33 protein-coding genes and 3 pseudogenes are annotated in these 57,671 nt (G+C 59.4%); 19 read left to right on the top strand and 17 right to left on the bottom strand.

The window, feature by feature from the left end:
• Nucleotides 1-109: 109 nt before the first annotated feature.
• Together BLU15_RS24690 and BLU15_RS24685 are read left to right on the top strand one after the other, a co-directional pair.
• Nucleotides 110-466 (top strand): nuclear transport factor 2 family protein, encoded by a 357-nt coding sequence (locus BLU15_RS24690; protein ID WP_090298858.1) that lies wholly within the window; start codon nt 110-112, stop codon nt 464-466.
• Between the two features lie 727 nt (nt 467-1,193).
• Nucleotides 1,194-2,057 (top strand): NAD(P)-dependent oxidoreductase, encoded by an 864-nt coding sequence (locus BLU15_RS24685; RefSeq protein WP_090298856.1) that lies wholly within the window; start codon nt 1,194-1,196, stop codon nt 2,055-2,057.
• Nucleotides 2,058-2,285: 228 nt separating this feature from the next.
• Here the strand turns inward: BLU15_RS24685 and BLU15_RS24680 are convergent, their stop codons facing one another.
• Genes BLU15_RS24680 through BLU15_RS24650 form a run of 7 tightly spaced genes read right to left on the bottom strand, consistent with a single transcriptional unit; the run spans nt 2,286 to nt 24,231 of the window.
• Complete coding sequence (locus tag BLU15_RS24680; protein WP_090298853.1) at nt 2,286-3,107, bottom strand: thioesterase II family protein; 822 nt, start codon at nt 3,105-3,107, stop codon at nt 2,286-2,288.
• Nucleotides 3,104-7,510 (bottom strand): non-ribosomal peptide synthetase family protein, encoded by a 4,407-nt coding sequence (locus BLU15_RS24675; protein ID WP_176960340.1) that lies wholly within the window; start codon nt 7,508-7,510, stop codon nt 3,104-3,106. Before BLU15_RS24675 ends, BLU15_RS24680 begins: the two co-directional genes overlap by 4 nt.
• A 5-nt stretch (nt 7,511-7,515) precedes the next feature.
• Nucleotides 7,516-10,617, bottom strand: a complete 3,102-nt coding sequence (locus BLU15_RS24670; protein WP_176960339.1) for a type I polyketide synthase — start codon at nt 10,615-10,617, stop codon at nt 7,516-7,518.
• 13 nt (nt 10,618-10,630) lie between these two features.
• Nucleotides 10,631-13,954: a non-ribosomal peptide synthetase gene (locus BLU15_RS24665; RefSeq protein WP_090298845.1), complete on the bottom strand. Its 3,324-nt coding sequence runs from the start codon at nt 13,952-13,954 to the stop codon at nt 10,631-10,633.
• A complete protein-coding gene (locus BLU15_RS24660; RefSeq protein WP_090298843.1) occupies nt 13,951-17,235 on the bottom strand; it encodes a non-ribosomal peptide synthetase in 3,285 nt (1,094 codons plus the stop codon). Before BLU15_RS24660 ends, BLU15_RS24665 begins: the two co-directional genes overlap by 4 nt.
• A 24-nt stretch (nt 17,236-17,259) precedes the next feature.
• Nucleotides 17,260-20,247 (bottom strand): type I polyketide synthase, encoded by a 2,988-nt coding sequence (locus BLU15_RS24655; RefSeq protein WP_090298841.1) that lies wholly within the window; start codon nt 20,245-20,247, stop codon nt 17,260-17,262.
• A 21-nt stretch (nt 20,248-20,268) separates the two neighbouring features.
• A complete protein-coding gene (locus tag BLU15_RS24650; RefSeq protein WP_090298838.1) occupies nt 20,269-24,231 on the bottom strand; it encodes an SDR family NAD(P)-dependent oxidoreductase in 3,963 nt (1,320 codons plus the stop codon).
• Between the two features lie 346 nt (nt 24,232-24,577).
• Between BLU15_RS24650 and BLU15_RS24645 the strand changes: the two genes are divergently transcribed.
• The 5 genes from BLU15_RS24645 to BLU15_RS40900 all read left to right on the top strand — a co-directional run bounded on the left by BLU15_RS24645 (nt 24,578) and on the right by BLU15_RS40900 (nt 33,142).
• Nucleotides 24,578-25,120 carry an aspartate 1-decarboxylase gene (locus BLU15_RS24645; RefSeq protein ID WP_090298815.1) on the top strand — a complete coding sequence of 181 codons (543 nt, stop codon included), beginning with the start codon at nt 24,578-24,580 and terminating at the stop codon, nt 25,118-25,120.
• 81 nt (nt 25,121-25,201) lie between these two features.
• Nucleotides 25,202-26,485, top strand: a complete 1,284-nt coding sequence (locus BLU15_RS24640; protein ID WP_090298813.1) for an MFS transporter — start codon at nt 25,202-25,204, stop codon at nt 26,483-26,485.
• Between the two features lie 34 nt (nt 26,486-26,519).
• Nucleotides 26,520-28,736, top strand: a complete 2,217-nt coding sequence (locus BLU15_RS24635; RefSeq protein WP_143034249.1) for a TonB-dependent receptor — start codon at nt 26,520-26,522, stop codon at nt 28,734-28,736.
• 96 nt (nt 28,737-28,832) lie between these two features.
• A complete protein-coding gene (locus BLU15_RS24630) occupies nt 28,833-32,471 on the top strand; it encodes an ABC transporter ATP-binding protein (protein ID WP_090298809.1) in 3,639 nt (1,212 codons plus the stop codon).
• Entirely contained in the window at nt 32,468-33,142 is a 675-nt protein-coding gene (locus tag BLU15_RS40900) for a 4'-phosphopantetheinyl transferase family protein (protein ID WP_090298807.1), read from the top strand. Before BLU15_RS24630 ends, BLU15_RS40900 begins: the two co-directional genes overlap by 4 nt.
• A 376-nt stretch (nt 33,143-33,518) precedes the next feature.
• Here the strand turns inward: BLU15_RS40900 and BLU15_RS24620 are convergent, their stop codons facing one another.
• Nucleotides 33,519-35,498 (bottom strand): methyl-accepting chemotaxis protein, encoded by a 1,980-nt coding sequence (locus tag BLU15_RS24620; protein WP_090298805.1) that lies wholly within the window; start codon nt 35,496-35,498, stop codon nt 33,519-33,521.
• 1,359 nt (nt 35,499-36,857) lie between these two features.
• Between BLU15_RS24620 and BLU15_RS24615 the strand changes: the two genes are divergently transcribed.
• On the top strand, nt 36,858-38,624 hold the full coding sequence (locus tag BLU15_RS24615; RefSeq protein WP_176960337.1) for a peptidoglycan D,D-transpeptidase FtsI family protein: 1,767 nt from the start codon (nt 36,858-36,860) through the stop codon (nt 38,622-38,624).
• A 212-nt stretch (nt 38,625-38,836) separates the two neighbouring features.
• On the opposite strand, the gene BLU15_RS24610 is transcribed toward BLU15_RS24615, so the two are convergent.
• The 3 genes and pseudogenes from BLU15_RS24610 to BLU15_RS24600 all read right to left on the bottom strand — a co-directional run.
• The gene (locus BLU15_RS24610; RefSeq protein WP_090298800.1) at nt 38,837-39,847 is read right to left on the bottom strand and encodes an IS30 family transposase; all 1,011 of its coding nucleotides are present in this window, start codon (nt 39,845-39,847) and stop codon (nt 38,837-38,839) included.
• Between the two features lie 288 nt (nt 39,848-40,135).
• Nucleotides 40,136-41,509: an ISNCY family transposase gene (locus tag BLU15_RS24605; RefSeq protein ID WP_090298799.1), complete on the bottom strand. Its 1,374-nt coding sequence runs from the start codon at nt 41,507-41,509 to the stop codon at nt 40,136-40,138.
• Nucleotides 41,510-41,669: 160 nt separating this feature from the next.
• Nucleotides 41,670-41,801: pseudogene (locus tag BLU15_RS24600) on the bottom strand (IS3 family transposase); the annotation flags it as partial.
• A gap of 253 nt (nt 41,802-42,054) precedes the next feature.
• Here BLU15_RS24600 and BLU15_RS24595 point away from each other — a divergent pair.
• A complete protein-coding gene (locus tag BLU15_RS24595; RefSeq protein ID WP_090298793.1) occupies nt 42,055-42,780 on the top strand; it encodes a hypothetical protein in 726 nt (241 codons plus the stop codon).
• A 20-nt stretch (nt 42,781-42,800) separates the two neighbouring features.
• A complete protein-coding gene (locus BLU15_RS24590) occupies nt 42,801-43,280 on the top strand; it encodes a hypothetical protein (protein WP_090298790.1) in 480 nt (159 codons plus the stop codon).
• On the opposite strand, the gene BLU15_RS24585 is transcribed toward BLU15_RS24590, so the two are convergent.
• Together BLU15_RS24585 and BLU15_RS24580 are read right to left on the bottom strand one after the other, a co-directional pair.
• On the bottom strand, nt 43,265-43,957 hold the full coding sequence (locus BLU15_RS24585; RefSeq protein WP_090298788.1) for an alpha/beta fold hydrolase: 693 nt from the start codon (nt 43,955-43,957) through the stop codon (nt 43,265-43,267). The genes BLU15_RS24590 and BLU15_RS24585 overlap by 16 nt on opposite strands.
• The gene (locus BLU15_RS24580; protein WP_090298786.1) at nt 43,954-44,436 is read right to left on the bottom strand and encodes a hypothetical protein; all 483 of its coding nucleotides are present in this window, start codon (nt 44,434-44,436) and stop codon (nt 43,954-43,956) included. The genes BLU15_RS24585 and BLU15_RS24580 overlap by 4 nt, the downstream gene beginning before the upstream one ends.
• A gap of 344 nt (nt 44,437-44,780) precedes the next feature.
• Between BLU15_RS24580 and BLU15_RS40090 the strand changes: the two are divergent.
• Nucleotides 44,781-44,933 (top strand): annotated as a pseudogene (locus BLU15_RS40090) (IS3 family transposase); the annotation flags it as partial.
• Nucleotides 44,934-44,936: 3 nt separating this feature from the next.
• On the opposite strand, the gene BLU15_RS39865 reads toward BLU15_RS40090, so the two are convergent.
• The 3 genes and pseudogenes from BLU15_RS39865 to BLU15_RS40890 form a co-directional block, all read right to left on the bottom strand.
• Nucleotides 44,937-45,224: a hypothetical protein gene (locus BLU15_RS39865; RefSeq protein ID WP_210187460.1), complete on the bottom strand. Its 288-nt coding sequence runs from the start codon at nt 45,222-45,224 to the stop codon at nt 44,937-44,939.
• An 819-nt stretch (nt 45,225-46,043) separates the two neighbouring features.
• Nucleotides 46,044-46,190: pseudogene (locus BLU15_RS40895) on the bottom strand (transposase); the annotation flags it as partial.
• 22 nt (nt 46,191-46,212) lie between these two features.
• Nucleotides 46,213-46,449: a hypothetical protein gene (locus tag BLU15_RS40890; RefSeq protein ID WP_210187459.1), complete on the bottom strand. Its 237-nt coding sequence runs from the start codon at nt 46,447-46,449 to the stop codon at nt 46,213-46,215.
• Nucleotides 46,450-46,583: 134 nt separating this feature from the next.
• Between BLU15_RS40890 and BLU15_RS24560 the strand changes: the two genes are divergently transcribed.
• The 8 genes from BLU15_RS24560 (at nt 46,584) to BLU15_RS24525 (ending at nt 54,838) form a co-directional block, all read left to right on the top strand.
• A complete protein-coding gene (locus BLU15_RS24560; RefSeq protein WP_090298777.1) occupies nt 46,584-47,378 on the top strand; it encodes a DeoR/GlpR family DNA-binding transcription regulator in 795 nt (264 codons plus the stop codon).
• A gap of 20 nt (nt 47,379-47,398) precedes the next feature.
• Nucleotides 47,399-48,457 (top strand): ABC transporter ATP-binding protein, encoded by a 1,059-nt coding sequence (locus BLU15_RS24555; RefSeq protein WP_090298774.1) that lies wholly within the window; start codon nt 47,399-47,401, stop codon nt 48,455-48,457.
• Nucleotides 48,458-48,477: 20 nt separating this feature from the next.
• Nucleotides 48,478-49,776, top strand: coding sequence for an ABC transporter substrate-binding protein (locus BLU15_RS24550; RefSeq protein ID WP_090298772.1), 1,299 nt, complete (start codon nt 48,478-48,480; stop codon nt 49,774-49,776).
• Between the two features lie 79 nt (nt 49,777-49,855).
• The gene (locus BLU15_RS24545) at nt 49,856-50,731 is read left to right on the top strand and encodes a carbohydrate ABC transporter permease (protein WP_090298769.1); all 876 of its coding nucleotides are present in this window, start codon (nt 49,856-49,858) and stop codon (nt 50,729-50,731) included.
• Nucleotides 50,728-51,549 carry a carbohydrate ABC transporter permease gene (locus BLU15_RS24540; protein ID WP_090298768.1) on the top strand — a complete coding sequence of 274 codons (822 nt, stop codon included), beginning with the start codon at nt 50,728-50,730 and terminating at the stop codon, nt 51,547-51,549. The genes BLU15_RS24545 and BLU15_RS24540 overlap by 4 nt, the downstream gene beginning before the upstream one ends.
• A gap of 31 nt (nt 51,550-51,580) precedes the next feature.
• Nucleotides 51,581-52,363 (top strand): metallophosphoesterase, encoded by a 783-nt coding sequence (locus BLU15_RS24535; RefSeq protein WP_090298765.1) that lies wholly within the window; start codon nt 51,581-51,583, stop codon nt 52,361-52,363.
• A 9-nt stretch (nt 52,364-52,372) separates the two neighbouring features.
• Complete coding sequence (locus tag BLU15_RS24530; RefSeq protein WP_090298763.1) at nt 52,373-53,143, top strand: inositol monophosphatase family protein; 771 nt, start codon at nt 52,373-52,375, stop codon at nt 53,141-53,143.
• Between the two features lie 42 nt (nt 53,144-53,185).
• Nucleotides 53,186-54,838 carry a Na/Pi cotransporter family protein gene (locus BLU15_RS24525; protein WP_090298761.1) on the top strand — a complete coding sequence of 551 codons (1,653 nt, stop codon included), beginning with the start codon at nt 53,186-53,188 and terminating at the stop codon, nt 54,836-54,838.
• A 466-nt stretch (nt 54,839-55,304) separates the two neighbouring features.
• Here the strand turns inward: BLU15_RS24525 and BLU15_RS24520 are convergent, their stop codons facing one another.
• The gene (locus BLU15_RS24520; RefSeq protein ID WP_090298758.1) at nt 55,305-57,110 is read right to left on the bottom strand and encodes a hypothetical protein; all 1,806 of its coding nucleotides are present in this window, start codon (nt 57,108-57,110) and stop codon (nt 55,305-55,307) included.
• Between the last annotated feature and the right edge of the window lie 561 nt (nt 57,111-57,671).

Below are 57,671 nucleotides of genomic sequence, written 5' to 3'. Positions count from 1 at the left end.
CCCGGTATTTCCTTCTTCCACATTATTGAGATTGGTAAGCAAAGATTTTGTTGGGGCGAAAGTTAACGGGTTGTTCACTACCACCACCAGAATAACAGGAGAGTATTTGATGACGATAGACAAATCAGACGTGACATTGATGACCAGAAAAGTCCTGGAGCATCATATGGGAGCGTTCGCTGCGGGCGTGGATGAGATCCTGGCCGACTATACGGATGAATCAGTGGTAATCACGCCGAAGGGCGTCGTTCGCGGCCTTTCGGAGTTGCGCGTATTCTTCCAGGAGTTTATCGACAACGCAACGCCTGCATTTTGGGACGCCTACGTACTCCAAAGCAAGGTTTGTGATGGCGATTACGCGTTCATTACCTGGACCGCGAAACCTTTCCTGACCTTCGCTACCGACACTTTTCTAATCCGCGATGGCAAAATCCTGATGCAGACCTTTGCTTCGTTGGCCGTATAGTCGGATTGGGGTCGGTATTGAATCTCTAATTCACACAACCGACGCTAGGACCAACACCATTTGCGGTTAGACTGCGCTGGGGCCGATGTTGCCGTCGGTCGCAAGGGCAGGTATTCAAAAAGGGCGGCGCCCACGTTCATGTCCATAACGCACTTCATGAGTGAATATCGGCCTGCAACGTGGCGCGGCGCCCCTGGGAGCATCTCTGAAAGAGCATGACAATTTATCAAGCCGAGAGTGTTGTCATGTCCGAATGTCGCTCGTTTCGACCCATTCTGTCTTTATCGATAACTTCAACCCGCAGAGGGCATCGCGACGCCTTTAACGTTCGGTTGTCCTGGCTGTCGTTGTACCACGCCTCAAAAGCACGAACACGATCTTGACCAACATGTTTGTGCGACCTGCCCGGCAGTTCATGAAAGCACGTACTGAGTCAAAAACGATACGGGTGAGCCGCTGCGAACGTCCTGCCAAGCCGGCACGGTGAAGCGCGCCGATATCATTAAGACAGTCGCCATGCTCTGGGACGAAGGACTTGGCAAGATGGCGATGCGGCGCTCGAGACCGATGGACGGCGGCCACAACGCGTCCTTACGACCGTGGAGGGCGCATTTGAATCCAACCAGGGTAACCGCCGCCTGCTGACATGGACGGTCCCGCAAAATGGGCAAGTCGCGCGCCACCTTGCTCTTCGGCGTTTGGCGTAATCATTAATGGAGATCTGAGAATGGCAAAAGTGAGCGTATTGGGCCTCGGGGGCATGGGGTCCAGAATGGCCGCCAACCTCATTAAGGCCGGCTATCTCGTCACCGTATGGAACCGCACTTCTGCTGCAACTGCTGATCTGGTCGCAGCCGGCGCCCGCGCTGCGGAAACGCCAAGGCAGGCTGCAGCCGAAGCTGATTTCGTATTGTCGATGGTTCGAGATAACGAAGCCTCGCGATTCGTGTGGCTCGACCCCGAAATCGGTGCGCTACCAGCCATGGACAAAGACGCTACTGCGATCGAAAGCTCGACGCTGACACCCAACTGGATTCGCGAGCTTGGCGCTGCGTTTACTGCGCGGGGCGTTTCTTTTCTCGAAGCCCCGGTCTCCGGCTCGCGCCCCCAGGCCGAATCAGGCCAGCTCCTGTTCTTTGCAGGAGGAGCGGAAGCCACGCTCGCGCGTACTACGCCGTTGCTTAGGACCATGGGATCTGACATTCGCCATACAGGTGAACTCGGTACGGCGGCGCTCGCCAAACTTACTACCAACGCACTCCTCGGCATCCAGGTGACCGCTCTTGCAGAACTCATCGGGATGCTGCAGCGCTCAGGTGCAGATCCAGGACGCGTTTTGCAGGCCGTCTCCGCCGCTTCGGCATGGAGCCCCGCCGCAAGCTACCTCGCCGGATCGATGCTTTCCGGCAGTTTTGCGCCACAATTCCCAATAGAGCTCATCGAGAAAGACTTCCGCTACATCGTAGGAGCAGCTGGTACCGAAGCGAATGTACCTACCGTTCTTGCAGCTCTGCAGGTCTTCCAATCTGCGATTTCATGCGGATATGGTGATGAGAACATGACCGGCGTCGTGCGTCTGTTCACAGAATGACGGCATGCGGGGGTTAACCGCAGGCCGAGCATTCGCAGGTCCCGGGTTCGCTCATTTTCGGCTCCAACTGCTGCTGTAAAACAAAGTCCTTACGGGGAGCGGTTCTTCCTGGGTGTCATTGCGCGTGTCCCTCGACTGACCGGACATTAATATTCAGTTCACCGTGAAGACCATGACTGACGTTTCCTTTACATCTTAGCTCGGACGCGGCGGAGACAAAGTCGGCCCTTACATCCTCGTCGATTTGGTGACCAACTGGCGCTGACGATCTGCAATTAACACGTTTTCCAAGGTCGATGAGAGGGCTGATAGAAAGGCATCCTTCCGCTTTGTAAGAAAGAAGTGCCCTCCTTCCCAGATGCGGGCCTCCGTCTGTCCCGTTGAAACCTCCGACCAGCCGGCAAGGCTTTCAACGGAAACCAAGCCGTCAGCATCGCCGCCGCTCACGAACAAGGGGATGTTGAGCGGTGTGCGGTTCACGTCAAAGGCATAGGTCTCGAGTAGTTTAAGGTCGTTTCGCAAAACCGGAAGGACGAGAGCGAGGAACTCCGGAGCATCCAGCACTTCTCGCGGTGTACCGTCGAAGCGCTTGAGTTCTTCGATGAGATCCTGGTCGGGCAGCATGTGTTTGTGGCGGCCAATGGGATGGGAAGGTGCCGAGCGACCACTCAGAACCAGAGCGATTGGCGTGGGCAACCCCATTGCCCTAAGGCGGTGGGTCAATTCGTAGGAAATGAGCGCGCCCATGCTGTGCCCGAAAAAGACGAAGGGCGTATCGGACAAGTAGGGTGCGATTGCATCCGAGAGCATTGAAACTAACAATGCCATGTCATCGATCGCCGGCTCCCTCATACGTGTGCTTCGGCCGGGCAATTGCACCGGCCAGATTTCAACGTCATCGAGCAGCATCGTCGCCCAATCGCGATAAAATTCCGCACCGCCACCCGCAAACGGAAGGCAGAAGAGGCGCAGTCGCGCGTTCTCCCGCCGCGTGACATAGCTCAGCCAGGGAGAAGGGGATCGGGCGAAGGGGGACTGGGTTCGGATCATAGGAACTCGTTGGTTTTCGTCGTCGCGACGCGTTTGGAGGGGGAGGAAAGTCTCTCAAGGTCTATCAGCGCTCGGATGTTGCGCGCCAGAAGCTCGTCGTCGACGGGGTGGAACTTGACGTTGTTGGCGGCGAGGCGTGCTCTGGTTTTTTCCGAGCGGATCGGGATGAAGTGTTCGTAATCGCGCCATGCATCGCCGATCAGCGGCAGCGTTTCCTGCCATAGGGGGGAAGCGCGATCGACCGTTGAGGCCACGCGCGCGACCCAGTCGGGGCCGCTCAGGCAATCGATGGAATAGCCGAGATCACGAAGAACGCGGCCAATGTCTCGCCATTTCAGGTCGGCGGCGTTGCAGAGGTGGTGGATGGCACCCCCTGCTGTTTGACCCCATGCCAAGGTAATCATCGCGTCGGCCGCCTGGTCCACCGGCACGAAGTTCACCGGCCGTTCCCCATCGGGAACCGCACCGCTCTGGATCATGAGTTCGACGAGACGCCAGAACATGTCCTGCGGATTGGGTCGGTGATTTACGAGATCGCCGCATACGGTCGTCATGCGCATCACCGACCCCGGAAGTCCTCGCTCGAGTGCGCGCCGCATCATCCGATCGGATACCCAGCGTGCCTGCAGGTAGCCATTGGGCAGCCCCTGCCAGCAATCGATTGGGGAAGCTTCATCTGCCGCAGGACTGTCGGCGCGCGCCGTGCTGTGGTCGATGACGCCGAGACTGCCGACGAAGTGCAAGGGTTTCGTCGTGCCGGAAACGGCGAGTTCGATCATTGTGCGGGTCGACTGCACATTCGAAGGGCGCAGACGGTCATAGGGCGAAACGAAGTTGATGCGGACGCCCGTGTGGAACAACACGTCCGTATCGTGAGCGAGTTCTGCCCAACGTCTGGAACTGAGGCCTAGCTGCGGCGAACCCAGGTCTCCGGCAACGGCGCGCAGCTTTCGGCCGCGTGCTTCCGTCCACAATGCGAAGCTTCGAAGATGGGAGGCGATGCGGTCGAGGGCCTCGGCATCATCTTTTGCCGAGGCGAGGCAGCTGACGAGGGCGCCGGGCTCGTCGAGCAATCGGGCAAGCAGCCAGGCGTTGATGAAGCCCTCGGCGCCGGAAAGAAAGATGCGAGCGCCGGAGGATGGCCATTTGGCCACCTGGCCAGTCGGGATCGCGATGTCTTCGGCAAGCCGGGACTCCTTTTCCAGATCCACTGGCCCATCTGAGTTCAGGGGTGCCGTGGTGCCTGTCTTCAGCGCGTCGACCAGCATTGCCTGACCGCGCGCGTCCGGGTGCTCGAGGGCGGCACGGATCGGGAACGCCACCTCGAATTGCCGTCGGATGTTGAAGCAAAGCTGGGTCATCAGGATCGAGTTGCCACCCGCTTCGAAGAAATCGACGTTCGTGCTGTCGACGGGACGTCCGAGCGTTGTGGTCCACAGTTCGAGCATCTGCCGCTCGGTTTCGGTTGCGGGGGGCACGATGACGCCGTTTTCTGTCCTTGCTGCGAAGGAGGGCGCAGGCAGATTGCGGCGGTCGACCTTTCCTGTCGCTGTCTTCGGCATCGCATCGAGCACGACGATCGCATCGGGAACCATCGACCGGGGTAGGCGACGCACAAGCAGGGTACGCAGCTGCGAAGCGAGTTCCTGGGTTTCGATGTAGGTGCCTTGTTGTCGCGTGACGTAGGCCACCAGGCGCGGGTCGTCGCTCGTGGCCGCAAACGGTGCGACAACAGCCTGGTCGACTGCGTCGTGCGCCTTGAGATGCACCTCGATCTCCCCGGGCTCGATGCGGATGCCGCGGATCTTCAGTTGACTGTCCCTGCGGCCGCGAAACATCAACGCGCCATCGGCCCGCCTTAAGGCCATGTCGCCCGTGCGATAGAGACGGCGCGCCTTGCCATCCGGTCCAGTCCACATGCGGAAAACCTTGGCCGATCCGTCCGGATCGCCGAGATAGCCGGTGGCGAGCCCGGCCCCGGAGATCATCAATTCGCCCACTGCGCCATCGGGCAATGGGCGGGCCTCGGCGTCGAGGATCCAGGCTTCAATGCCGGCAATCGGCCGGCCGATGGTTATCTCGCTTTCGCCGCCCCGCAGTTCATACCAGGTCGCGTCGGCCATCACTTCCGAGGAGCCATAAAAATTCAGAATTCGGGCGTTTGGAAAACGATCTTGCGCGCGTGCGGCGAGTACCGGCGAGAAGGCCTCGCCACTAACCTGGAGGACGCGGACCCCAGGCAGCGTTCCGTCGTTCTGCGCGATCAGAGCCGACAGGACCGTTGGCGTCAACACGAGATGTGTCACATTCCGTTCGGCGACCACGCGCCACAGTTCCACGGGATCGTGTGCCGTATCCGGATCAGGTACAACGGCCGGGTATCCCAAGACGAGCGGCGAGAGAATTTCGCATACGGCATCGACGAAGGCCGGAGATGTTTTCAGGCAGCCCAAGCCACGAGGTCCCGTTGGGACATCGCGTGCCATCCATGCCAATCGGTTGGCGAGGGCCATATGGGGCAGCTGGACACCCTTTGGTCTTCCCGTCGAGCCCGACGTAAAGACGACACAGGCGATGTCTTCAGGCGCCGGTGGTGTGAAAGTTGGCAGCGTTGGGCCCGGCCCAGCCGGTCCGATGGTCGCGCAATCGACAACCGGGTTGGCGCCGGAAAGATCGATCTCGTCCATGGTCCACAGATCGCCGCTGGTGACGATGACGCAGGGACCGTGTTCGGCAAGCGTTTCCAGGATGGCTGCTTGCGGCCGCCTCGGGTCGAGCGCAAGCCATGGGCGGTTGAGACGCAGAGCGGCCAGGATCGAAGCCGCATAGTCGACCCCCGGATGAAGCCAGATGCCAAGTTGTCCGCGACCGGGCAAGGCCGCCTCGACGCGCGTGGCGATGGCGATGGCGCGCTTACTGAGCTCGCCGCGGCTGATTTCGTCGCCGTGTTCGTCGACAAGTGCCGGCGCTTCGCCTGCTTGACTTACCAGCGTGTCGAAACAAGACCAGGGATCGCCGTGGGCAAGTGTCAGGGCAGGGCCGCCACGCGCAACACTCTCCGTTGCCGATCGCGTGGCGTCGAGCCGCAAGGTCGATACTGTCCCATCGGGGGCAGCCACCAGCTGCAGCATAAAGCCGCGAACCTGATGAAGCAGGCAATCGATGGCGTTTTCGTCGAAGCGCACGGGATCATAAGTCAGGGCCAATCGAATGCGCTTTTCTGGATAACCTCCCAGCATCAGCGTATAGTTGTTCTTTTCGTAGGAGCGAACCGGCTCAGTGCAATTGCTTCCGGTCTCGCTGCCTTCCCCGCCACCCGGCTGGTTTTCCCAAACGACCATGGTCGAAAACAGTGGCGTACCCGGTGGAAGACCCGAAAGCGGCTGCATCTCGACCAGAGGAAAGAAATCCTGCCGGCGCGCCGCGGCCTTTGTGCTCTGTACCCCCCGAAGCCAGTCGCGGCAGGAGGCCTCCTCATCAATCTCGACAACATTCGGCAGGACGTTGAGAAACAGGCCAATAGTTCGCTCGACGTCTGGGATTTCAGCCGGGCGCGTCGATACTGTTTCGCCGAACATGACCTGATCCAGCGCGCCGTAGCGGGAAAGCACGAGGGCCCAGGCTGCCGAAAAAACCGTGCTTTCGGTGACGCCGATCTTGCGCGATGCGGCGCGGAAAGCCTGGCTGTCGCTCTCGTCAAACACGAGCGAACGGGATCGGCTTTGTCCTTTCGTAGAACCTGAACCGCCTTCGGTGGCAAGCGGTATCGGGGTGGCAGCACCGACAGTGGAAAGACGCTCCCGCCAGAAGCCTCGGGCACCCTGATGATCCCTTTTGCCGAGCCATTCCAGGTAGGCGCGGACCGACGGTGCCGCGCCAAGGTCGGCATTCCCTCCCGCAAGCGTCGCCTCATAAATTACGTTCAATTCGTTGAGCAGGATCGTGAGTGACCAACCATCGGCGATAGCGTGGTGAAGCGTCAGGGTGATGCGGTGGCGTTCTTCGGCCAGGCGATGGACATGGACCCGAAAGAGGGGTGCCTTGTCGAGCCGAAATCCCCGATCACGGTCCCGTCTCAGCCACTCCTCGACAGCTGTGTTCTGGTCATGCGCGGATAGATGCGCAATGTCGTCGAGCGTCACCGGCGACGACGCCGTTTTGTGTGTGACGAGATAGGCTTTTTGCAGTCCCTCCCAGTGGAAGGAGGAACGCAGCATCGGTTGGCGATCCGTGAGCTTCTGCCAGGCTTTCTGGTAGGCCGGTCCATCCAGGGCGCGATCGACGACAAAGGTGTATTGCTCCAGATAGGCGCTTGGATCCTGTTCACTCAGCGCGTGATAGAGCATTCCCTGCTGCAGGGGCGTTGCGGCAAAGATGTCTTCTACGTTTCTGTTCTGCTGCATCAAGCTCATCCTTCGATCATGTCGAGAAGTCGCTGGAGATCATCGCCTTCGACGTCGAGCTGCGGGTCGAGCGACCGCGTTTCAGGCGGGGACGACGAACTAGCGGTTCGTGCGTCGATGGCGGCGGCAAGCGCTGCGATCGTACGGTTCTCGAAAAGATCGCTTGGCTCGAGGTGGATTTCGACGGTGCGGGCGCGTCTGACGAGATCGAGGATCAGGATCGACTGGCCGCCGAGGCTGAAGAAGTCGTCGTCTCGCCCGACCGGACGCGTATAGAGAACAGCTTCAAAAAGGGCGGTGAGTTCGGTTTCCAGCGCGCCGACGGGCGGCCCGTAATCGGTATCGAGCAAAGGGCGGGGCGCGAAACGTTCCGTTGCCCCCTGGGATGGGGCGTCGAGCTCAGGCTCGAGCGTTTGGGGAGCCGCCGTCACCGCTAGGCGTGGCCCCGCAAAGGCAGCTATGAGAGTGTCGTAGGCCGGCTCCAACCAATGGCGGTCCCTGCGAAACGGATAGAGCGGCAAAGCAATTTTTTCCGTTTGCCGAGGCCCGGCAAGCGCGTTCCAGTCAAGAGTTGCGCCCTGCTGCCACAGCCTGCCGACACCGTTCAGCAGCTTCGCCTCCGGATCCGTGTCCGGCGATCCGCGCCCTGGCAAAAGCTCTGTTACCATCTGTTCCGGACGCGTCGCCCGGACGAAGCCGGAGAGCCCGCCCGCGGCTCCCACCTCGGCCATCACCCAGTCGCCCTCTTTGCAGAGTTGCTCGACCGCCGCACGGAAGCGGACTTTATCACGCAGCTGAGCGACCCAGTAGGCAGGATCGACGGCCTCGGTGTCGGAAAGCCAGCGGCCGGATCGGGTCGATACGATCGGCACTTTCGGAGCGTGAAGCGATACGCCGGCAAAGGCCGCAGCAAGCGGTCCGCAGGCGGCATTCATGTCGGCAGTGTGAAAGGCGTGGGACGTTTCCAGGCGTTTTGCGACAATCTGCTTGTCCACGCAAAGGCGCAGGAATGCGTCGATCGCCGATTCCGGTCCGCCGACGATGCTGTGACGCGGAGAGTTGCCGCAGGCAACTGAAACATTAAGTCCGGCCTTTACAATGATTTCCTCGACCTCTTCGTCCAGGAGGCCGACCAGCGCCATGGCACCGGGAGGGCACAGTGCCATCGCTTCCGCGCGCGCCGAAACCAACCGGACAGCCGTGGCCAAATCAAAGACGCCTGCAAGGCACCCAGCAACGTATTCGCCTATACTATGTCCGATCATCGCCTCCGGTGCGATGCCCCAGTCGATCAACAGCCGGCTGAGGGCGTACTGCGTGGTGAACAGGGCGGGTTGCGCCAAGACGGTGGCGCGGTTGTCGTCGGGTGTTGACGTCCCCCAGAGGAAGGATCGAACGTCGGGTCGGCCGATGGTCTCGAAGGCCCGCACCACGTCTTCAAGATGCTCGTGGTAACCGGGGATGGCGGCCGCGGGCGCTCTTGCCATGCCTGCAAATTGCGAGCCCTGGCCGGGAAACAGGAAGGCGACCTTGCGCTTCTGCCGTGTCACTCCGGTGGCAGCAGCGAGCTGTGTTGCTGCCTCGGTGCCTGTTCTTGCCACCGCGAAATGCCTGTATCGCAGTTCCTTGCGGTCAAAGGTCAGGCTGTCCGCAAGCTGTCCAACATCGGTATCGATGGCCATTTTCGCGATGGCCGCGCAAAGTTCGTCGAGGCTCTGTGGTGCGTCCGCGCTGACAGGAATGAGACGCGACCTGCCAGCGTCTGCTGGCGTTACGATTGGTTTCGCAGCTCCGCTGAGGATGACGTGGGCGTTGGTTCCGCCAAACCCGAACGAACTGACCCCGGCAAGTCGATTTTCGACAAGGACGTCCCAGTCCTCCGCCATGTGATTGATCCGGAACGGCGTGGTCTCGAGACCGAGCGCTGGGTTGGGGGAAGAGAAGGTCGCCATGGCCGGTATCCGGCCCCTGGAAACGACGAGCGCCGCCTTGATTAGACCGGCGAGCCCCGCAACTGTGTCGAGATGGCCGATATTGCTTTTGATGGAGCCGATTGTGCACCGGCCACGCCTTAGCTCGACGGATTGATCGGAGGCGTCGCGCATGACCTGCCGAAGCGCCGAGATTTCGACGGGATCGCCGATCGGCGTGCCCGTCCCGTGGCATTCGATGAAGCCGATCTCGGCGGGATCGACGCCTGCGACTCCGAGCGCCTCGGTGATCACCCTGACCTGGCCGTCGATTGCTGGTGCCGTAAAACCGAGCCGCGTCGCACCGTCATTGTTGATGGCGCTGCCGCGAATGATCGCGACGATCGGGTCGCCATCGGAAAGTGCGTCGTCATAGCGCCGCAGAAGCACGGCTGCAGCGCCTGCTCCGAACAGCGTCCCGCTGCTCTTTCCATCGAACGGGCGGCAACGGCCATCGCGCGCTCTGATCCCGGCCGCGGCGTGGAGATAGCCGATTTCGCTCGGCAGCGGCAGAGAGCAAGCGGCGACAAGTGCCGCGTCGGATTCTTGCGTCAGCAAGGACTGGCAGGCGAGATGCACTGCGACGAGAGAGGACGAGCACGCCGTCTGTACCGCCAACGCCGGCCCCTGCAGGCCAAGGCGATAGGCAATGCGGGTCGCGGCGTAGTCCTTGTCGGTGCCGATTGTCGCATCCAGCATGTCCGCATCGCCCGAAATTACGTGTGGCATCACGTGTCCGACCAAATAGCTGCTTGCGCTGGTGCTGGCGAAGACGGCGGTTCTCTGGCCATCCCGGTCGCCGGGAACGCGCCCCGCCGCTTCGAAGGCGTGCCAGGCGCACTCCAAGAGCAGGCGCTGCTGCGGTTCCATGAACGAGGCTTCGCGCGGCGAGTAGCCGAAGAAGGCCGCGTCAAAGTACTCATATCCGTCGAGCGGGAGCGCGACAGGTACATAGGCCGGGTCCCGATAAATGCCGCGATGGATTGACCGCGCGAGCTCGCCCTCTGGCACCACCCGATAGGCATCTCTGCCCTCGCACAGCATTTGCCAAAGCTCTTCGACGTTCCGCGCGCCGGGGAACCGTCCGGCCATGCCGACGACGGCGATATCGCCGGAGGTATCTCTTGTGTCGTTCATGCTTGACCGTCCCTCAAGTCCGTCGCGCGCGGCGTCGCAGGGCCTGGCGGCGCGCATCGGCGCGCAAACCGGCTGTTGCAGCATTGTCCGAGTTGGACGCCGAACGGTCGAGATGCGCGGCGAGCGTCTCGATCGTCGGATACTGGAACAGGTCTGTCAGAGGAAATTGAAAGCCGATGCTTGCCAGTAACCGCTGATGTAGCTGCGCCAGCAGCAGCGAGTTTCCGCCGAGATCGAAGAAGCTGTCATTGACGCCGATCCCCTTGACGCCAAGCACCTCCTCCCAGAACGCCCGTAGCCGTGATTGGAGTGGGCTCGATGGCTGCGTCACAGGTCTTGCTGTTTCTGTGACCCGATCCGGCGGCGGGGGCAGGCGACGTCGATCGACTTTTCCGGTCGCTGTCATTGGCAGCGCATCGTGAACCAGGATGAATTCCGGCAGAACGCTTTGGGAGAAAAAACGGGCCAGATGAGCGCGAAGGGTCGCGGCATCGAGTGCCGCATGCGGATCGCGCCGCACATGGGCAACGAGCCGAGACGCGTTGTCACCTTTGGCATGAAGCACTAGGGCCGCGTCGGCGACACCTGGATACTCGCGAAGCCGTGTCTCGACCTCTCCCGCTTCAATACGAATTCCGCGGATCTTAATCTGCGTGTCTCGCCGCCCGAGGCAGACAAGCATGCCGTCAGCCCGGCGGGTGGCGATGTCACCGGTCGCATAGAGACGCAGGCTGCGGCCGTCAGGTGCCTGCCAGGTACGGTACGCCTCGGCCGTCAGATCCGGCTGCCGTCGGTAGCCGCTGGCAAGGTTGGCCCCCGCAACGTGGATCTGGCCCGGTATTCCCGGTGCGACCGGATCACTGTTTTCGTCGAGAAGCCAGATCTCGGTGCCGGGCAGCGGCCGGCCGATCGGCACAAAGGCGTAGGCCCCGTCCAGATCGTCCGCAAGGATGCGGTGCGAGGCAGCATCCGAACTGACTTCGGTCGAACCGTAGTAGTTGACGAGATGGGCATCGGCAGGCAACGCCGCGAGGATCCGTTTTGCAAGGTCAACGCGGATGTTCTCTCCGCCGAGGATGAGTGTGCGCAGCGGCAAGCTGTCGATGCCGGGCGTCGTCAGGATTGCATCGGCGAGCGAAGGTGTCAGCATCAGGCGCGTGATGTTCATGCGCCGGATCAGCGCAACAAGGTCGTGAGGGCTGCGTGCGGTGTCTGGATGCGGCACCACAAGGGAGAGCCCTGCCGCAAGCGAATCCAACAACTCACCAACAGCGTCAACGAACGCCGGCGACGTCTTCAGGCAACCGAGATCGTCGTGCGACATGGGCCCGGTGCCAAGCGCCCATGGTAGACGGTTCATGAATCCGCGGTAGGTAACCTCCACCGCTTTCGGGCGTCCGGAGGAACCGGAGGTAAACTGGATAAAGGCGCAGTCATCATCGTCCGGCACACGGTAAGCGGCAACGACTGGAGCACCCGAAGGCAAATCCTCGACAAAGAACGTGGGGCCGTCCCAGAGCGTCTGTTCCCAGAGGTTATGGGAAGTGACGAGGCAGCCAGGCGCGGCGCTTTCAAGCATCTCGCCGACGGCTTCACCGGGACGGCGGGGGTCGATCGGCATCCAGGGACGCGAGAGCCGCAGTGCCGCGAGGATCGTCGCGATGTAGCCGAGATCAGGTTGCAAGCGGACTGCGACGGGCTCGTTAGCCGGCGCGTGTGCGGCGATAACGCCCGCCAGGCGTTCTGCCTCTGTCATCAACTCTTGCCACGACAGCTTTCGTCCATCTTCGAAGAAAAGGACTGGCTTGTTCGGTTGCTGTTCCGCCTGCTTGACGATTTCGAGCCAGAGGTCGCGGCGTGGCTTAGGCGCTGCCCCTGGAACATGGGCCCAACGCCTGACCGCTTCGGCGCTGGCGAGCGGCAACCGGGCGATCGGCGTCTCGGGGTCCTTCAATCCCGCGACTAGGACGTGCCGAAAGGCGTCGAGGAGCCGTTGAACGGTTTCTTTTGTGAAGAGGTCCTCGGCAAAGAGCGTGCAGACGCAGATGCCTTCGGGTTCCGGCCAAGCAAGAACCTCAAGGTCCATATGGGTGGCGTCCTGTTCGATCGGAACCGCCCGTAGCGTGAGTGGTCCGGCACTGCCATCTTCGAGCGGTGGCGCCTGATAGGTGAAGGAAACCTGGTAAATCGGATTGCGGCCGAGGTCGCGTGCTCCGCCGATGCGTTCCACCAGTTGCTGGAATGGATAGTCCTGGTGAGCGATGGCTTCGAGCACTTCCGAGCGGGCCTGCTCGACCATCGATCGGAAGCTTCGACTGTTCTTGAGATCGGTTCTGAGGATCAGATTGTTGATGAAGAAGCCGATCATCTCCTGCGTTGAAGGATGGGTGCGTCCGGCAACGGAGCTGCCAATCAGGAAGCGATCCATGCCCGCATAGCGGCCCATCGCGATCTGGAAGGCGGCAAGCATAACCATGAAAGGCGTGGCAGCGTGTTTTCGTGCTAGCTCTTCAACGGCGCTTCGCGTCGCCGTGTCCAAATGAAAGAGCGCCGTCTTGCCGCGGAAGGATTGCACCGGTGGGCGTGACCGATCGGTCGGCAATTGCAGAGGCGGTACGTCCTCGATGCGTGCCCGCCAGAACTCAATTTCCTGGTCGAGCTTCTCGCCGGAGAACGCTTCGCGCTGCCACAAGGCAAAATCCGCATAGCGCTCGACATTTGCCGCCGATGACAGCGTGCCGTCGCCGATGGTGGCAAGATAATGCGCCACCAGCTGGCGATTGAAGATGCTGGCCGACCAGCCGTCGAAGACGATGTGGTGGAAGCCGTAGACGAGGAAATGCTTGCCATCCTCGACGGTGAGGATCCGGGCGCGCAGAAGCGGTCCGGTCGAAAGATCGAACGGCTCGGAGACCTCGCGCCGGATGTCGTCTGCGACCGCAAGCTTCCGGGCTTCCGGCTCAAGCTGCCTGAAATCGATCTGCGGTACCGCGATTTCGAGTGTTTCAATCACCTGCTGGCGCGACGGTCTATCGTGGGGAAAAACGCTGCGCAGCGGTTCATGGCGCTGAACGATGGCATTTAAAGCGCGCTTGAGCGCGGAGGCATCAAGCGGACCGCTGATCTCCAGGCAGAAGGGAAGGTTGTAGAATGGATTGGACGGCGCAAGGCGATCCAGGAACCAAAGGCGTTCCTGCGCCCAGGAGAGTTCCGGGTTTGCCGGGTCCGCGCTTGGGAACTGGTCGGCCTGAGGGTCCGGGGCCGAGGTGGCGGGACCCTTGCGCACGAGGTCGGCGAGTGCCTCGACTGAAAGCGTGGAGATGGCATTGATATTCATCCGAGGCTTTCCTCAATCGTGGGGGGCGTGGCCGTGCGGGCGGCGATGAGCTCCAAGAGGCCGGCGGCAAACTCTCCGACGGTCGCATGGGTGAAAACCAGCGCCAGCGGTGGCCGAAGACCGAGTGTTTCCTCGATCTTCAGCAGGATCCGCATGGCGTTGAGGGAGTCACCGCCAAGTTCGAAATAGTTAGCGTCGGTGGTGGCAACCGGCTGCTGGAGCACTTCCTGCCACAGAGCCGCAACGAAACTTTCCAGCGGCGTTTGCGGCACGCCTCCGGCCGCCCCCGGCTCCACCTGCAAGTCGACCGTCCCGAGCACGCGACGATCGACTTTGCCGTTGGCGTTCAACGGGTAGAGGTCCACCAACTGGAAGGCCCTTGGGACCAACGGGGGCGGCAGGCGCTTGCCGCACCAGGCACGCAACTCCATCTCGGAGGGCGGGACGCCATTCGTGCGGTAGAAGGCGACGATCTTCGCCGCGCTCTCTTTGTCGCCATGCGATACGACCACCGCATCCTGAATACCCGGGCAGGCGTTGATTGCGGCCTCGATCTCGAGCGCGTCGGCGCGATATCCACCAATATTGAGCTGGAAGTCGCTGCGTCCCAGGAATTCGATCGAACCATCCGGCCGATAGCAACCGCGGTCACCGGTGCGGTAGAGCCGTTCGCCTGTCGTCGGGTGGATGACGAACTTTTCCGCCGTCAGGACGGGATCGTCGAAGTAGCCCGGCGAAACGCAAACGCCCGAGCAATACATTTCGCCAGGCATCCATTCCGGGCAATCGCGCAGCGCTTCGTCGAGGATATGATAGTGGCTGTTGCCGATCGGCTTTCCATAAGGAATGCTCGGGCAATCTTCCGGCCGGTCGAAGGCATCGTGAGTGATGTTCCAGAGCGTAGTCTCGGTCGGACCGCCGGCGCTTGTCACCCGGATCGTCGGTTGAAATGCCCGCAGCCGTGCCGGCAAGTCGACGGGTAACCAGTCGCCGCCAAGGATTACCTGGCGGAAACCTTCGGGCAGCCGCATCGATTGTCGTTCTGCCTCGGTTGCCAGGAGCTCCATGAAGCGTGGCACGCTGTTCCAGAGGGTGACGCCGTAACGGTGGATGAGATCCAGCCAATGGCCGGGATCGACATCGCGTCTGGCGTCCGGGAAAACGACCGCGCCACCCACGCCTAGCGGCCCGAAGATGTCGAACATGGCCATGTCGTGGTGGAGCCCGGTGATGGCGATGAAGCGGTCCCTCGACGAAAGGTCGAAATGGCGCTCGCTGAATTGCAGTGCGTTGGCGATGCCGCGCATCGAGATCATCACGCCCTTGGGCTGACCCGTCGTACCCGAGGTGAAAATGATGGAAAGGATGGCATCTCCGTCGAAGGCCGGCGCGGCGGGAATTGCTCGAGCCAATCCGGCCGGCTTTTCCGCGAGCCCGATCACGGCGATCTCGTCTCCGGGAGCCACGTCGCGATCGGCAATCAGCGCTACGGGCTTGGCGATCGATAATATGCGCGCTACGCGTTCGGCCGGATTGGCTGGATCAAGCGGCACATAGGCGCAACCAAGCATTTGGGTTGCCATGATTGCGGCAGGCTGCCGCCATCCTTTGGCTAACAGTATGGCAACACGGTCGCCAGCCTTTGCGCCCGCTGCCGTCAGTTGGGCGGCGATACCCGCGGCTTCCAAGGCGAGCCCGCCATATGTTAGCTCTGCTCCGGCCGCATCGACAACGGCGACGGCGTCGGGAGTGCGTGCCGCATGGCCAAGAAACCGGGAGAGGGGTGTCTTCTCCTCAGAGGCAAACACGGTGGCATTTACGGCGGTTCGGCGCGTGAGTTGCTCGGCCGGCAACTCGAGCGGCGCTGGCGAGGACCAGGTGTCACTGTCGGTTGCCAGTCGCTTCAGAAGCGACGAGAAACTCTCGAACATGGAACGCACCAATCCCGGCGGGAACAGGGATTCGATGACGTCCCAATTAAACATCAACGCATCGCCGTACTCGCCATACTGGCAGTCGATCCAGACTTGCGGCGTACGGCTTACGAGTTGAACGATTTCGCCAAGAAAGCCCAGACGATGGGTGATGTCGCCGGAATCGCCTGGCCGGCGTTCAGGCAGCGTAGTAAAAACGATCGGCATCGCGCCCGCCTCCATGCCGCCGCGATGGCGCGCATATTCGCGTAGCTGCCGCACGCCCGAGACGCTCTGGTGCTCGAGGTCCTGCCACATCTGCTGCTGAATGGCGCGCGCGCGACCCTCGAAGGATTGGCCACCGTCGCCACGCACCTCGAGCAGGCTGAAGGAGGCGAATTCGCCAATGATCTGGTCAATGTCCTTGTGCCAATCGAGACGATTGAACCGGGGAACGTTGACCGTGAAATCGTTAGTGCCGCTCCAACGTCCAAGGACTTCTGCGTAGGCGGCAAGGACGACGCAAGCCAGCGTCAGCCCGCGACCAGATGCGTGGGCACGCAATGATCTGATCTGATCGGCATCAAGACGATCGTCGAGCCGGACAAACGTTTGCAGGCCCCCGGCGCGCGAAATCCGTCGGATTGGCAGAGGTGGCGGTGGCGGCAGGTGGCGCAACCGTTCCTGCCACCATCCGAAAGATTTCTGCCATTCCGGACCGTTTTCGAAGCGTTCTACCGCCAGCATATAGTCGCGGAACGACAGGTCGGTTTCCGGCATCGCGCGATCTGGGTCTTCGTAAAAGGCTGCCAGTTCATCGAACATGATCTGGATGCTGCGGCCATCCGTGCACCAGATGTCGAGTTTCATGTGCAAATGCCCGACACCGTCGGCAGCAAGCTTCGTGAAGGAAAGATGCGAGTGCGGCCAGGACGTGAGGTCCGCACTTTCCTTCTGGAGACGGTTGCGCTTTTCCTCAAGGAGCCGATCCTGTTCCACTTCGGTTGCCCGTGACAAATCCTCCATCGCGATCGTCTGACGGGGCACGGTCGCAAGGACGCGCTGTTTGCCGTCGTCGGTAACGACCGCACGCAGCATGTCATGGCGCTCGATCAACCGGTTCCAGGCGGCTTCCAACTTTGCGAGATCGAGATCGCCTGTCCGGAATTCGAGATAGAACTGAATAGCGCCTGCGTCCTCGAGCGCGTTGTCGCGCCCGACCCAATAGGCATATTGCATGTCCGAAAGGGGAAAGGGCTCGTGACGGGCAGCCGGATCAGCGACAACAGGGGAGCGGCGGTCGCGCCGGGCGGCCAGACGTTCGGCGATACTGTCTCGGGAGCTGCGGGTGAGATGAGGAGCGTTCATGATCGCTTTCGGGTCCGTGTTGTGTCAGGCGGTTTCAAGCAAAAGTTCGGCATTCAGCATCTGCTCGATGACGTCGGCGAGGCCACGCACCGTTCGCGCTTCGAGGAAGCTCGTCAGGGGCGGGCGAATGCCAAGCGCCATCTCAATGTCGGCGAGAATGCTCAAGGCGACGATCGAGCTGCCGCCAAGCGCAAAGAAATCGCTGTCGGCCGCAACCGAGGTGCCGATCCGTTCGCTCCAGATCGCCCTCAATTCACGCAGAAGGGCATCTTCCTCAGGGGGCTCGCCGTCTTGTCGAGATGAGGCGAGGTCCGCCAGCGACTGAACCGCGGGAAAGGGAGTGGAAGCGGGTTCGCGCTTGACCGGATCGATCCAGAAGCGTGTCTCGGCGAACGGGTACTTGGGCAGGTCGGCCCACCCGCCGGCGGAGCTCGATTGAGCCGCATGCCCGGCGACAAACAGTCGGCCACGTGCGCTCTCGAAAGCCAAAGCCGGGTTGGTTTCGCCGTCCGCGGTTAATATGACGGCCGCGTCGACCGATTTGGCTGTCAGCGTCGCGCGGGCGGCCGCCGCATAGAGCGGCTCCGCAGACAGTTCCAGGAAGGTGGTGATGCCTTGGGAGGCAAGTGCCAGGATAGCGTCGCGGAACCGCACAGGCTGAACGATCTGATCGCACCAATAGGCTGCCGTCGCCATCTCGGAGCCGTCCTCGTGGGTCGCCTTCATGCCCGAAATGATCGGTAGGGTCGGTGCGCGGAAAGGAATTCGGGCAACCGCTGAGGACATCGCGTCCGCCGCGCGCCGCATGAAGGGTGAATGATAGGCATAGGCGACAGGCAGTCGCTTGGCCTTGATACCGCCGTCCTTGCAGGCGGCGGCGAGCCGGTTGACCGAGGCGAGGTCGCCGGAAATAACGCACTGGCTGTCACCGTTGATCACCGAAACGACCAGCACTCCGTCGAGACGATGCTGATCGGCAAGTGCGCGTGCCTTTTCCTCGTCGGTGGTCACGGCAAGCATTGCACCGGATTCGGCATAGGTTTGCATCGCCGAGCCACGTGCCCAGGCAAGGTCGAGCGCGGAACTCAGGTCGAATACTCCGGCGATATGAGCGGCGGCAATTTCACCGAGACTGTGACCGACGACAATATCCGCCTGAACGCCGAGAGACTGCCACCCTCGTGCGATGGCGATACCATGCAGCACGATTGCTGTTTGCAGGACCGCCGCTTCCGCACCGACCAGAATGGCTTGGTCGAATAGTGTCCGCCGCACCGGTTCTCCTCGCTCGCCGAGCAAGGCGAGGCCTTCGTTGAGGGTATCGGAGAACGCAGGAACATGCGCGGCGAGCGATGAAAGATTGCCGAAACTCTCGATACCGTGACCGCCGAAGATGAATGCGAGGCGAGGGGCATCCGTGATTTTCGCCGATGGCAGGAGTTGGCTTGCCAGCGCGCGGCGCAAAGAGACAGCATCACTTCCGCTCGCCGCAAGCCGCCAGGGCAGATGAGCCCGTCCGGCAAGCGCAGTATGGCAGACCGAAGCCAGCTGGTCTTGATGAAGACCATTCAGTTTGCCGACGTAACGGGTGCGAAGACGGTCGAGCGCGTCGCGCGAGCGCGCGGAAAGCACTAGGGTCTGCGGACCTTGCGCGCGTGCGGCAATGGGTGCTGTGGCCGGCGCCTCTTCCAATACGATGTGGCAATTGGTTCCGCCGAAACCAAGCGAACTCACGGCTGCGCGGCGCTTTGAACCTGCCCTTTGCCATTCGATCGCCTGGTCCGCAATCCGGAAACCGCGTCCTTCGAGGCGTATATGCGGATTCAGCCTATCGAAATTGGCGTTGGCGGGGATGAAACCACGTTCGACAGCGAGTGCAGCTTTGATCAATCCGACCGCGCCCGCCGCCTCGGCCGTGTGTCCGACATTGCCCTTGACGGCGCCGATCGTGCAGGGATCTTCCCGCTCGATGCCGCCATAGATCCTGTCGAGAGCCGTGAATTCAATGGGATCGCCAAGGTGTGTCCCCGTCCCATGCGCTTCAATGTAGTCGATATCGGCCGGATGGAGGCCCGACATGGCGAGGGCGGAAGCGATGACCTCTGCCTGGCCGTCGGCGCTCGGGGCGCTGTAGCTCACCTTGCGATTGCCGTCATTGTTCATGGCGAAGCCGCGAATGACCGCAACGATACGATCTCCGTCGGCGACGGCGTCGTCCAGCCGCCGCAGCAGAAGTCCCGCTACTCCGTCTGCAAAGATGGTCCCGTCGGCCGAAGCGTCGAAGGGCCTGCACGCACCGCCATTAGCGAGGATGCTGTCCGTCTCGGCAATGTAGCCGCGGTTCTGCGGAACCGTAATCGCACCGGCGATGGCAAGTGCCGTATCGCAGCCGTAGTCGAGCAGATGCTGGCAGGCGATGGCCACGCTGGAAAGGCCGCTGGAGCAAGCTGTCTGCACGTTCATGGCCGGCCCGGTCAGGCCAAGCTTGTAGGCGATCCAGGTAGCAACGTAGTCTTGGCCATTCATGGTAACGCAGAGCGTCTCGATGTTGGTGCCGCCACGTTCCAGTTCATGCACCAGATTGCGCAGCAGATAACTGCTGATCTTCATGCTGGCGAAGACGCCAGTGTTGGTGCCGTTCCTGAACGGGTCCTTGCCCGCATCCTCGAAAACATGCCAGGCGGTCTCGAGCATTGCGCGCAGCTGCGGATCCATGAAGGAGGCTTCGCGCGGCGTGAAGCCGAAGAAGGCGGCATCGAACCGGCTGACATCGTCCATGTGGCCGCCGACGGGCACGAAACCCGGGCCCTCGATCTCCTCGTCGCTACGGCCGTTTTCCTTCAGCGTGTCACGGTCGAGCGTCCTGAGGGTCGAACCGCCCTCACGAAGCAATTTCCAGAAGGCTTCGATGTCGTCGGCCCCCGGAAACCTACCGGCCATGCCGACAATGGCGATGGCCTGATCAGCAGCGGCTGGATCAGTGGTCATGCCGTGCGTGGGATTGTGAAGCATGTCGTCCTCGTATGATTGCAATCAAGCGCGTGGTGCAGGCTTGCGGTCGCGCCGCGCGACCTGTCGACGTTTCTGGCGACGCCGGGCCTCGTCCAGCAAGGAATTCCCCCGCACGGGGGCTGTGTTGGAACGGGCGTCGAGGAACGCTGCGAGCGCATTGGGTGTAGGGTGCACGAAGATGTCGATCAGGCCGACGGTTTCAAATCCGTTGGCAACAAGGCGCGCGTGAACCTTCGTCGCTGCGATCGAGGTGCCGCCGGCATCGAAGAAATTGAGGTCTGGATGGAAGGGCCGGTCGCTGCCGAGCACATCCTGCCAGACCTCGATGATGATGCCGACCAACTGGCCGGCATTGTCCGTCCGCGCGGCCGGCCGGTTGACCACGGCAATGGGGAAAACATGTCCGGGAGCTAGTTCATCGAGAACAGCAAGGCAAGCGCTGCGAGCCGTTTCGCTCTCGACGGAGATTTCCTCGATACCGCTTGCCGGAGCGAAGGCGAAATCCGCCCAGGCCGCGGACCCACTGTCTATTCCGAGCGTCGTAACGGCCGAGATCTCGGTCGAAGCGAGGGCGATGGCGATGCCCGCCGCTCCCTGAAGAGGTGAAAGCGCATGTAGCCCTTGTCGGCGCAAGTAGCTGCTGAACCCCTGGGGTTGTTCTTCGGTGAGCCACGGCGCGCTAACGAGGCAAACCTGCCGCACGTTTAGGTATGCTTGTGTCAAACGGGTAGCCATACCTGTAAGTGCTGCCTCCCCCGCCAAACGCGCCAGGTGGTCGTGCGTACCGATGTAGGCAAAGGCCGATGAAAACGTGACCAGTGTACCGCCGCCATGGGAGTCGAGGCTTCGGGTGAGATTGGCGGTACCATCGATGCGCGCGCCGAGGAATGCTTCGATCGTCGCTTCATCGATCGAAGCGATCGGAGAGCGACCGGTTTCGCCGGCAAAATGGAGAACGAACGCGGGTGATTGCCCGAATTTCTCCTGCGCAAACTCGAAGGCTCGCACCACCGCGGCGGGATCGCGAATGTCTGCTTGGACATAGGCAATACGACCGTCGGCGTGCTCGGACACCTCGGCGAGGTCCCGGGCAATCTGAGCGGACGCGCGGCGCCCGGCGAGGAGCACGCGGCAACCACCAACAACGGCAAGGCGGCGCGCCAGATGCCGTCCGATGCGCCCGAGACCGCCGGTGATGAGAACCACGTCACCGGCTGAGAGAGATGAAAAGTGTTTGGCATCGCCACGGCCGATCGGTGGCCCGAGACGCAGAGCGCGCCAGCTGTCCTGCCTGAAGGCCAAGGCTCTCGCAGGAAGTCGCGCCCTTATCCAGGGGACGATGACCGCCGCTCGGCTTTCGGTGTCGATATCCACGAGACGGGTCGTCAGGCCCGGGCTCTCGGCATGAAGGGCGCTGATGGCGCCAAAAACGACGTCGCCTGCCGGCAGACGGGTCGCACGATCGTCGACGAGGGTCATGCCCTGACGGGTTACGACAATCAGTTCTGCTCGCGAGACGCCTTGCCGTACTAACTCGACGCAGAGCGTGGCGACACCGGCGACGGCAGCATGGAGTGCGGCGGCATCGTCCGGTCGGATCGCCAGAGGGCGAGCGTCGATAATGGTAAGATCATCTCGAGTCGTGGGAAGCTCGAGGTTCTCCGCCTGTGTCTCGATCACCTGCGCACCGTCTTTGCAAAGCAGGGCTGCGACTTCGCCTAGCTCGTCGCCGAGAAGAACGAAAGAGCGTTGCGAGAGCCGGAATTCGCCACCCGTCGGGAGTATCGACTCCCAATACGGCTGCCGCACATCGGCCAAGACATGCCTTTCGCCTTGCAGCAGAACGTCGTTGGCTCGCACTTCGGCCGCGAAATCCCCCCTCTCGAAACGCTTTCGAAGCAGACTGCGCTGAAGCTTGCCTATTCCGGTCTTCGGAATGTCGGCGCGTGCGACAAGCAGGACATGGGCGGGTCTGACGCCGCAGAACCCCGAGACCGTTCCGGCAATCTGCCTGATCAGTTCGGCTCGTTCTTCGTCCGCCAAATCCTCATCCACCGGTACCGCGAAGACGATCAGTTCTTCGCGCTCGCTGAGAACATTGCGCGTAGCAACGGCGACGATGTGGTTCGGCAGAACGCCCTCCAGCCGTTCGATTTGCCCTTCGATTTCGACCTGCGGAATGTTCTGACCGTTGACGATCAGCATTTCCTTCTCGCGCCCGCATATGATGGTGCGCCCATCATGCATCTCGGCAAGGTCGCCTGTCGTCATCCAACCGTCTTCGGTGTGGCAAAGCTCCTGGTTTTTCGAATAGCCCGAAAACACCGAAACCCCGCGTGCCTGAAGGCGTCCCGTCATCGTCTCCGGTAGCGTGTTTCCCGCCGCATCGACGATCCGGAACGCGTTGCCGCCAAGCGGTCTTCCGTTGTCCAGGATACCGCCCTTCACCGCGTGGCTTTCACCATCGTCCCAAGGGGCGGAAAGCGTCATGAAGGACGTCGTCTCCGACATGCCCCAGGCGGTCCGAAAAATGTTGTCAGAGACGCCGTGGCATTCAAGCGCGTGCTTGAGTTTGACGAATGTTTCCCGGCGAACGCTCTCTCCGCCCGATATCAGCGCTTTCAGCCGCGTGAGATCGGTCGGTTCGTTTGCGGCGGCGGCCCCGGCAAGCAATTGCCAGAGAAAGTCCGGTGCCCAGGAGTGCGTGATGCGCTCGCGCGCGAGCCATTCAACCAGCAGCGATGGTTCCGCAAGTACAGGGTCGAGCGGAGCAACGACCAGATCGGCGCCGGACCAGATTGCTGCCCCGCAAAAACCGACGAGCGAACCGGCATGGTCGAGTGCCATGATGCTCAAAAGAGCGTCGCCTGACGCGAGGTGGAGACTCTTCCGCAGGTTCAGAGGCGTGGAGACTAGGTTGGCGGCGCTGAGCGGAACGCCCTTCGGCAGGCCGGTGCTGCCGGACGTAAAGGTGATCATCGCCGCCTGCGCGGCCGGCCACTGATAAGCCGGGGAAGCGAAGGCATGGCCTTCAGCTGCCACCGGCAAATGCGGAGAGGGGAGATCGGCGCCGAACAGGACGGCGCGGATACCATCATGGTCGGGCAAGTCGGCCAGAACCGCCGGCGCGTCGAGAAGGCTGAACATATGGCGAAAACGCCTGGCTATAGGGTCCTCCTCGGACCATTGGCGCGGCGGTCGAAGCGGGATCGCGGTCACGCCAGCATGCAGGCATGCCCAGAAGGCGACAACAAAGTCTTCGGCGTCACGGAGGCAAAGGATCAAGCTTTGTCCCGGCCCGAAGCCTTCCGCGCGCAATGCCGCGGAGCGTTGCACGACCCTGTCTCGAAACTGGCTGTAGGCAATGTGTTTTGTGCCGGTCGTTGAAAGAAAACGAATACCTCCTTTCGTCCGCCCTGCCCTTTCGAGGACGTCAACGATTGCGATCGTTTCCTCCGTGGGGGGTACAGCATCACCGTCAATATAGGAGGCCGGCCGGTCGATCACGTCCGTTCCAACCGCAAGACGGTCAAGCGTCACCGCCTCGTACAACTCCCCGAGCAATGGACTAGGGGTGGTGACGTCGTCGATGTGACGCAGCGCAGGAGCGGTTCTTATCCGCCTCAGGGTGGGAAGTGCTTGGCAATGACCCGTAAGAGCCCCGACGATACGAGTGGAAATGGGAGCGATCGCCTCAAGCGACCGGGTGTCGACACTCCCGCATGGCGTACGCGGGATGGCGTTGACAAGGATGACGTCCAGCTTGTCGAGGGCTCCGCCCAATTGCTTGGCCAGGCGTTCGACCAATTCGGGGCTTCCGCCGGTATCACGCGCTACGACAAAGAGCCGGTCGCCCAGCAGCGCCGCGTCGACAACATTGTATACACTTTTTGCGAGCGCTTCGATCTCGCCGAGCGAAGAGGAAAAATCAAGTTTCGTCACATCGCCTTCGCAGAAATCGGATTGGATGATTACGCGGTTCATGAACGCTCCTCACGCCACAGACGTCATCAATCTGTGATCAATTTATACGAGCATTGTCAGCGATCGCGTCGGCGGAATTTTTAGGTCGCCGGCGGATTGTTTTTTTGGAAAGCGCAATACAATCAATGGGTAAGTTGCGCGATTTCCAACTTGCAGACGATTCCTATAGAAAACATGATTCGAAGAGTCAAGAATAAACGTTTCGCCGTTTGCTACTTTTGAGGGCTTCTAAAGTGTGACTTTTTGCACCGCAAAAAAGTTCAGCCGTTACCGCGAAATATTTGTTGACTCTTATAGTCATGTTTCTTAATTCACCGTTTGATTAAACGTCGACGGAGAGTTTTCTATGCTACAGGTTGTAAGGGCAAAGATGCATGGCATTCGGGTAACCGGATCCGATCTCGACTATCACGGCTCAATCACCTTGGACCCCGATCAATGCGAACAGGCGGGGATCCGACCTCTGGAATTCGTCGATCTCTTCAACAAGAGCAACGGCGCGCGTTGGTACACCTACGTGATTTATGGCGATCCGGGGTCGCGTTGCTGCGTCCTCAATGGACCGTCTGCCCGCAATTGCCAGAAGGGCGACTCTCTGATCATTTGCGCCTCGACCTACATTCCGGAACAGCAGCTTTACGACATCCGGCCCAAGGTCCTTACCTTCGGCCCTTCAAACGAAGTCGAGGAAGTTCTGCACTACGAAGTCAACCAGACGCCGGAGCGCGCATTCGATTTCCGTATGGTGATCGAGCCGCCGACCCGCGCAAACGTCCGCAAGATCGGATCCGTGGACGTGGACGCATTCACGACGGATCTGAGGCAGCGCGGGCTTGATGACCACGCTGTCGCGGACGTCGTTTCGCGTCATCTGAAATCGGTCCTTTGAAAAAAATTCTGAAGGCACGCGGCTCGGTTCGCCTGGCCGCGTGTTTTCCTGCGGCCAGTGGCAAGAGGGTGGTATCGCTCCATGGCAGTTAATGATCTGGCCGACGAAAGAGCGGCTGCAGCGGCGCGGAGCGTGACCGCGGTCACCGTTGTCTCCGTTTTTGGAATTCTCTATGCGGCGCAAGGCTTCACCGCCAGCCTCGCACAATTCGTGCTGCCGTCGATTCTGCGCGACAAGGGCGTCCCGCTTGCCCAGATCGGCCTGACATATCTGTTGTTCTCGCCGCTCGTGCTGAAACCGTTCTGGGCGCCGGCGATGGATCGGTGGTCAATGGGCCTGGCGACCAGACGCCTGGCCGTCATCCACCTTTGCCAAGTTTCACTCGTGCTGATTTTCCTTTGTGCGGCACTGCTCAATCCGGAAAACCTCTCTCAAGCCTTCAATCCCGCGTGGATGGCGGCCGCGCTGCTTATAGTCATGGTCGTCATCGCGTCCCAGGATATCTCGACGGATGCGCTCGCCATCGAGGCGGTTCCGACCAACCGCCGCGGGGTTGCAGGAAGCACACAGGTCGCCGGAACCTATTTGGGCTACGTTCTAGGGTCCAGCGCCTGGTTGCCACTCTACGTGGCGTTCGGTTGGTCCGTCGCCATGGGTGTTTTGGCCTTCATTTTGGCGGTCCTGACCGCCGTGGTGAAGGTCACTTCGGGCTCCCTTTCTGCTCCAGCGTTTCGAGTGGAAAACCATCCCGCGCCAAGCTTGCTCGGCGCGCTCCGGCGTCCGCAACTGGTTACAGGAATAGGGTTCCTCGTCCTCTACCAGCTCGGCGGACGCTTGGCGGCGTCCTTGCTGGGCCCCTTCATGATTGACGCAGGTCTGTCGCTGGCAACGGTTTCATGGGTCGTCGGCATCGGAACCGTGATCGCCGGGATTTGCGGTGCTGTGATCGGCCCGATCTTCATTCGCGGGCTCGGCGTATCCCGTTTCCTCTGCCTGTTCGCGCTGCTTCATGCCGCTTGCGTCGTCGGGCTCTGGGGCGTTGCCATCGGCAAGCCGTCATGTGCCGTCGAAGCGATCATCGTTCTCGTCATACTGGAAAGCGCGCTGTTCGCGCTCGCCTATGTCGGCCTGTTCGTCAAGATGATGGGGTGGTGCGCGGCACATCAGGCGGGCACGGATTTTTCGTTGCTGCAGAGCGTCGACTCCGCCCTTGCAATCGGCGCGGGCCTTGGCGCGAGCCTGGTTGCAGGTGTCATTGGCTATTCGCTCGTCTTCCTGCTTTCTGCATTCCTGCTTGTCGCCGCCGCCATCGTTGCCTTTGCCGCCGGACGGCCGGCGGCTGCAACCCCGCATCATATCTCCTAGCAATTTCAGTACGATGGTCGAAAGGGACTAGATCGTGTCAAAGGACTACCGCATGCATCTCCTGAATGCCTCAGTCTGCTCGGTACTCGTGAGCCTAATGGCCACAAATGCGATCGCACAGGAGGGGAAGCAGGCGAGACTACCAGCGCCGAAACCATTGTCCGAAGAGAAACCGAATACGGCCAACGGAGATACCACGGTTCTCGAAGGCATCGTCGTTACGGCGCGCAAGCACGAAGAAGACATTGCTCGTGTGCCGCTGAGCATCACCGTGCTGACAGCGGACGACCTGCGTAACACGGTTGCCGATGCGCCTGGTTCGATCACGCGGTCGGCGCCGAACTTCTACTTTGCCGACATCGGCGACCCGACGCAGGCCTCCTACACCATGCGCGGTATGGGCGCTCTCATCCGTCCGCTGAACTCGACCGACACGACGGTAACCTTCAATTATGACGGCGCACCGACAACCCTGCTCGGCGCCGGAATGCAGCCGCTCGATGTGCAGACGATCGAGGTCGTTCGTGGGCCACAGAGCTCGCTCTATGGACGCAGCACGCTCGGTGGCGTGGTAAACGTCGTGACCAACGAGGCCGACGGTACGCCCGAGGTGTTGGCCCGGGCTGAGGTCGGCAGCGATGGCTATCGTTTCGTCGATCTCGTTGCTGGCGGGACCTTGATACCCGATCAACTCTACGCCCGTGGCGCGGTGCGCTATAGCAATTTCGACGGCGACATTCCGAACGGCATCATCGGTGGCAAGGACGGTAACCGCGACCTGTCGGCCGCGCACGGCACGCTGAAATGGGAAGGCTCCGAAGGCACAACAGTGACCTTCAGCGGCTTCTATGAAAATGGGATGGTCAACCTGCCGCAGTTCATTTTGCGTGGACATCCCAAATATCCTATCAGCGGTACGGACATTCACCAGGAAGCCAGCCGCAACATTCTCGGCGGCACTCTCACCGTCGAGCATGAATTCGAGTTCGGGCGGCTGACATCGGTCACAGGCGGGCAGCGCATCAATACTGTGAACATCGTCGACACGACGGACTCCTATCTCTATTCGGCACTCTTCGGGCTGCCCCCGTCGTTCTTCGCCAATCCGGCCACCGACCATGCCCGCTTGGCGCAGCGCGAGCGGATCTTCAGCCAGGAGGTGCGTCTGAGTTCCTACGAGGACAGCGAGATTCAGTGGGTGGGCGGCGTGAGCTACTTCCGCTCCGGCTACAATCAGCTTCGCAACATCGTCGGAAGCTTCTCGCCCTATGCGAACGGCACGTTCGACGCATCGCTCGACAGTCAGACTTATGGCGCTTTCGGCGAGGTGACTGTGCCGCTGGCGGACCGTCTCAAACTGACGACCGGGCTTCGTTTTGCCCGCGATGAACAGGACTACAAGGGACGGTACGTCTCCAACGGGTTTCCGGGCACGGTCCCATTCTTCAACCAGGACGGAAAGACTGGCGAGACCTACGCGACTGGGCGCGCGTCACTTAGTTACGAGTGGACGGACGAGTTGATGACCTATGTCAGCATCGGTAGGGGGCATTCCTCCGGTGGCTTTGACGTGTTCATGACGAACGCGGCCGTTGGTCTGCCGGAAACGCCGTTCGACCCCGCGACCTCTTGGGCCTATGAGGCGGGTGCAAAGCTATCTTTCCTCGACGATCGGGCGAGCCTTTACGGCAGTGTCTTCTTCAACGACGTCAAGAACGGCCCCACCTACAACTACAGTGTCGCGACCCAGAGCTTCACCATCCTGCCCTATGACTACGAGACCAAGGGTTTCGAACTCGAAGGGCGGTTTGCCGCCAACGACTGGCTCTCTCTGCGCGGCGGCGTCGGTTATACGCATGCCGAGCTCAAGAACGTGCCGGCGGGCGACCCAGCAGGCGTGCGAAGCGGTAACAAGGTTCCCAACGCACCGGAGTGGACCGCCAATGCGGCGCTTGACGTCAACCATCCCGTCGAGAACGGCTTCATCAATGGTGAGGTGTTCGGAACCGCGGAGTACCAGTTCGTTGGCCGACGCGCGGCCGACCCGGTCAACAATACCTTCCTGAAAAACTACGGTCTGGTGAACTTATCGACCGGCTTTCGTAAGGACAATCTCGAGGTCTATGCTTTTGCCCGCAACGTCTTTGACAACCGATACGAAGCCTTCGGTTCCTTCCTCTCACCATCCGCGATCGGGCTTGTGGTTGGCCAAGGGCGCACCGTCGGCGTCGGCATGACCGCGAAGTTCTGACAGCCTGAAGACGGCGACGTCACGCGCGCCGCCATCACTTTTTTTCGGAAGCAGGGTGCGCGGCTCCGGCAGGCCTTGTTTCCATGCGGAGGTGACATGACATTTGCTTGGGCCAGACCGATCGCTGCACACGCCAAATCACGGGCGTGGCTGCTTGCTCTTTCATGCGCTCTGGCGATCGTGGCTTCCGCCTTGACGATCCTGCCTTACCTCGTCGCTTATCGGCTGATTGCCCTGGCGTTGGCAGCCGACATGTCTCAAATGGCCTACGATCTGCCCTGGCTTGCCGCGACTGCCGTTGCCGCGATCGTGCTGAAACATCTCTGCCTTGTCGCCTCCACTCTCGTTGCGCATGCGGCCTCCTTCGGCGTGCTGCACGAGCTTCGGTTGGCAATCGCGCGCAAATGCGTCCGCCTGCCGCTGGACTTTTTTTCGCGCAACGCGACCGGCCGGTTGAAGAGTGTCATGCGCGATGATGTCGATAGGCTTGAAGACGCGCTCGCTCATGCTATTTCCGATATTGCCTGCGGCATTGCGACACCGATCCTGATGCTGGCTTTTCTCGCCTTCTTCGATTGGCGGCTAACTTTGGTCCTCGCTCTGCTTTTGCCGCTGCAGATCGCGGTGTACATGCTGACGATGCGCAGCAAACGTGCATTGATCGGCGAATACGGGCGCAAGATCGTCGCCTTCAACGCACTTGCGATCGAGTTCGTTCGTGGCATGAAGACGCTCAAATCCTTTGGCGCAGACGAAGCGGTCTCGGCGCGGCTGATGGAGATTATCAGTGATCTTGCCGACATCAATCGGCGCGCTGAGCTTGCCAGTCTGAAGCCCTGGGTGGTCTTTCTCGTCGGGTTGCGCGCGGCCCTAATGCTGATCGTGCCCGTGGGCGGCGCTCTTTATCTCGCCGGTCAACTCGATGTCATCACGTTCGCACTCTTCGTGCTGATCGCTCTCGTCTTCACCCAGCCGCTACTCAACCTCGTTTACACGGCGGGCTCCTTCTTCTGGAAGGTATCGCTCGCCGGAAGGAACATCACCTGGCTGATGGAAGCCGACGAACTGGCGGCGGCGGACGGCAGCACGCTTCCAGAGGATGATGCCATCGTCTTACGCAACGTGAGCCTCTCCAATGGCGGGGTTGGCGTTCTGCGCAACATCAACCTGCGGGTCGAGCCCGGAACCATGACGGCGCTGATCGGGCCCTCCGGTTCCGGCAAGAGCTCGCTGGCTCGCCTCATCGCCCGGTTTATGGATCCGCAGAGTGGCGTCGTCAGCATCGGCGGTGTCGACGTCAGGACGATGCCCGAGGCCGATCTGCTCGGCCGCATCGGCATCATGTTCCAGGATACCTTCCTGTTTAACGACACGATCTTTGAGAACATTCTCATAGGCAGACCCGACGCTTCAGTTGACGAAGTACGGGTGGCCGCCCGGCGCGCCCAGGTTCTGGAATTTGCCGACCGGATGCCAGAAGGCCTCGACACGCGCGTTGGCGATAACGGCGGAAATCTCTCGGGTGGGCAGCGTCAGCGGATCGCGATCGCCCGGCTTATCCTCAAGGATGCGCCCATCATGCTCCTGGACGAGGCGACCGCGTCGCTGGATCCCGATTGTGAAGCGCAGGTCCAGGAGGCACTGAGCGAATTGTCGCGCGACCGGACCTTGATTGTCATCGCCCATCGGCTACACACCATTCGCCACGCGGATCAGATCGTTTTCATGCAGGGGGGAAAGATCACCGCGGCCGGGACACATTCCGATCTGCTCGCCAATCTCGAATACGCCCGGTTCTGGGAGGCGCACGAGGGCCCTGGTCACGCACCGCTGGCCGTCGGAGATGTCGCCCTGCCGTTGACCGACGGTCGCGAAACAGGCTCCGATCGCGTGCACAGCCGAGAAATCGGCTCCCTGGCCAAGGAACCCCAGGAAGGCGCCGCGCGCTTCGCACAAGGCTGGCGCGACTGGTTGCAGCTCAGCGGTAAGTCGAGCCGCCTCATCTTCAGCAGGGCGGTTCCGCTCTTGTCGCTGGAAGTGCTTGCGGTATCGGCCCCCGTTGCGATTTCGATTGGCGTGTTGCTGGCGGCAGCGCAGGCGAGACTGACGGCATCGGCTCTTGTCGCGGCCACTGCGGCGCTTTTTGCCTGCTATCTTCTAGCCGGGCTTTTCAGCTTAACGGCGCAGCGCTGCCTGTTCGGGATTCAACGGGATGCGGTTTCCAATCTGCAGCGGGCGATCGTGGCAAAGCTAGCAGCACTGCCGATCGGGTATTTTCAGTCGCGGGGAGCAGCGATGCTCAACACGCTGTTTTCTGCACACCTCTTTCAGCTGGATTTCGTGACGCCACCTGGGCAGATGGTCCGCGCCGCTTTCGTGCCGTTGTTGTCAGGCATCGTTCTGATTGTCCTCGATTGGCGGCTTGGCCTGGCGCTCTTTGCAGGCGTCCCGATCTTTCTTCTGGTCCTTGCTGTCAGCAGCGAGATCTACGGCAAGGCGTGGAACAGACTGGTCGCCTCGCGCGAGGAAGCCAATGCGCGTAGCATTGAGTTCCTCCTTGGGCTTCCGGTCATCCGCGCCTATCGCCTCCTCGATGGCAAGCTTTCCAGGTTCAGCGAGGCGTTGGCGCGCGAGAAGGCGGCAAGTTGGGCCGCAACGCGGTCGCTTGCGCTTTCGGCAGCTGCTGCACCCGCCGTCCTTGAACTCGGATTTGTCGGCGTCATCATTGCAGGCGCCAGCCTGTTCGTCGGCCGCCAGATCGACCTCGACATCTTCGTGTTGTTTACCGTCGTCGGGTTGGTATTCTACCGGCCGATGTTCGAGGCGCTTGATCTGATGAGCTATGGGCGGGCCGTGGCGCGCTCGGGCCGCGAGGTACGAGGCATTCTATCGATGGCGACGATGCGAGAGGGAATGGGCTCCTCGCTCCGCGGACAGACGCATGACCTCCAATTCGAGGAGGTCGGCTTCCGCTATGAGGGTGGTGCCGGGCTGAGGAGCATTTCGTTCTCCGCCAGCAAGGGAACGACCACCGCCCTCATCGGCGCATCGGGCGCCGGCAAGAGCACCGTTCTGGCGCTGGCAACGCGGTTCTGGGATGCAGCCGATGGCGCCGTGCGTCTAAGTGGAACCGACATTCGCGACCTTGGCCTTCGGGAGGTGCACCGCTCCTTCTCCGTCGTTTTTCAGGAGACATTTCTAATAAGCGGTTCAATTACCACCAACATCAGGCTTGGTGCTCCCGAGGCAACCACCGAGGACGTCGAGAGGGCGGCGCGCGCAGCCTTTGCGCACGAGTTTATTGAGGCGCTCCCCGACGGATACGGGACCATGGTTGGAGATGGAGGGGTACCGCTCTCAGGAGGCGAGCGCCAACGCATTGGAATAGCCCGGGCGATCCTGAATGACGCCCCCATTTTGCTTCTGGACGAGCCGACAGCATCAGTCGATCCAGAGGCCGAGCAGAAGATCCGCAGGGCCCTGAAAACGGCATCGGTCGGCAAGACCGCGCTCATCGCCACCCACAACATGGACATCGCGGCGCAAGCCGATCAGATCATAGTGCTTGCCAATGGTGTAATCATTGAACGAGGCACCGACCAAGAACTCCTGCAGGCCAACGCCGCGTATGCGGCGCTGCGTCGGTTATACCAGAAATCAAGAAGCTGGACTCTTCGCTCAAGTGAAGACGAAACATCCGAAGTCGAAAAAGCAGATCGGCAGGGTCAGGCATGACCGCTCTGCCAGTAGTTCGGGTCTGGTCTCTGGACCTAAGAGATCCGACGTGGACACGGCTCGACCGGAATGTCTGGCTTGACGAAACGGAACGCGATCGTTGTGCGCGGTTTTTACATTTCGAGGACGCACGCAATTACGAGGCGTCCCACAAATCAATGCGCTGGCTCATCTCCAAGGAACTTGGCTGTCGGCCGACAGACGTTGCCTACAACTACAACCGATGGGGAAAGCCAAATCTTCTTGGCGGCCCGGAGTTTTCGCTCTCGCACAGTTCGCATAGAGCTCTTTTTGCTATTGGAGAGTACCCGGTCGGAATCGATCTTGAAGTCTGTTACCGAGCAACGAGTGAAGAGTGGTTTACATCGATCTGGTCTCGGGCAGAGAAGCGACGGTTAGCGGGACTAACGATGTCGAACATGCACTTGTTGGCGCTCTGGACGCGCAAGGAAGCGGTCGTGAAGGCGCTGGGCAAAGGTCTCTCTCAAGTCCTTTCGGATGTGGTTGTCCCGATTCAAGCTAGACTAGATCCCCAAGGACAGTGGAGCCTAGTTCACGCGGAGAACCACGTATTCGCTTTTCATTGTCACGATATTGGCTGTGGGCATGGCGAGTACATGGCGTGCGTCGCGGCGCCCGTCAGGACCCAAATCGAGATGCAATGCCTGTAAACAGACGGAGCGGGCGTCGTGGTGGCTATGTTTCTGTACAGCCCTCCCGTCTTTCCGGTCGCGAACTATCGAGCGCGCAAGTCGCAATTCGGCATGAACTCACAAGCGAATAAACCGGTGAACGCCATACGCGGTGTCGCTCAGTCCACTTCGACAGATCTTCGTAGACATGAACTTCCCGAAGGCGTGTTTCAAGCACCGGGGTAACGGTTAACTTGTCATCCGATGGCGAACGAGCCCAAAAAGGGCTCGCCGGCAAGCACTGGCGGAAGAGGGCTGCCGTTTCACGGCCGCCTGGTGCCAGCCGCTTACGCATCCGATCCCACTAAGCGGCAATTCGCGTATTGATCGGTTTAGCCTAAGCGACGCGCGGTCCTCAGAGTGCTCCAGCCCTTCTTTGGGTGCTCCGCCTTGGTAGCGCGAATTCGCGGCTAGGCTGCGCGGAGCGTGCTGTGTGTGTTTGGTTGTCGAGCTTGAACCTGGTAATCAACCGCGCGAGAGTGTTTACCTCATCGTTCAGCCTGTTCGTTCCAGCGGTCGATTCTTCCACCATGGCCGCGTTTTGCTGCGTTACCTGATCCATCTGGTTGACCGCCGTGTTGACCTCGGCAAGCCCGGTCGATTGCTGTCTTGAAGCAACTGCGATCGAATGGACGTGATCGTTGATCTTGACGACATGGCTTTGGATGAGCATCAGAGCGTCGCCCGTGGCCGTAACCAATTTAACGCCCGAATTAACCTCCTCGCTCGATCGATGGATCAACGCCTTTATATCCTTGGCAGCCACAGCCGAGCGCTGCGCTAATTCGCGGACTTCCTGCGCCACGACCGCAAAGCCCTTGCCTGCATCTCCGGCCCTTGCCGCCTCCACACCAGCATTGAGTGCCAGCAGGTTGGTCTGGAAGGCGATTTCGTCGATCACATTGATAATCTTACCGATTTCTGTCGAAGCATTTTCAATCCGGTCCATGGCCGATACCGCATCGCGGACCACAGCGCTTGATCGTTCGGTGCTGGCGCGAGCCTCATCAACCATATGGCTGGCCTCTAGCGACCGTTCGGTCGAATTCTTGACGGCAGACGTGATCTCCTCGAGGGCAGCTGACGTTTCTTCCAGTGAGGCGGCCTGCTGTTCCGTGCGCCGCGAAAGGTCATCGGAAGCCGCGCGCAGTTCACCGGTGCCGGCGCCAATTGTATCGATTGCGGATTTCACCTCGCCGAGAACCTTGCGCAGGCTCGACATCGCGGTGTTGACATTCTGTTGAAGCTCGTAGAAGGCACCTTGAAAGTCGCCTTGCATGTCCTCGGTCAAGTCACCTTCAGCCAGCGCGGCAATAACTCGGCGGGTTTCTTCGATCCCTCGGTCAACCGACGTGAGTAGCTCGTTCACGCTTTTCGCAAATCGGTTCAGATCGGGATTGGAATAGTCTTTGTCGATGCGTTTGGTAAAATCGCCAGCGACGGCGGCGGCGACAACAACGCCAATACTCGACTGTAGGTCGGCGCTTTTCGCCTGTAGCGCCGCTTCCTGGGCATTCAGATCCCGAACCTTTATACCATTTTGCTGGAACACCTCGACAGCGCGTGCCATTTCACCGATTTCATCGTGCCGGTCGGCCAACGGAATGCCGGTTTCAAGATCGCCGTCGGCAAGTTTCACCATGCTATGTGTTAACTGACCGATCGGCCGCGCGATCGCCCGCGCCCCAAAGACGGCCGCTCCGACCAGCGTGAGCACGACCAACACCCCAACCCCAAGAGTGATGTTTAGCGCCAGGGTCTGCGCCTGGTTAATCTCGACCCCAGCCGAGGTGGCCCGGCTTTTGGCAGCATCTACGGTCTCGTCTAGGAGCTTGCTCATCTCGTCGAGGAGACCGGTCATCCGGGTTGCGTCGTCGCGCTCCTTTGAAAGGTTAGCCGTTGACGATGACCCCAGTCGGGCATCGATAAGTTTCGACAAATTGTCGAATATAGTGAGCCAGCTTTCGTTCAAGTCGAGCATTTTCTGGGCTCGGTCAATGTTCGCCTGCAGCGTCATCGACGCCTTTGCCTGGTCCAGATACTTTACCGCCGACGTATGACGCTTTGTAACATAGTCTTTCGCCTTTCCAGCTTCTTCAGCGGTTTGGGCGAGCTGCAGCTGAAGCATGCCGGCAATCATGCCGCGCATCGAGGCTTTCGCGTCGACCAGATCACGCGAGATGATCAACTGCATCTGGCCGAAATCAGAACTTCGTTTTACCGAGTGATTTCCAAGCCAGACCGATACCAACATGCCGATGACCATGAGGATGCCGATGACGGACATAGCCGTCAGCTTGGTACTGATGCGCGTGAGAGATTTCGCGAAGGTCATGTGCGTTTTCCGTTGTGGAAACAGCAAGCATCATGCCTCGTTGTTCCAGCCAGAGTTGAAAAATAGAGTTCATTCTATCGCGTGCAAAAAACTGATATGCGCAAGCGGGCGATAAAGACGGCAATGCCGATATCAACTATTGAATAACACAATACATATATTAATATAATGTTATAACCATATTTCGGCTAACGCTGTTTTGTGGCTTTATGGTTTTTGATTACAACTTGAGCTTCATTTCGCAGCGTCCAATACATTTGGTAATTTTATCATACTAATAAAACGCGACGATACGCTTCAAACCAGGATGCGATCATTCCGGAACCTCCGAATGACTACTTCCTCTTATGCCGAGCACGCCAACGGGTTCGAGACACTTTAGACCGGGAGAAATAAGCAGCAACGGCGGTGGTTTGTTCTACCCCTACCATTCGGAATGAAACCGAAAAATGGCTCATCGCCCGCAAATGCACACAAACCCGAATGTCGCGCCAGACCTTTCTCAGCAGAGCCAACGCGTTGGAGTCCGCCGCTTGAAGCGTTTCGCATCTATGCTACTCCGGATGGCGAGTGCCATTTTCATCATATCGAATTGCCAACAACCAAGAGGGCAGTACATCACGATTCCGTTGCTTTCGACGTTATAGGCATTATCCAGCGTCTCGCGTCCGCATCCCTACATCTCGGCAGGCATGCGCGGTTGCCTGGCATTGGCACAAGTTCGGGGCCGGTGCTCACGCGTCTCCGGGATCGGCACTCAGCCTCCGACCATGGCGTGCAATTTATAATATTTTCCGTTATTCCTTCGGGCCGCCAAGGGCGTCGATTCTTCAACACATCGAGGCCCTGCCCAGGGTTTTGGTACGTTGGTGGGTGAGCGTGGCATGAAACTATCCGGTAGCGAACGCCAAACGGTTGGTGCGCCGAGCATCCTTATTCTTGACGGGGCAAGTTCCGATCCCGACGCGGAAACGGGGGCGACATCATGGATGGATTGGGAGCTTTCGCCGGCAGCCTCGCCATCTTGTCGGTTACACATCGAACGTCGATGATCCATGCCGGCGATCAAGTAATTCGGCTCGACACGCAGCCACGGCATAGATAGGCACGCGCATTTGGCATTGCATAACCCGGTCTCCAAGACCGGGTGAATTTGTGCCGACTTACAGATACCTTGCTCTGTGGAAATACTACGACAGCGTGTGTCGGTTAATCGATTGTTAAGCAGTTGAATGCAACTTTTGCTGCACCATATGGTTCGCCAGCACCCTCATTGGTTTCCGCCCTACCGGGCCGGTTTCCTGTTGGGTCGTAGCAACCATTCAATCTAGTTTTCAGCTACGTGTGGATCTGTTCGGAATGTCAATGATGTCTCTTGCAGTCCGGCTCAAATGCCGTGCGCATTTTTCTGTGATGAGAAGTGGCAGCAGAAAAAATGGAGTTAATGTCGGCACCGCTGCGCGCCGCCGGAACCAGGCGAGGCAGAGGGTCGGTATTCTGATTGCAGGGTTTGCCGCAGTTTTTTTGACTGTCAGCGCACGTCTCGTCCAGTACGGTTTGGCCAAACCAGTCGACACAGCTTCAATCGACCGTAAGGTCCACGCTGCGGCATCTCGTCCGGACATTATCGATCGCAATGGAGAACTGCTGGCAACCGATCTCAATATGGTATCGCTCTATGCAGAGCCCAGGAAGATTGTCGATGCCGATGAAGTCGTCGAGAAACTCGCGACGGTGATCCCCAATCTTGATTGGCGTGATACACACAGGAAGCTTCGTTCCGGCACGGCTTTCCAATGGTTGAGGCGCCAACTCAATCCAAAACAACAGGCTGACATTCTTGCACTTGGCATTCCCGGCATCGGCTTCCGGCCGGAGAAGAGGCGCTTTTACCCGGGCGGAGCGACGGCATCGCACGTTTTAGGCCATGTAAATGTTGACAACCAGGGTCTACAGGGAATGGAACGCTACATAGATCAGCAGGGCCTCGCTGATCTACGGGCTGCCGGAATGACAAGCAACACTCCGCTCGAACCCGTGAGGCTATCGATCGACATTCGTGTGCAAAACATCGTACGAGAAGCTGTCGCGCGGGCCATGAACACCTACCAGGCAGAAGCTGCCGGTGCAGTTGTCCTGGATGTGGAGACTGGCGAAGTGATCGCAATGGCTTCAGTGCCCGACTACGATCCGAACCAGCCGTCACGAACGCTGCCGGACGGTACCGTTGATAAGGAATACGAAAAGGGCTGGTTCAATCGGATGAGCAACGCGACATTCGAAATGGGCTCGACCTTCAAGAGCTTTACGTTGGCCATGGGCCTGGACGCGGGAAAGATCAACCTCAACTCTGTTGTGGACGCAACTCGCCCGATCCGCATGGGAGGCTTCACGATCAAGGACTTCCGAGGAAAACATCGTCCCCTGACAATTCCTGAGGTCTTCCAATACTCGTCAAATATCGGAACCGCCGCCGTCGCCGACATGGTGGGTATCCCGGGCCATCAAGAATTTCTCACCAAGCTCGGACTGCTCTCCAAAATGGAGACGGAATTACCAGGTGTGGCCACGCCCACGCAGCCTAGAACCTGGAAGAAGATCAACTCGGTGACCATTTCCTTTGGTCACGGCGTCGCCACCACCCCGTTGCAGACGGCAATTGCGGCCGCCGCTCTCATGAATGGTGGCAAACTTGTTCCGCCGACCTTCCTGCCTCGCTCTCATGACGAGGCGCGGCTTGTTTCCCAAAAGGTCCTCAAGGATACAACCAGCGCCGATATGCGCTACCTCTATAATTGGAACGGGGTGAAGGGGTCAGGCAGGAACGCACAGGTTCAAGGTTTCCACGTAGGAGGAAAGACAGGAACGGCCGACAAAGTGATCAACGGGCGCTACGCCAACGACATCAATTTCAATGCGTTCGTAGCGGCCTTTCCGATGGATAAGCCTAAGTACATCGTCCTCTCGATAATCGATGCTCCTCGGACAGGCGAGCATGGGGGACGAACGGCGGCATCGACAGCTGCCCCGATGATCAAGGCAATTATTGGTCGAGCAGGGCCTTTGCTGGGCGTCGAGCCGTACTTCGGGCGAGAAGGTGATCCGCAGTTGGTGGCCAATTATTGAACACCGCCGTAGCGTGTGAGCTCTCCAATCGAAAGCTAAGCGTCAAAGGCCGCCTTCCTGTCTATGTTCCGTGACATCGTCAACAAGACGCCGATGCACCTGCGCGTTAATAGAGCGCGACCGAGATCGTGCCGCTCCCGGACGGCCGGCGCCTCGCCGGTGCCACGCGCCACTTGTGAGTTCATGGCGAACTGCGACCTGCACGTGCAACGCTAGCCGACACGCCGCATCTGCGCGAGTAGTTTCTTGCGGAAGACTTCCGCCGGCGTTCGATAGCCAAGGCACTTTCGGGGCGTCGAGTTCAGTCGGTTGCAAAGTTCTTTCAGGTCATCATCGGTGATCGAAAGCGGATCGACATCTCTCAAAAGCCATTTGCGAATACGACGATTGGTGTTCTCGACCGTGCCTTTTTGCCAGGGCGACTGCGGGTCGCAGAACCATGTCTGCGTTCCGATACCGGCCTGCAGGTACGGCCATTCGGTAAATTCCGTGCCGCGGTCAAAGGTAATCGACCGGCGGGCGAGATAGGGCAGGGATTGCAGCGTTTGGATCAGGCCGTCCATGATCGGTCGCGACTGCCGGTCATTGTTGCGCAGGAATACGGCAAAGCGGCTCACCCGCTCGACCAGCGACGTCACGTTGGCCTTGCCGAACTTCTTGCGAAACTGAATGAGATCGCACTCCCAATGGCCGAACTGCTTGCGCTCGGCGACGGTGTCAGGACGGTGGAGAATGTTGAGTTCCGGGCTGAAACGGCGGCCGTAGCGACGCCTGGCATGCCGCGGGCGACGTCTCGCGCGACGTTCCGGCAGGTGCCGCCACAGTTTGATGGCAAGACCGTCTGCCGAATAGGCAAACTTGTAGATCGTCTCGTAGCTGACGGAAATCGGATGACGCTCCAGCCGCATTCGACCGGCGATCTGTTGCGGCGACCAACCGTGCATGATCCGTTCAATCACCGATCGACGCACATGCGCGAAACGAGCAAGCTTACGCAGCTTGGCTCTGCGTTCACGCGCCATCTCGTTGGCGGTGACGCAGTAGTAGCCGCTGTATTCCGGAAACTCGGCATCATGAAAGGTATTGCGCTTCAGTTCACGATAGATCGTCGATCGATGCCGACCGAGTTGGCGGGCGATCTCACCGATAGGAACTTTGCGTTCCACGAGCTGATGCAAACGTCGTCGATCGGAAAGGGTGAGCTGCGAATAGCAGAGCGACATCCAAAAATCTCCAGGGCGAAGCCTTTGTTTTTATTGGCATGTCGCACTTGGAAATAGAATGTACCCCGCTACAACAAATGTGGCAGCCAGATTGAAATGTCCGCCGCTGCGCAAAGTTAAAATGTCACTTTGGATACGTCTTCAGCCATTTAGACATGCGACACGCGACATCTCCACTGGCACAGAGGCAAGCCCCCGACCGGACCGGCTGGACCGGGTTGCAAGGGAAGGGAGGGGGCGGTTGAAGGGCACCCCTTCGGCTTTAGCTTGGACAGTTGGAGCAGCCGGTCATTCCGCCGCATCGACGTCAGTGAGCGCCTGCCGCCGCCGCGCAATGACCGCAGGATCGTTCATGAAATCCTTCCTGCGTCCCGGGCCGCGCGCGCGTCGAACGTAGCCGTTCTTCTCGCTGTTGGTCTTCACGGCGGGCTTCGTCTGCTGCTCCTGACGTTCCTTGATGTAGGTCAGGAGTTCACCGAGCCGCTTGTTCTCGGTAATCGCCGCATGCGTCACGCGCTGGTCCTTGTCGAACACCCGGTATGGCAGGGAATGCCCCTTCCAGCGCACATCCAGCCTGCCGTCGGCAAGCGCGTAAGTCTCGACATAACGACCGACCAGCCCGCGCGTCACGTCGTTCTCTTCCAGCATGATCCGCTGGCGCTCGTACGAAAACGTCAACTGGGCACCGACATAACGCTGCTCACGTTTGCACAGGACGTCACGTAGCCGATCCGGGGCCAGGTTCAGCGGCCGATGCAGATCATCAGCTCGGGCAGGGGTAATGGCAAACTGACGGTTATAGCGCTCCATGAACCGCGGCAGGAAAGCGTTGCCGTCGTCCATGCCGCAGATGCCCTCCAGGCGCAGATCCTTGATCAACCGGTCCTGTAGCGTCCGGTTCATCCGTTCGACTCGGCCTTTGGCCTGGCTCGAGTTTGCGCAAAGGATCTCGATGTTTAGCTCGCAAAGCGCACGCCCGAACTGGGTCATGCCTTGGCCGCCCTTGGCATCCTTCTTCGCAACCCGGAACACCGAATGCTTGTCGGAATAGAAGGCGACCGGCGCACCATGCGCCTTCAGATAGAGCTCCAGTGCCTCGAAATAGCTGAACGCACTTTCCGAGCGCACAAAGCGCAACTGCATCAGCTTGCCGGTCGCATCATCGATGAACACCAGAAGCGAACATGGGTCGCCGCGATCTTCGAACCAGCGATGCTCGGATCCATCAATCTGCACCAGTTCGCCATAGGCCTCGCGGCGCAGCCGCGGCTGATGGAACGTCCGTCGCTGCTTGCGCGACAGCCACAAGCCGGCCTCCGACATCCATTGGCGCAAGGTCTCGCGCGACACCGTCAGACCATCACGCTCCGCAAGCTTCTCGGCCGCCAGCGTCGGACCAAAGTCGGCATAACGCTCGTGCACGATCGTCATGGCGTAATCGCGTACGCCGTCGCAGATCCGGTTGTTCGATGGCCGGCCGATCGCCTTGTGCCGGATCGACGCCGCACCGCCAGCGCTGATCCGATCGAGCAGACGACGCATCTGGCGCGTGCTTAAGCCAAGTACATGTGCCGCCGACACCAGCGTCATCCGCCCGGCAATCACTTTCGACAAGACCTCGATCCGCTGCAGGTCACGCTCGCTCATCGCAATCAATCCCATCCGCAATCTCCCAGGTCATCAAAACCCGGGGAGAGTGACATTCCAACTTTGCAGGATCAGGACACTTTAACTTTGCGGCTACATAGGAAGATCAGATAAGATAGCTTATGGAACTAAAGGACGGTTTTGGAAGTGTTGCTTTTTCGCTCTGAAACCGCGGCGAGCAGCCGATCTTGGCCGCAATAGATGAAACGGCAGCCCACCGCGAAGGGTGCTCGGCTTCGTGATCCAGCACCATACGAATGGCACGCTGACGGACTTCAGGTGAAAACTTGTTCGTTGTCTTGCTCATATGGGCTCCACTTTCTCAGAAGTTGGAGCCTCCGGCAAACCCAGCGCGGTTCAAACAGCACCCGATGGGTCGACTGCTAGTAGTCCGGCAAATCTTCTCAGAGAATGCTCCATCGGTTCCTTCTTCTCCGTCTTTTCCTAAATCTTCGGATCGCGAGCACGGCTTGAAGTTCGGCGGCTTGATTGACGTTTGAGCGGCCATCGACCACGCTTGGAATCGTTGGGCCAGTTCCCATGTCCGATGAGACCGGAAAATGACAATACTCCGACTTGATCCGTTTCTCGAAGTGCCTGATGCCGAACGGGTCTTGAATGTGCTCCGCAGGTTGAACGCGTGCGGGCTGGATTATGCAGTGACGGGCGGGATGTCTTTGGAACCGGCTCTTGGTTCAGAAATCGGGCGTCGGCGGCCCTTCAATGACATCGACCTTGTTGTCTCCGGATTCGATGCGTTGCCATCACCTCTCGCGTCGGCATTCCTTATCAGCCATGCGCATCCGCGTCGGCCGACAGGAAAGCTGGCCATTCAGCTTGTGGAACCGGAGCAGCGAGTACGGATCAACGTGTTTAGTGCCTGTGGCGCTACGCTGGAGCGGATCAGGCCCGCGATGCTCGGCGATCTACCGATCAGAGTGGTTGCGGTCGAAGACCTTGCCTGTCGTCTTGCTTCGGAAATGATGTGCTTCAGCAGGGGCGATACCGTTCCGCCCAAATGTGCTGACGATCATGCCCGCGCGAGGCAGGTCGCCGATTCGAAGTTCGTCGAAAAAGCTTGGCAGGATCAGCGCCGTGAGATCGATCCTATGACGTACGCTGAAGCGTCCGTTCAGATTGATGAGGCGTTAAAAAGGAGCAGTGGGAGGTTGGTCAAGCCAGCCTACTCGACGGATGCGGAAGCCGCTTGTCCGCATTGTCACGACTCAGATCGGTTCCGAGTGACACCGCCAAAAGCCATTCTTTCGATACTGGGCTATTGTTAGCTCTCAGGGAGTCCTCGACCATGTACATGTTGAAGCCCGGCATAAAGAAGGACCCCGTGCGACGCTGGGCTCTGCCTGACCGCATCTTCTTCGGAAATGGCGCGTGTGCCATTCTCGCCGGAGTGTTTTTGAAGGAGGCACCCCTTTCCGGATTTTATGCCGAGCGCGTGATCCCTGGCGAAGGCTTCGCCGGAAACCATATCTTCGTAACCGACGGAGTCGTCGCTTTCGACCATCACGGCTATTCGTTGCGGAACCGACTTCTAACCTACCACACGAATGGTTGGGCGAACCGATCTGCAGAGGGATGGAATTGTCGTCTCGAAAGGGTCACCTTTGATCTGCTCGACAGGCGCGATCTCAATGACAACAAGATGCTCGGGCCGGATCAGTATCTTCATGACCCGATAGCTCGCGCCGCAACCTATCTTAGCCGAGTGAACCATGTCGAAGCGAGCGAACGAGCACGCGCCAAGCAACTCACTCACATCGCTGTCTGATTTATCAATTGACGGATTATCGAGTTTAGTGCCTCTGGTCGTTCCATCGGCACGTAATGCCCGCATTCAGGGACAATATGTAGCCGACCGTTCTGGGCAACGTCAGCTTGCTTGGAGCTGGTCGCCAATCCGGGAAGGACGTCATCTGCACCCGTGACTACGTGCACTGGAGCTGGAAACGTCGAAAGCACGTCGTCTCGGCTTTGGCGGGTGTGGAACGCCCGAACCCCTCGCGTCACATCATCGAGAGCTTGGCGCATAAGGATGCTCTTCGCTTCAGCGACTATCGCAGGTGACGTCTTCGTCGAGAAAGCAGGTTCCCACCATTCTTTCCATGCGGCTTCAAGACCCTGCCTTTGGAGGGCGTCGATGTCCTTTGCCTTGCTTGCTGGGTCCAGTCGTCGTGCTGCCTTCGTTCCTATCAGGACCAATCCCGCAACGCGTTCCGGCGCGAGAGCAGCAACTTCCAAAGCGCATGAGCCGCCAACGGAGCAACCGACGACAATGACTTGGTCGCCCTTGGGAAGCTGTAGGACTTCGGCGGCCCAGTCCTCGACGCGATCACCCAAACCATAGAGCGTCGGCGCATATGTAGCTCCAGGCAGGAGGTCGAGCTGAGAAGCCCACATCGATCCATCCAAGGGTAGCGCATGGAGCAGCAGGAGTTCCAGATTCATGCGGACGGTTCTAACGCTTGCGGGTCACACCAGCGATGCGGCTGCGTGTCTTTATGGAGATCGCGGTATCGTTTGAGGTTGTTGGCAGATACGACTGAGATCGGCTCCCTGGCAACCTCCACTAAAATCCCATGCAGCAACGGAGTATCCCACCGGAAGGGGACGTCGCCCCAGAAGAGCGTAAAAGGTCCTTCTCGCTCCTGAACCAGGGTTATCTCGCACAGCGTGCCATAAAAACGGAAAGCTCGTTTGTGCCGGAAGCGCTTCAGCGGAACCTCTTCAAACTCAGGAATGTCTCGAAGCTTGGAATCCAGTTCTTTAAAAGTCTCGCCGCGATAGAGCATATCGATATCACCGTGGGCGGAGGGCTCGCGGAGACCCAAAACTTCCTCGGCCCAACCGCCAAAAAGATCGCAGATGATCCCTGAACTTCGCAGCTTCGCCGTAACAGAGGCCACTTTCTCTCGGGTATTCTCCATTGATCAATTGATTCCGCGTTGAGTGGTCTCTGTGGAGATGGTCGCTGTCCAGCGTCTCTGCGTCAATGACGCTTTGTAGGAGACCATGAAGCAACAAATGCCACATCGCCACCTGCAACACTGGCAGGAACTGTTGCGATTCAATGCCAGACGAAAAGCAACAAACGGAAAGAAAAAAGTTGTGCTACACCCCTTCGACCTCCGGACATCACGATCCCTTTCGACAAAGGGCTGCCCTTCACTCACTCATCCATCTCCAATGCCAAAACCGCACTCTTTGGAACTCGAAATAATGGGGCAATCCTCGATCCCACTTATTAAGTGAGCGAGGCAATGTGCCCATTATGAGCAGTCACAATCCAGAGGAAAAAGCTCTTTCCGGCCTAGAGTGCCAGCGTCGCTGGTCGACGGCCGAAAAGCTGATCATCGTTCAGGAGACGAATGAGCCAGATGTGATGGTTAGCATCGTTGCCCGGGGTCACATCCAGCAGAACCGGCGTTCAATTGTCGAAGGTTCGCAGCTTTTTGCTACTGGTATCTTGTTGATTGAACATCGCCTCAAGCAGGCTGCTGTGATGTTTTAATTGACGGCTTGTTCTCTTCATTTCCGCTAGCATTGAGCCCAATGCTGCGACTATGATGCCGCCCAACAAGACTGGGAAGCCTGTTGTAAGCAGCACTGAAAAAACCATGACAGCATCGCGAGGAACACTAGAAGCTACAACAGCTGTCCCGAGCAAAGTGAAGAGGCTAATCAGCAACCCAACCACCTGCAGAATTCGTTCCAATGGGGCACCCTTATCATTAAGCTCGGCATTACTATCTAGCCGTGCAATGTCGTGACTCGCCCGGGTTTGCCGGAAGTCATTTTGGTCTAAGTTATGCGGCCATGGCTTGCTCGTCCAGCATGGCGTAATATCGTTCCTCAATTTCTGTTGCCAGATGTTGCCGATCGGCCCACGAGGCGCCGATGGTGCGGCCCCTCGATCTATTCGCGTGTTGCAAACTCTACCGCTTCGAAACTGCGCCATGGTCTGCGCTAGAAGTGCAGATGCGCTGCCCCTCCCCGCATCAACCCTCCGATCTCAGTGCAAACGAAGTTTGTCGCCGGGCCATGCAGCGTTTGACATTGACAGCGGATGCCGCTGGTTCTGCTTTGGCTTCCTCGCCGAAAAAGCCCCCTCGCCCCCTCACGGAGTTCGTTCAACTATTAGACTGAGTGGCGTGCACGTCGAACTGCTGGGACAGCTTTACCAGCATTGTTAGCCATCACGGCAAGTGCCACCCTTCGCCTTGAAAGTCGTTCCGGCGCGGCCGTCATGCTCTTTCCTGGTTCCGGTTTCCAAAGGCAGAAACCCACTTATACCGGCTTTGCAGTTTTCCCGAGCCAGTTCTCTCGAAAGCAGGTTGCTGGAGGGCTGCGTCTTCGATTCGCTTTTCGGCCGAGGTCATTTGCGCCCGGATGGAACCCTGTGAATGGCACCCGGTTGGGCGCTTCTGGTCCCATAATGGGAGGGCCACACAGGCCGAGCCCGGAGAGAAGCGCGATACTGCGAAGACATCAAATACCATAGGTACAGATAGTCAGAGGGTGCTTGACCTCAACACGCCAAGCGGAGAAGACGACAACCCTGGCGAAAAGCGGCCGGCAGACCATAGCCGGCATCGGCGAGCACGGTGGCAAACCGCACGCCTCTTGCGATCAAACGATCGATCTCGTCGAGCGCGATCTTCGGCTTGGTGCGAGGTATGCGCGTCGGCTCGATACTCTTGCGATCACCAGGTCAGACCAGACCCGAAGTATACACCGGGCACATTTGCCGCCGCTTCTTGTCCAAGCTCTTCCGAGAATGGCTTCAGCCAATCCGTCAGTGCAATATCCTGTTCCCCCATCCAGCGCACCCCTAGGGCAATCTCACTATCCGCCGCACTGCCGTACAGCTGAGAAAATCGCTTTACATGATCGATAACGATCATATGCGAACATGACCGAAATCGAATTTCCAAAACCATGAAACTCTTACGTTTTTCCTTATGATGAACGGCGCGAGCGTTTTTTCAAGAACCAGCCGAGAAAACTATTGACATGATCGCATAAGATCATAAAAAGCTTGCATACGATCACACTTGCAGAGGGAGGCTGCGGGATGAGCGAGAGCCTGCTTGACAGCCAGTATAAATCAGCCGCGCAGCGTCAGGCGCGACTGCTCGAACATCTACGGCTAGAGGTCTTTGCGGATGCGCAGAAGCTGAAGGAGGCCCTCGGGGTGTCGATCGCCACGGTCCGGCGCGATCTGAGCGAACTCGAGGGTCGCGGGCTGCTGAAACGCATGCACGGCGGAGCCGCAATCATCGACCAGACGACACGTGACTACGTCACCTCGGTCCGCGAAGTCACGAACGCGCAGGAGAAGGCCCGCATCGGGGCCGCCGCTGCCGAACTCATCGTCGAGGGCGACGCGGTGATGATCGACAGCGGAACGACGTCGCTGCAGGTCGCAAAGCATCTAGCGGGGAGACAGTCACTTACTTTCGTGACCAACGGGACGGATACCCTGTCGCAACTTGTCACCGGCGGTGCCCGCACCATCCATTTCATCGGCGGTGAATATATCGAGATCAACCGGTCGCTCGGCGGCCCTATGGCGGTCGACACGGTCAGACGCTTCAGCGTCGACAAGACGATCCTGAGCGTCACCGCCGTCGATCTCGTCCGTGGGCTCATCGCGACCGGCAGTCCGCAGATTGGCGCAGTGCAGCAGGCCATGATCGACGTTGCCCGTACGGTAATCGTGGTTGCCGACCAATCCAAGTTCCAGCGCACCGCGCTGTCGGTGATCGCGTCGCTGCGCGCGGTCACGCACATCGTAACGAACGAGGAAACGCGCGCCCAGACGCGCGGGTTGCGAAGCGACCTGCGCTCCAAGTTCATCTTTGCATAGGCGCCAGACGGGAGGAAGTTTTGGCCGGAATATCAGTCAACAATCTGATCAAGGATTGGGGTGGGTTTCGCGCAGTGGACGCGGTGAGCTTTCAGGCCGACAAGGCCGAGTTCGTCGCGCTGCTCGGCCCCTCCGGTTGCGGGAAATCGACAACGCTGCGGTTAATCGCGGGCCTCGACATGGCAACGTCGGGCACGATCACGATCGCTGGCCGCGACGTGACGTGTCTGCCCCCGTCCAGGCGCAACCTGTCGATGGTCTTTCAGTCCTATGCGCTGTTTCCGCATCTCTCGGTGGCCGAGAACATCCTGTTCGGCCTGTCTGTTCGCGGCGTCGCCAAGACGGAGCAGAAGAAGAGGTTGATGCAGACGACCGAGCTTTTAGGGCTCGAGCATCTGCTCGACCGCCGTCCGAGCCAAATGTCGGGTGGCCAGCAGCAGCGCGTCGCCCTCGGCCGCGCGCTGATCTCGCAAACACCGGTCTGCCTCCTGGACGAGCCATTGTCCAATCTGGACGCAAAGCTGAGGGCTGGTATGCGCAATGAGATTCGAGCGCTGCAGAAGCGGCTTGGCATCACAATGGTCTACGTCACGCATGACCAGACGGAAGCGATGAGCATGGCAGATCGGGTCATCCTGCTCAACAAGGGCCGCGTCGAGCAGTCAGGCGCGCCATCCGACCTCTACGAAGCGCCGGCCTCCATCTTCGTTGCACAGTTCATCGGCACGCCGCCGATGAACATCCTGGAGCTTTCCGCCGGCCCTGGCGGGACGGTCATCGCCGGCGGCAGCCAGCCGGTTACAGCGGCTCCGCCGGAGAACCTGCGGCTCGGCATTCGGCCAGAGCATGTGCGGCTCGTGGATGCGGGCGAGCCGGCCACCGTGGAGTCAAGCGAATATTTCGGAGCCGATACGATCCTGACCTGCCGCATCGGCAAGCAGTCTCTTCAAGTCCGGGTTCCCGGCCGGCCGGGTATAGCGGAAGGAGCAGGCGTGCAGCTTGGATGGGTGCCGGCCGCGACGCATTTCTTCGAGAAGACGAGCGGGCGGCGGCGCGAGGACATACCCCCCTTACAATAATTTCAAGTGGAGGAAGTAACATGCTTTTCGACAGATGCAAGGCTCTCAGACTGACAGCGGTCAGCCTGTCCTACCTAGCCCTTGGCGCTGCTGCGGCCCTAGCCGAGACCAAGATCGACTTCTACTATCCCGTCCAGGTCGGCGGCCCCGTCACGAAGGTCATCGACGGCTATGTCGAAAAGTTTATGGCTGCCAATCCGGACATCGAGGTGGCGCCGATATATGCCGGAAATTACAATGACACGACCACCAAGGCTCTGACCGCCGCGAAAGCCGGTACGCCGCCGTCCGTCGCCGTGTTGCTGGCGACGGACGTCTTCACGCTCATCGACGAGGATGTGATCGAGCCCGTCGGCAGCTTCGCGACCTCCGCGGAGGACAAGACCTGGATGGCCGGCTTTATGCCGGCCTACCTTAAGAGCGCGCAGACGGACGGCCAGCTCTGGTCCGTACCGTTCCAGCGCTCAACCGCAGTCCTCTACTACAACAAACAGGCCTTCAAGGATGCCGGGCTCGACGGGGAGAAGTTCCCGACGACTTGGGAGGAGATGGTAGCGGCGGGCAAAGCTGTGACCACCAAGGATGCCACCGGCCAGGTAACCCGCTGGGGCGTGGGCATCGCGGGCAATGTCGGCTCGGCGCAATGGTTGTTCGGCGCACTTTCCGCACAGAACGGCGCCAGGCTCGTCAATGACGAGGGGACGGAAACCGACTTGACGGATCCGAAGGTCGTCGAGGCGCTGCAATTCTGGGTCGACATGTCGGCGAAGGACGGTATCCATCCTCCGGGCATCTTCGAGTGGGGAACGGCGCCGGCCGACTTCCTGGCCGGCCGCGTCGCAATGATCTGGCACACAACCGGCAACCTCACCAATCTCCGCAAAAACGCGACCTTCGAGTTCGGCGTGGCACCGTTCCCGGGGAATCCAGACCCGGCTTCCGTGCTCGGCGGCGGCAATCTCTACATTTTCAAAGAAGCCTCAGACGAGCAGAAGGCTGCGGCATTCAAGCTAATCAAGTTCCTGACGTCTGATGAGATCCTGGCCGATTGGGCGGTGCAGACCGGCTACGTCGCGCCCCGAGACGGCTCCTGGAAAACTGAGGTCCTGAAGACTTATGTGGCGGAAGCACCACAGGCGTTGGTAGCCCTCAAGCAGATACCGGACTCTGTGCCGGAATTCTCCACCCATGAGAATGCGCGCACGACGAAGATCCTGAACGATGCTCTGGCGGCGGCGCTCACTGGCAACAAGACGCCAGCAGAGGCACTGGGTGATGCTCAGGCGGAGATCGACAAGGTTCTGAAAGCGTATCGTTGAGACCTGGAGGCCAAGCTCGGCATGTACCGCCGCGCCTGGCCGCAGGGGCATGAGTGTAGATCGAGCCGGTAGGTCCAAGATGAGAAATTCCCGCAACGCCCTCTACGGGAGCCTGCTGCTATTGCCGGCGGCAGTGCTTCTGTGGACATTCACATATCAGCCCATCCTGACGACGCTGTATCACAGCTTCTTCTCGACCACGAAAGGCAAGCGTGCCGCCGTCTTCATCGGCGTCGACAACTATGCGCGCATGATCGACGATCCGGTGTTCTGGCAGGCGCTGTCGAACAACATCGTCTATGCGCTGGTGACCATCCCGGTTTCCATGGCGCTTGCGCTCGCAATGGCGCTTTTCGTAAACGGTCGCCTGGTTGGGCAGGGCATCGTCCGCATGGCCTATTTCACGCCCACGGTTCTGCCCATGGTCGCCGTGGCCAACATCTGGCTGTTCTTCTACGCCCCGTCCCATGGTCCGATCGATCAATTTCTTGGCCTCTTCGGTCTCGGTCACAACAATCTCCTCGGTACGCCGGACACCGCGCTCTGGGCGCTGATTGTCATCACGATCTGGAAGGAAGCTGGCTTCTTCATGATTTTCTATCTGGCCGCATTGCAGCAAATATCGCCGACTCTCATCGAGGCGGCGCGTCTGGAAGGAGCCACGGCAATCCAGGTTTTCCGTCGCGTCACGGTGCCTCTCATCATGCCCACGACGCTTTTCGTCATGGTCAATGCGTTGATTGGCGCCTTCCGTCTGGTCGACCATGTCATCGCGTTGACGAAGGGCGGTCCAGACAACGCTACCACCCTCCTGCTGTTTTATCTCTACGAGGTTGGCTTCCAGTACTGGGACACGAGCTATGCAGCCGCGTTGACCGTGTTCCTGCTCGTCGTTCTCGCAGTCATTGCGCTTTTCCAGTTCGGCTATCTCGACAAGAAGGTTCACTATCGATGAACAACGCGACCACTGCAAAATCGACGGCCGCTGTGACGATCGGGGCCTGGTTCCTGGCGCTCCTTTGGGTGTCGCCACTTCTTTATGCATTCTGGGCGGCCTTCCATCCGTCCTCGCACGGTGCGACGTTCGACCTTTTCTCGCCGCTGACACTGGACAATTTTCGCGAAGTGCTCGCAGCTGCACCTTTTCCTCGCTATTTCCTCAATACCTTCCTGCTCGTGACGCTCATTCTGACGTGTCAGTTAGTCGTGTGCACAATGGCGGCCTACGCCTTCGTCTGCTTCCCCTTCCGCGGCTCGGAAGTGCTCTTCATGCTCGTGCTCATTCAGTTGATGATCATGCCGGAGATCCTGCTCGTCGAGAATTACCGCACGCTCGCCGCCCTCGGGCTGCGCGACACAATTCTGGGCATGGGAATGCCCTATCTGGCTTCGGCCTTCGGCATTTTCCTGTTCCGGCAGACCTTTAAGAGCGTACCGAAAGAACTGGAGGAAGCCGCACGTCTCGAAGGAGCAAACACCCTGCAGATCCTTCTGCGCGTATTCGTGCCGCTGGCGAAGCCAACCTACGTGGCCTTCGGTTTGGTGACAGTCAGCTACCATTGGAACAATTTCCTCTGGCCGCTCGTGGTGACCAACTCAGTGGAAACACGTCCCGTAACAGTCGGCCTCCAGGTTTTTGCCACGGTCGAGCAGGGCGTGGACTGGAGCAGAGTGACGGCGGCGACGCTGCTCTCGGTCGCACCATTGCTCATCGCCTTCATCATTTTCCAGCGGCAGTTTGTCCAGAGTTTCATGCGCGCTGGCATCCGCTAACGTCTCGGCTTGTCCGAAAGGTTTCCGCCCCATGCTGATCGCCCACATCTCGGATTTCCATGTCTTTCACGACAGGGCAGAAACGCCGCTCGTGAGGCCGGATGCTGCGCGCGCGGCGCGGCGTGTGGTCGAGGACATGGCGCAATTCTCGCCCGGCTTCGACGCGGTGGCCTTCACCGGCGATCTCACAGATGGCGGTTCCACCGAGGATTACGACCTACTTCGGGACGTGCTCTCCCCCCTGAAGATTCCGGTTTTCGTAGTGCCGGGAAATCACGACAGGCGCGCGACGTTGCGTTCGGCCTTCGGCGGCGATATCCCCTTCGAGGACGGGCACTTCCTGAACTACGAGAACCATCTAGGCTTCCTTCGAATCCTGGCCCTCGACACACTGATCGAGGGCCGCAGCGAGGGGGCGCTTGCACCCGAAAGCCTCCATTGGCTTGCCGGAAAGCTGGCCTCGCCAGCGCTCGCGCCGATACTTCTTCTACTGCATCATCCACCCTTTCCCACGGGCATCGATGCGCTTGACCGCAGCGCGCTGACCGGTGGGCGCGAGGAAATGGCGGAGATGATACGGGCTTATCAGTCGCCGCTTATCATCCTGGCCGGCCATATCCACCGACCGTTCCAAGCGATCTGGAACGGCGCCTATTGCGCCGTCGCTGGCAGCCCAGCCTTCCAGATCGCGCTGGATCTCGCCGCGTCGGAGCATGGGCCTGGCCGGGTGAGCGAACCCTATGCCTACTACGTCTACCGAATCGATGAGACCGGCGGTTTCACTGTTCACACGCGTTTCGTAGCCCTTGATTGAAGGAAAGATATGTTGAACGATCAGTATGCTCGGGTAAATTCTATTGCAGTGGAGGCCGGGCAAATCGCCTTGCAGCATTTTCGCACGATCTCGACGATAGACGTGGAGTCCAAGGGACCGCTCGATCTTGTTACCGTGGCCGACCGTGAAGTTGAGGGCTTCATCTGCAGTGAATTGACGCGTGCCTTTCCAGACGACGGCGTTTTTGGGGAGGAAGGGAGCACGGTCACCGGCACCTCGGGCCGCACCTGGGTCATCGACCCAATCGACGGAACATTCAACTTCGTACGCGGCAGCAAGGACTGGGGTATTTCCATCGGCCTCTTCGAAAAGGACGGCCCGGTGTTCGGCGCGGTCAATGCACCTGCGCGCTGCGAGCTCTTCTGCGGCGGTCGCGGTAATGCCGCTTTGATGAATGGCGAAAGACTCCCGGCCCTGCGACCATTCGATGGGAAATCCGCTGCCATCGGCGTCGGCATTCACCCCAACATCCCGAAACAGGAGGGGCTGAAGCTCCTGGCGGGCATCGTCAATGACTTGAACGTTGCTTACCGCGTAACCGGCTCGTCCGTGATCTCTCTGATCGATATCGCGACGGGGGCCGTCGACGGCTATGTCGGCCGTGGGATCCCGTGCTGGGACATTCTAGGAATGCTGCCGGGCCTAGAGCAAATGGGCATCTTGACGACGATTGACTGGCGGACCACCGGTCTTGCGCAGAAGCTCGACTTCGTCTGCGGAAACGCGGACATCTTGAGCGTCGCCAAACGTCTTGACTGATTTGCATCTCCCCGTGTCCGTCGCCAGGTTGAGGATACCGAATTGGCTTCGATCATCGTCATCATAAACCTCTTTGGTGCAGTCGCCCTGCTACTGTTTGGACTTGCGCAGGTGAAGGACGGTGTCTCACGGGCCTTCGGGGCGAGGCTCCGGACTGGCCTTGCGACCGGCACCAGAAGCGGCCCACGCTCCTTTCTGGCCGGTTTAGCAGCCACGATCGCGCTGCAGAGCTCGACGGCGACCGCACTCATGGTCGCCTCCTTCGTCGAGCGGGAGTTAGTAAGGCCACGAATGGCGCAGATCGTTCTGTTAGGCGCCAACGTGGGGACAGCCATCACTGCCTGGATCGTCGCCACCGGCATCGAATGGCTGTCTCCTCTCGTTCTCCTCATCGGTATCGTGCTCTATCGCAGCGGGTCCTCGGGCCGGCAGGGCGGCGGCACGGCGCTCGTTGGCATCGGCCTCATGCTTCTGTCTCTCCACCTATTGAGCGTGGCGACGGAACCGATGCGCGAGTCGCCTGCACTAGGCGCTTTCGTCGGCCTACTTGACAGTGCCTGGCCGGTAGCGCTCGCCTTATCTGGAGGAATCGCCTTCCTGTCGTCCTCCAGTCTGGCTGCCGTCGTCTTGATTTCGTCGCTTGTCCCGACCGGTGACCTGTCCCAGGGCCTCGTCGTCGCACTGGTACTCGGGGCCAATTTAGGCGGAGCAATCCCGCCGGTAGTCGCATCGCTCGCAGCGTCGCCATCCGCCAAACGCGTGACGCTCGGCAATCTGATGGTGCGCGCCACGGGCTGCGCCGTAGCTCTTCCGCTTTCAGGGTACGGTGTTGAGCTCATGGGAGTGCTGCCTCTTGCCCCAGAAAGGCTGCCGGTAAATGCTCATCTCGCCTTTAACTTAATACTCGCCGTCGCTGCCTGGCCCTTTTCCCGGCTCCTATCGCGGTTGATGAGCCGCCTCGTGCCCGATGTGGCGCAAGTTGAGGATGCGCCCAAATATCTCGACCCAGTCGAATTCTCGACACCGGTGGTCGCACTTGCGAGCGCAACGCGCGAAACGCTCGGCGTGGGCGATCTGATCGAGCGCATGCTTGTGCGGGCATCCGAATCTTTCGAGCAGTATGAACCTGCTAAACTCAAAGCGATTCCAGCCTTGGAGAAACGTGTCGATAGCCTGCAGCAAGCGGTGAAGGTCTATCTCTCCAGACTCGGGAGCCAGGGGCTCAGCGAAGAGAACGGGCGCCGTGCGTTCGTCATTATAGACTATGTGATCAATCTTGAGCATATCGGCGACATCATTGAGAAGGGTCTCCTTCCGCAACTCTCTAAGAAGGCATCACACGGCCTTAAATTCTCTGAGGACGGTTACGGCGAACTAAAGAAGCTTTTTCACCTGACAATTGACAATCTGCGCATTGCCCAGACGATTTTCGTGACACGCGACTTCAATCTCGCCCACCAGCTCATGGAGGTGAAGGTCGAGGTGAGGCGCATGGAAAAACAGTCCTCCGGCCGCCACCTGGAGCGATTGCGTGACGGCCGAATAGAAAGCCTTCAGACGAGCTCGCTGCATCTTGACATATTGCGCGATCTCAAACGCATCAACGCTCATATTGTATCGGTGGCCCACCCGATCCTCGAGGAGAGTGGCCTGCTCATCGAAAGCCGCCTGCGCACAAACGCAACGATAGACTGAACCGCGCACCTACAGCGGCGCACCGTGTGGGGCCGATCGCGGGGATCCCAACTGGTCAGACTGTGCCTGGACACAACCCACACAGCGATCCTGCGGCTCGGACCTCAGTGGATCGCTTCCTGCGCCTGATGCATTGCAGGGTCAACTTTCCTTCGGGGCGGCCGAATTCGCGACATATCAACGATACGCGGCAACATTCATCCAAATAAATCAACCCACAAACACACAAACATACAAACATACAAACATAGCTTACAAACCATATATCCTGCCACCGAATAATAACGTGACGAGCACGTGACATTTTATCCAAAGCATGAATCTTATGATTGCTGAATCAGAAGGCCAATACGCTATTGTCATTCACGGGATACGGCAAAGAATGCGAATGTGTCTCAGTTATCAAAATTCAATTCTCATTTCCTCCTAAAGCTAAACTAAAACTAAACTGCCATCGGCGCTGCTATCAACATCGTTCAAGGCCCAATTTCTTCAAGGAAAGAGCTACATCGTCAAGCGAACAAGCAGGGTCCAAAAAGGCATCGAAAACGGAAAGCACATCCTTCGTAGCCGTCTTCGTGTCCCCAGTCGCTTCGTAGATAGCCATCACGTCAAAGAAGTTCAAAAGCTTCTCCTCCTGTTGTCCTTCCAAACCTTCCTGCACCTCCGTTTTCTTGTCTTTACATCGTCGCTCTTCCATCATCGCCAGGACTTCCAACCAAGCGCCCTTGGGATCAACATCGGCGGGTCGAATTTCGAAGATGTCGTCGTCGCTCTCGCAGTCAACGAGCAAACGCACCGTTTCGCTGAACGGATTCGACTGCTCGCTTGCTTGCAATTGAGATCCAGCACCTCGCCCGTATTTCGTAAGTGCCGAGAACCCCTTGATCAACAAACCAAAGGCAGGAATGAAGTGCACCGCAACCGTGAGATTTAGGATGGCCGTGAGGATAGCCATGTTGCGCGTCAGGCTCGGGCTTTCGTCGAAAACGTTGCGTCCGTATTTCAGCAAGGGAATACCCGCCGTAAAGAAGGAAATGAACATTCCGGCGCTGTATCTCATGATCCGCGTGGCCATGAATTCGGGAGAATGGGAGGGATTGAAAAATGACTCCCATGTGAGCGACAGAATGAGAACGAAGAAAACCGAATTGTCACCGAGCGTCTTTACATTTCCGAGCGCACTGATGACCTGAAGAATAGCGACGCTATGAGCGTAAATGACGGACGGCACCTTGAGCGCCCTGTCGGCGGCCCCGTCGGTGCTACGCGATTGGCTGGTCTGAGTGCGGTAAAGATTGATGGCGTCGCGTAAGCTGGCGATACCTCCCTTCGCGCCAGCGAACTTGGCACGCGTCTTGTTGTCGGGGTGGAAAATCTTCTCCTTCGCTTCCATCTCCTCAAGAGTGGCGGTAAGGGCGTCGCCAATTCTTTCAAAGAATGCCGACGCGACGACATCCTGGCGGACTGCTGGGGCCGTGATCTTTGCCCGGCGCTGATCGAGGGCTCGCGTGACGTAGCCCCTCACAATGGGGTAGATGACATGCCCGAACAAGATCACCAGGTTGGGAAGAATGATCGCAGCACTCTTCCAGGGCTTGTCTTCGACGGTGAAGAAGAGTTCGATACAGGCAATGATCTGGGTTGCAACGGAGACACCGAACCGCATGACGAAAGCTTCCCAGAATTGCTTGGGATCGCTCGTTGGACTGAGAGCAACCGTGAGGATTTCCAGCCCCCACATGATGTTGGTAGTGGGCGCTCGAATCTTGTACGCGTTCTCCGCCGAATTCAGGATGACGCCGAGCGACCCTCCTAGAACCACGGAGCTGGCCGCAGCAAGTCCCCATCTGACGCTTGGGGACGCTTCCTTCACGAGCGGAGACAGGTCGTTGACAGCATTCTGCGAAAGTGCCTCGAAGCGGGCTTTCTCCTCTTTTGACAGGCGCTCGTCCAACTCTGCGCCGAGGGCTTCTTGAACCGCTTTGATCGTTTCGAAAGCTCGGCCAATCGTAGAATTGTAGCGTTCAAAAAGGACGTCGCGGGATGACTCGAGGTCTCGGACATTGGCGTTGGCAAGCAGAAGCAAAGCGTTCTGATCCTCGGGCGTAGTGGGTCTGCCGATCGCGTCAAGCAACTCTTCCGTTGATTTACGGGAGAGTTCGTCTTGCGTGTTGGTGTACAGCGCGGACACGAACAGGCGAAGGCACTCCTGCAAGCCCGGGCGCAAGTTTTTAATGGAGAATGGGTCGAACTCGGCGGGGGTGGACATGATGAGAGTGGTGGGTGTTTCTGGGAAAAAGTTTGGCGTTGAAAAATTGTTTCGTTGGTGACGATGGAACGTTGGTGATATTTTGCCATCTCCACCGGCACAGATGCCGCAATAAATACACCGCTAGGACTCACCAGGCGTGTAAACTTGGCATTGTTACGAGCGACGGCTCTTCTTGGAGAAGAGAACTGTGTAGCATATGCTGCACAATCCACATTGCCAAAACGCAATGCTTCTCTGCGGAAACCGGCACATTTCATCACACAAGGATCGGCTCTACTCGTATTCGCAGATGAAAGCTGACGAGGCGCCTGCCAATCATGGCGTCACCAAGATAACGCATCTGGACGAATATGCACCGTCTGTCGCACTGGGATACTGCATGGTCCCTTGTTCAGCGGAGATGACGCCGAAACCTCTTCAACTTAGCGCTGATCGACGCATGCACTGCCCACCTCGTATTCGCAGACAAAAGCTGACGCGGCCCGAGCTCTTTCAATCATGTCGCTATAAATGCAACGCATCTGCACCGTCTGTCGCACGGAGATCCTTCATGGTCCC

It is taken from the genome of Ensifer sp. YR511, from assembly GCF_900103045.1.
GTDB lineage: Bacteria > Pseudomonadota > Alphaproteobacteria > Rhizobiales > Rhizobiaceae > Ensifer > Ensifer adhaerens.
The sequence above is the reverse complement of the archived record's forward strand: the minus strand, read 5'-3'. Positions and strand labels throughout refer to the sequence as shown.

Excerpts from the sequence above, each read along its gene's own strand:
- BLU15_RS24690 (WP_090298858.1), top strand. The coding sequence starts at position 110 with ATGACGATAGACAAATCAGACGTGACATTGATGACCAGAAAAGTCCTG.
- BLU15_RS24685 (WP_090298856.1), top strand. The coding sequence starts at position 1,194 with ATGGCAAAAGTGAGCGTATTGGGCCTCGGGGGCATGGGGTCCAGAATG.
- BLU15_RS24680 (WP_090298853.1), bottom strand. The coding sequence starts at position 3,107 with ATGATCCGAACCCAGTCCCCCTTCGCCCGATCCCCTTCTCCCTGGCTG.
- BLU15_RS24675 (WP_176960340.1), bottom strand. The coding sequence starts at position 7,510 with ATGCAGCAGAACAGAAACGTAGAAGACATCTTTGCCGCAACGCCCCTG.
- BLU15_RS24670 (WP_176960339.1), bottom strand. The coding sequence starts at position 10,617 with ATGAACGACACAAGAGATACCTCCGGCGATATCGCCGTCGTCGGCATG.
- BLU15_RS24665 (WP_090298845.1), bottom strand. The coding sequence starts at position 13,954 with ATGAATATCAATGCCATCTCCACGCTTTCAGTCGAGGCACTCGCCGAC.
- BLU15_RS24660 (WP_090298843.1), bottom strand. The coding sequence starts at position 17,235 with ATGAACGCTCCTCATCTCACCCGCAGCTCCCGAGACAGTATCGCCGAA.
- BLU15_RS24655 (WP_090298841.1), bottom strand. The coding sequence starts at position 20,247 with ATGCTTCACAATCCCACGCACGGCATGACCACTGATCCAGCCGCTGCT.
- BLU15_RS24650 (WP_090298838.1), bottom strand. The coding sequence starts at position 24,231 with ATGAACCGCGTAATCATCCAATCCGATTTCTGCGAAGGCGATGTGACG.
- BLU15_RS24645 (WP_090298815.1), top strand. The coding sequence starts at position 24,578 with ATGCTACAGGTTGTAAGGGCAAAGATGCATGGCATTCGGGTAACCGGA.
- BLU15_RS24640 (WP_090298813.1), top strand. The coding sequence starts at position 25,202 with ATGGCAGTTAATGATCTGGCCGACGAAAGAGCGGCTGCAGCGGCGCGG.
- BLU15_RS24630 (WP_090298809.1), top strand. The coding sequence starts at position 28,833 with ATGACATTTGCTTGGGCCAGACCGATCGCTGCACACGCCAAATCACGG.
- BLU15_RS40900 (WP_090298807.1), top strand. The coding sequence starts at position 32,468 with ATGACCGCTCTGCCAGTAGTTCGGGTCTGGTCTCTGGACCTAAGAGAT.
- BLU15_RS24620 (WP_090298805.1), bottom strand. The coding sequence starts at position 35,498 with ATGACCTTCGCGAAATCTCTCACGCGCATCAGTACCAAGCTGACGGCT.
- BLU15_RS24615 (WP_176960337.1), top strand. The coding sequence starts at position 36,858 with ATGTCAATGATGTCTCTTGCAGTCCGGCTCAAATGCCGTGCGCATTTT.
- BLU15_RS24610 (WP_090298800.1), bottom strand. The coding sequence starts at position 39,847 with ATGTCGCTCTGCTATTCGCAGCTCACCCTTTCCGATCGACGACGTTTG.
- BLU15_RS24605 (WP_090298799.1), bottom strand. The coding sequence starts at position 41,509 with ATGGGATTGATTGCGATGAGCGAGCGTGACCTGCAGCGGATCGAGGTC.
- BLU15_RS24595 (WP_090298793.1), top strand. The coding sequence starts at position 42,055 with ATGACAATACTCCGACTTGATCCGTTTCTCGAAGTGCCTGATGCCGAA.
- BLU15_RS24590 (WP_090298790.1), top strand. The coding sequence starts at position 42,801 with ATGTACATGTTGAAGCCCGGCATAAAGAAGGACCCCGTGCGACGCTGG.
- BLU15_RS24585 (WP_090298788.1), bottom strand. The coding sequence starts at position 43,957 with ATGAATCTGGAACTCCTGCTGCTCCATGCGCTACCCTTGGATGGATCG.
- BLU15_RS24580 (WP_090298786.1), bottom strand. The coding sequence starts at position 44,436 with ATGGAGAATACCCGAGAGAAAGTGGCCTCTGTTACGGCGAAGCTGCGA.
- BLU15_RS40890 (WP_210187459.1), bottom strand. The coding sequence starts at position 46,449 with ATGGTTTTGGAAATTCGATTTCGGTCATGTTCGCATATGATCGTTATC.
- BLU15_RS24560 (WP_090298777.1), top strand. The coding sequence starts at position 46,584 with ATGAGCGAGAGCCTGCTTGACAGCCAGTATAAATCAGCCGCGCAGCGT.
- BLU15_RS24550 (WP_090298772.1), top strand. The coding sequence starts at position 48,478 with ATGCTTTTCGACAGATGCAAGGCTCTCAGACTGACAGCGGTCAGCCTG.
- BLU15_RS24545 (WP_090298769.1), top strand. The coding sequence starts at position 49,856 with ATGAGAAATTCCCGCAACGCCCTCTACGGGAGCCTGCTGCTATTGCCG.
- BLU15_RS24540 (WP_090298768.1), top strand. The coding sequence starts at position 50,728 with ATGAACAACGCGACCACTGCAAAATCGACGGCCGCTGTGACGATCGGG.
- BLU15_RS24535 (WP_090298765.1), top strand. The coding sequence starts at position 51,581 with ATGCTGATCGCCCACATCTCGGATTTCCATGTCTTTCACGACAGGGCA.
- BLU15_RS24530 (WP_090298763.1), top strand. The coding sequence starts at position 52,373 with ATGTTGAACGATCAGTATGCTCGGGTAAATTCTATTGCAGTGGAGGCC.
- BLU15_RS24520 (WP_090298758.1), bottom strand. The coding sequence starts at position 57,110 with ATGTCCACCCCCGCCGAGTTCGACCCATTCTCCATTAAAAACTTGCGC.